The organism is Mesorhizobium sp. CA10 (assembly GCF_020165285.1).
Lineage (GTDB): Bacteria > Pseudomonadota > Alphaproteobacteria > Rhizobiales > Rhizobiaceae > Mesorhizobium.
In genome coordinates this window covers 228,874-285,964 of sequence record NZ_JAIUHV010000007.1, presented here as the reverse complement: position 1 = coordinate 285,964, position 57,091 = coordinate 228,874, and the positions used below count along the sequence as shown (strand labels likewise).

At 64.3% G+C, this 57,091-nt stretch carries 52 protein-coding genes and 1 pseudogene (1 of these 53 cut by a window edge); 36 read left to right on the top strand and 17 right to left on the bottom strand.

Translation table 11 applies throughout. The features are described 5' to 3' along the window. Window positions 1–22: 22 nt before the first annotated feature. The 3 genes and pseudogenes from LB535_RS17285 to LB535_RS17275 all read left to right on the top strand — a co-directional run bounded on the left by LB535_RS17285 (window position 23) and on the right by LB535_RS17275 (window position 3,610). Window positions 23–1,063, top strand: a complete 1,041-nt coding sequence (locus tag LB535_RS17285) for a proline racemase family protein (RefSeq protein WP_224633069.1) — start codon at window positions 23–25, stop codon at window positions 1,061–1,063. Window positions 1,064–1,285: 222 nt separating this feature from the next. Next, complete coding sequence (ftsZ, locus tag LB535_RS17280; RefSeq protein WP_040996104.1) at window positions 1,286–2,278, top strand: cell division protein FtsZ; 993 nt, start codon at window positions 1,286–1,288, stop codon at window positions 2,276–2,278. 271 nt (window positions 2,279–2,549) lie between these two features. Then, window positions 2,550–3,610 (top strand): annotated as a pseudogene (locus LB535_RS17275) (maleylacetate reductase). A gap of 35 nt (window positions 3,611–3,645) precedes the next feature. Here LB535_RS17275 and LB535_RS17270 read toward each other — a convergent pair. Then, window positions 3,646–5,142: an aldehyde dehydrogenase family protein gene (locus tag LB535_RS17270; protein WP_224633068.1), complete on the bottom strand. Its 1,497-nt coding sequence runs from the start codon at window positions 5,140–5,142 to the stop codon at window positions 3,646–3,648. Between the two features lie 282 nt (window positions 5,143–5,424). Between LB535_RS17270 and fghA the strand changes: the two genes are divergently transcribed. Continuing rightward, window positions 5,425–6,258, top strand: coding sequence for an S-formylglutathione hydrolase (gene fghA, locus LB535_RS17265; RefSeq protein WP_224633067.1), 834 nt, complete (start codon window positions 5,425–5,427; stop codon window positions 6,256–6,258). Window position 6,259: 1 nt separating this feature from the next. Here the strand turns inward: fghA and LB535_RS17260 are convergent, their stop codons facing one another. Further along, window positions 6,260–7,372 (bottom strand): NAD(P)/FAD-dependent oxidoreductase, encoded by a 1,113-nt coding sequence (locus tag LB535_RS17260; protein ID WP_224633066.1) that lies wholly within the window; start codon window positions 7,370–7,372, stop codon window positions 6,260–6,262. Between the two features lie 203 nt (window positions 7,373–7,575). Here LB535_RS17260 and LB535_RS17255 point away from each other — a divergent pair, with 203 nt between their 5' ends. The 3 genes from LB535_RS17255 to LB535_RS17245 all read left to right on the top strand — a co-directional run bounded on the left by LB535_RS17255 (window position 7,576) and on the right by LB535_RS17245 (window position 10,879). After that, entirely contained in the window at window positions 7,576–8,952 is a 1,377-nt protein-coding gene (locus tag LB535_RS17255) for an aspartate aminotransferase family protein (RefSeq protein WP_224633065.1), read from the top strand. Between the two features lie 141 nt (window positions 8,953–9,093). Continuing rightward, window positions 9,094–9,546, top strand: coding sequence for a DUF2231 domain-containing protein (locus LB535_RS17250; RefSeq protein ID WP_224633064.1), 453 nt, complete (start codon window positions 9,094–9,096; stop codon window positions 9,544–9,546). A gap of 40 nt (window positions 9,547–9,586) precedes the next feature. Beyond that, a complete protein-coding gene (locus LB535_RS17245; RefSeq protein ID WP_411969582.1) occupies window positions 9,587–10,879 on the top strand; it encodes a PQQ-dependent sugar dehydrogenase in 1,293 nt (430 codons plus the stop codon). A 23-nt stretch (window positions 10,880–10,902) separates the two neighbouring features. Here LB535_RS17245 and LB535_RS17240 read toward each other — a convergent pair whose 3' ends face one another. The 3 genes from LB535_RS17240 to LB535_RS17230 form a co-directional block, all read right to left on the bottom strand. Continuing rightward, window positions 10,903–12,108 (bottom strand): ROK family transcriptional regulator, encoded by a 1,206-nt coding sequence (locus LB535_RS17240; RefSeq protein WP_224633062.1) that lies wholly within the window; start codon window positions 12,106–12,108, stop codon window positions 10,903–10,905. Between the two features lie 139 nt (window positions 12,109–12,247). After that, a complete protein-coding gene (locus tag LB535_RS17235; RefSeq protein ID WP_224633061.1) occupies window positions 12,248–13,492 on the bottom strand; it encodes an NAD(P)/FAD-dependent oxidoreductase in 1,245 nt (414 codons plus the stop codon). Between the two features lie 4 nt (window positions 13,493–13,496). Beyond that, window positions 13,497–14,885 carry a PLP-dependent aminotransferase family protein gene (locus LB535_RS17230; protein ID WP_224633060.1) on the bottom strand — a complete coding sequence of 463 codons (1,389 nt, stop codon included), beginning with the start codon at window positions 14,883–14,885 and terminating at the stop codon, window positions 13,497–13,499. A 284-nt stretch (window positions 14,886–15,169) separates the two neighbouring features. On the opposite strand from LB535_RS17230, the gene LB535_RS17225 reads away from it, so the two are divergent. From LB535_RS17225 to otsB, 8 genes are all read left to right on the top strand, one after another. Next, window positions 15,170–16,315: an ABC transporter ATP-binding protein gene (locus LB535_RS17225; protein WP_224633059.1), complete on the top strand. Its 1,146-nt coding sequence runs from the start codon at window positions 15,170–15,172 to the stop codon at window positions 16,313–16,315. Continuing rightward, window positions 16,312–17,364, top strand: a complete 1,053-nt coding sequence (locus LB535_RS17220) for an ABC transporter substrate-binding protein (protein ID WP_095769807.1) — start codon at window positions 16,312–16,314, stop codon at window positions 17,362–17,364. Before LB535_RS17225 ends, LB535_RS17220 begins: the two co-directional genes overlap by 4 nt. Before the next feature lie 9 nt (window positions 17,365–17,373). Continuing rightward, window positions 17,374–18,654 carry an ABC transporter permease gene (locus LB535_RS17215; protein WP_224633058.1) on the top strand — a complete coding sequence of 427 codons (1,281 nt, stop codon included), beginning with the start codon at window positions 17,374–17,376 and terminating at the stop codon, window positions 18,652–18,654. Window positions 18,655–18,657: 3 nt separating this feature from the next. Further along, window positions 18,658–19,470, top strand: a complete 813-nt coding sequence (locus tag LB535_RS17210; RefSeq protein ID WP_140838984.1) for an ABC transporter permease — start codon at window positions 18,658–18,660, stop codon at window positions 19,468–19,470. A 78-nt stretch (window positions 19,471–19,548) separates the two neighbouring features. Continuing rightward, window positions 19,549–20,607 carry a glycosyltransferase family 4 protein gene (locus LB535_RS17205; protein ID WP_224633057.1) on the top strand — a complete coding sequence of 353 codons (1,059 nt, stop codon included), beginning with the start codon at window positions 19,549–19,551 and terminating at the stop codon, window positions 20,605–20,607. 153 nt (window positions 20,608–20,760) lie between these two features. After that, complete coding sequence (locus LB535_RS17200; RefSeq protein WP_224633056.1) at window positions 20,761–22,923, top strand: amylo-alpha-1,6-glucosidase; 2,163 nt, start codon at window positions 20,761–20,763, stop codon at window positions 22,921–22,923. A gap of 148 nt (window positions 22,924–23,071) precedes the next feature. Continuing rightward, the gene (locus LB535_RS17195) at window positions 23,072–24,862 is read left to right on the top strand and encodes a trehalose-6-phosphate synthase (protein ID WP_224633055.1); all 1,791 of its coding nucleotides are present in this window, start codon (window positions 23,072–23,074) and stop codon (window positions 24,860–24,862) included. Then, a complete protein-coding gene (gene otsB / locus LB535_RS17190; protein ID WP_224544938.1) occupies window positions 24,859–25,641 on the top strand; it encodes a trehalose-phosphatase in 783 nt (260 codons plus the stop codon). The genes LB535_RS17195 and otsB overlap by 4 nt, the downstream gene beginning before the upstream one ends. A gap of 106 nt (window positions 25,642–25,747) precedes the next feature. Here otsB and LB535_RS17185 read toward each other — a convergent pair whose 3' ends face one another. The 8 genes from LB535_RS17185 to LB535_RS17150 all read right to left on the bottom strand — a co-directional run bounded on the left by LB535_RS17185 (window position 25,748) and on the right by LB535_RS17150 (window position 34,567). Continuing rightward, window positions 25,748–26,854 (bottom strand): ABC transporter ATP-binding protein, encoded by a 1,107-nt coding sequence (locus LB535_RS17185; protein WP_224633054.1) that lies wholly within the window; start codon window positions 26,852–26,854, stop codon window positions 25,748–25,750. Continuing rightward, window positions 26,851–27,651, bottom strand: a complete 801-nt coding sequence (locus tag LB535_RS17180) for an ABC transporter permease (protein WP_140838974.1) — start codon at window positions 27,649–27,651, stop codon at window positions 26,851–26,853. The genes LB535_RS17185 and LB535_RS17180 overlap by 4 nt, the downstream gene beginning before the upstream one ends. Window position 27,652: 1 nt before the next feature. Beyond that, on the bottom strand, window positions 27,653–28,513 hold the full coding sequence (locus tag LB535_RS17175; RefSeq protein ID WP_140838972.1) for an ABC transporter permease: 861 nt from the start codon (window positions 28,511–28,513) through the stop codon (window positions 27,653–27,655). Between the two features lie 68 nt (window positions 28,514–28,581). Continuing rightward, a complete protein-coding gene (locus LB535_RS17170) occupies window positions 28,582–29,586 on the bottom strand; it encodes an ABC transporter substrate-binding protein (RefSeq protein WP_224633053.1) in 1,005 nt (334 codons plus the stop codon). Between the two features lie 62 nt (window positions 29,587–29,648). After that, window positions 29,649–31,124: an aldehyde dehydrogenase gene (locus tag LB535_RS17165; protein WP_224633052.1), complete on the bottom strand. Its 1,476-nt coding sequence runs from the start codon at window positions 31,122–31,124 to the stop codon at window positions 29,649–29,651. Next, window positions 31,121–32,173: an LLM class flavin-dependent oxidoreductase gene (locus LB535_RS17160; protein WP_224633051.1), complete on the bottom strand. Its 1,053-nt coding sequence runs from the start codon at window positions 32,171–32,173 to the stop codon at window positions 31,121–31,123. The genes LB535_RS17165 and LB535_RS17160 overlap by 4 nt, the downstream gene beginning before the upstream one ends. Window positions 32,174–32,178: 5 nt before the next feature. Continuing rightward, window positions 32,179–33,987 carry an alpha/beta fold hydrolase gene (locus LB535_RS17155; RefSeq protein ID WP_224633050.1) on the bottom strand — a complete coding sequence of 603 codons (1,809 nt, stop codon included), beginning with the start codon at window positions 33,985–33,987 and terminating at the stop codon, window positions 32,179–32,181. Further along, window positions 33,980–34,567, bottom strand: a complete 588-nt coding sequence (locus LB535_RS17150; protein ID WP_224633049.1) for an amino acid synthesis family protein — start codon at window positions 34,565–34,567, stop codon at window positions 33,980–33,982. Before LB535_RS17150 ends, LB535_RS17155 begins: the two co-directional genes overlap by 8 nt. Window positions 34,568–34,704: 137 nt before the next feature. Here LB535_RS17150 and LB535_RS17145 point away from each other — a divergent pair, with 137 nt between their 5' ends. Both LB535_RS17145 and LB535_RS17140 read left to right on the top strand, forming a co-directional pair. Next, a complete protein-coding gene (locus LB535_RS17145) occupies window positions 34,705–35,382 on the top strand; it encodes a GntR family transcriptional regulator (RefSeq protein WP_224633048.1) in 678 nt (225 codons plus the stop codon). Between the two features lie 374 nt (window positions 35,383–35,756). Beyond that, complete coding sequence (locus tag LB535_RS17140) at window positions 35,757–36,581, top strand: putative phage abortive infection protein (RefSeq protein ID WP_224633047.1); 825 nt, start codon at window positions 35,757–35,759, stop codon at window positions 36,579–36,581. A 41-nt stretch (window positions 36,582–36,622) separates the two neighbouring features. Here the strand turns inward: LB535_RS17140 and LB535_RS17135 are convergent, their stop codons facing one another. Next, window positions 36,623–37,654, bottom strand: coding sequence for a hydroxyacid dehydrogenase (locus LB535_RS17135; RefSeq protein ID WP_224633046.1), 1,032 nt, complete (start codon window positions 37,652–37,654; stop codon window positions 36,623–36,625). 146 nt (window positions 37,655–37,800) lie between these two features. Here LB535_RS17135 and LB535_RS17130 point away from each other — a divergent pair, with 146 nt between their 5' ends. From LB535_RS17130 to pobA, 11 genes are all read left to right on the top strand, one after another. After that, complete coding sequence (locus tag LB535_RS17130) at window positions 37,801–38,877, top strand: LacI family DNA-binding transcriptional regulator (protein ID WP_224633045.1); 1,077 nt, start codon at window positions 37,801–37,803, stop codon at window positions 38,875–38,877. A 102-nt stretch (window positions 38,878–38,979) separates the two neighbouring features. Then, window positions 38,980–39,927: a substrate-binding domain-containing protein gene (locus LB535_RS17125; protein ID WP_224633044.1), complete on the top strand. Its 948-nt coding sequence runs from the start codon at window positions 38,980–38,982 to the stop codon at window positions 39,925–39,927. Window positions 39,928–40,051: 124 nt separating this feature from the next. Next, window positions 40,052–41,038: an ABC transporter permease gene (locus tag LB535_RS17120; RefSeq protein WP_224633043.1), complete on the top strand. Its 987-nt coding sequence runs from the start codon at window positions 40,052–40,054 to the stop codon at window positions 41,036–41,038. After that, window positions 41,035–41,811: an ATP-binding cassette domain-containing protein gene (locus tag LB535_RS17115; RefSeq protein WP_224633042.1), complete on the top strand. Its 777-nt coding sequence runs from the start codon at window positions 41,035–41,037 to the stop codon at window positions 41,809–41,811. Before LB535_RS17120 ends, LB535_RS17115 begins: the two co-directional genes overlap by 4 nt. Continuing rightward, entirely contained in the window at window positions 41,795–42,667 is an 873-nt protein-coding gene (locus LB535_RS17110) for a sugar phosphate isomerase/epimerase family protein (protein WP_224633041.1), read from the top strand. Before LB535_RS17115 ends, LB535_RS17110 begins: the two co-directional genes overlap by 17 nt. 101 nt (window positions 42,668–42,768) lie before the next feature. Continuing rightward, window positions 42,769–43,581, top strand: a complete 813-nt coding sequence (gene pcaD / locus LB535_RS17105) for a 3-oxoadipate enol-lactonase (protein ID WP_224633040.1) — start codon at window positions 42,769–42,771, stop codon at window positions 43,579–43,581. Next, the gene (gene pcaC / locus LB535_RS17100; RefSeq protein ID WP_224633039.1) at window positions 43,574–43,972 is read left to right on the top strand and encodes a 4-carboxymuconolactone decarboxylase; all 399 of its coding nucleotides are present in this window, start codon (window positions 43,574–43,576) and stop codon (window positions 43,970–43,972) included. Before pcaD ends, pcaC begins: the two co-directional genes overlap by 8 nt. After that, window positions 43,965–44,717, top strand: coding sequence for a protocatechuate 3,4-dioxygenase subunit beta (gene pcaH, locus LB535_RS17095; protein ID WP_224633038.1), 753 nt, complete (start codon window positions 43,965–43,967; stop codon window positions 44,715–44,717). The genes pcaC and pcaH overlap by 8 nt, the downstream gene beginning before the upstream one ends. Next, window positions 44,717–45,331, top strand: coding sequence for a protocatechuate 3,4-dioxygenase subunit alpha (gene pcaG, locus LB535_RS17090; RefSeq protein WP_224633037.1), 615 nt, complete (start codon window positions 44,717–44,719; stop codon window positions 45,329–45,331). The genes pcaH and pcaG overlap by 1 nt, the downstream gene beginning before the upstream one ends. A gap of 11 nt (window positions 45,332–45,342) precedes the next feature. Next, entirely contained in the window at window positions 45,343–46,395 is a 1,053-nt protein-coding gene (locus tag LB535_RS17085) for a 3-carboxy-cis,cis-muconate cycloisomerase (RefSeq protein ID WP_224633036.1), read from the top strand. Next, on the top strand, window positions 46,395–47,567 hold the full coding sequence (pobA, locus tag LB535_RS17080) for a 4-hydroxybenzoate 3-monooxygenase (RefSeq protein ID WP_224633035.1): 1,173 nt from the start codon (window positions 46,395–46,397) through the stop codon (window positions 47,565–47,567). Before LB535_RS17085 ends, pobA begins: the two co-directional genes overlap by 1 nt. Before the next feature lie 13 nt (window positions 47,568–47,580). Here the strand turns inward: pobA and pcaF are convergent, their stop codons facing one another. The 3 genes from pcaF to LB535_RS17065 are packed head-to-tail and all read right to left on the bottom strand — an operon-like array spanning window position 47,581 to window position 50,444. Next, complete coding sequence (gene pcaF, locus LB535_RS17075; protein WP_224633034.1) at window positions 47,581–48,786, bottom strand: 3-oxoadipyl-CoA thiolase; 1,206 nt, start codon at window positions 48,784–48,786, stop codon at window positions 47,581–47,583. Beyond that, window positions 48,787–49,590 (bottom strand): CoA-transferase subunit beta, encoded by an 804-nt coding sequence (locus LB535_RS17070; RefSeq protein ID WP_224633033.1) that lies wholly within the window; start codon window positions 49,588–49,590, stop codon window positions 48,787–48,789. After that, entirely contained in the window at window positions 49,587–50,444 is an 858-nt protein-coding gene (locus LB535_RS17065) for a CoA transferase subunit A (protein WP_224633075.1), read from the bottom strand. The genes LB535_RS17070 and LB535_RS17065 overlap by 4 nt, the downstream gene beginning before the upstream one ends. Before the next feature lie 102 nt (window positions 50,445–50,546). Between LB535_RS17065 and LB535_RS17060 the strand changes: the two genes are divergently transcribed. From LB535_RS17060 to LB535_RS17025, 8 genes are all read left to right on the top strand, one after another. Next, entirely contained in the window at window positions 50,547–51,317 is a 771-nt protein-coding gene (locus LB535_RS17060) for an IclR family transcriptional regulator C-terminal domain-containing protein (RefSeq protein WP_140838925.1), read from the top strand. Between the two features lie 143 nt (window positions 51,318–51,460). Further along, complete coding sequence (locus tag LB535_RS17055) at window positions 51,461–52,186, top strand: GntR family transcriptional regulator (RefSeq protein WP_224633032.1); 726 nt, start codon at window positions 51,461–51,463, stop codon at window positions 52,184–52,186. A 2-nt stretch (window positions 52,187–52,188) separates the two neighbouring features. Next, on the top strand, window positions 52,189–53,217 hold the full coding sequence (locus tag LB535_RS17050) for an ADP-ribosylglycohydrolase family protein (RefSeq protein WP_224633031.1): 1,029 nt from the start codon (window positions 52,189–52,191) through the stop codon (window positions 53,215–53,217). Further along, window positions 53,217–54,191 (top strand): PfkB family carbohydrate kinase, encoded by a 975-nt coding sequence (locus LB535_RS17045; protein ID WP_224633030.1) that lies wholly within the window; start codon window positions 53,217–53,219, stop codon window positions 54,189–54,191. The genes LB535_RS17050 and LB535_RS17045 overlap by 1 nt, the downstream gene beginning before the upstream one ends. A 39-nt stretch (window positions 54,192–54,230) precedes the next feature. Beyond that, window positions 54,231–55,295, top strand: coding sequence for an ABC transporter substrate-binding protein (locus LB535_RS17040; protein ID WP_224633029.1), 1,065 nt, complete (start codon window positions 54,231–54,233; stop codon window positions 55,293–55,295). Window positions 55,296–55,321: 26 nt separating this feature from the next. Further along, window positions 55,322–56,191: an ABC transporter permease gene (locus LB535_RS17035; protein WP_224633028.1), complete on the top strand. Its 870-nt coding sequence runs from the start codon at window positions 55,322–55,324 to the stop codon at window positions 56,189–56,191. Then, complete coding sequence (locus LB535_RS17030) at window positions 56,191–56,979, top strand: ABC transporter permease (RefSeq protein ID WP_224522909.1); 789 nt, start codon at window positions 56,191–56,193, stop codon at window positions 56,977–56,979. The genes LB535_RS17035 and LB535_RS17030 overlap by 1 nt, the downstream gene beginning before the upstream one ends. Beyond that, window positions 56,979–57,091: the beginning of an ABC transporter ATP-binding protein gene (locus LB535_RS17025; RefSeq protein WP_224633027.1), read on the top strand. It continues 952 nt past the right edge of the window; only the first 113 of its 1,065 coding nucleotides appear in the window; the start codon lies at window positions 56,979–56,981; its stop codon lies beyond the right edge, outside the window. The genes LB535_RS17030 and LB535_RS17025 overlap by 1 nt, the downstream gene beginning before the upstream one ends.

The following is a 57,091-nucleotide window of genomic DNA, read 5'->3' as shown; positions in this document are numbered from 1 at the left end:
ATAGTCGCGGGGGAGAAAAGAAATGCGCACCAGAACCAGCATCCGCGTCGTCGGCTGCCATGCCGAGGGCGAGATCGGCGATGTCATCGTGGGCGGCGTGCTGCCGCCCGCGGGCCGCACGATGATGGAAAAGATGATCACAATGGAACGCGATCACGATCATATAAGGCGCATGCTGATCTGCGAGCCGCGCGGCAGCGTTGCCCGTCATGTCAATCTGCTGTTGCCCTCGACGCGCGAGGATTGCGCCGCAGGCGCCATCATCATGGAACCAACCGAATATCCGCCAATGTCCGGCTCCAACACGATCTGCGTCGCCACCGTGCTGCTCGAGACCGGCATGGTGCCGATGCAGGAGCCGGAGACGCGGTTCAAGCTCGATATGCCAGGCGGCGTCATCGAGGTGCGCGCCGAATGCAGCGACGGCAAATGTCTGTCGATCACGCTGCGCAATGCTCCTGCCTTCGCCGAGCGCCTCGATGCCGATATCGAGGTGGAAGGGCTCGGCACGATCAAGGCCGATATCGCCTATGGCGGCATGTTCTACGCGATTGTCGATGCGCCCGCGCTCGGCTTCTCGGTCACGCCCGACGAGGCCCGCGACTTGGCCGTGGTCGGCGAGAAAGTCCGCCGCGCGGCGCGCGAGCAGCTCGATGTCGTGCATCCGCAGTTCGACAATGTGCGCGGCGTGTCCATCGTGCAATTCGCCATGCCGTTCCAAGGGCCGGGCAACGTCACGCGCAACACCTGCATCGTCTCGCCTGGGCGCTCGGACCGCAGCCCGACGGGAACCGGCACCTCGGCCCGCATGGCGGTGCTGCAGGCGCGGGGCCAGATGAAGGAAGGCGAGGTGCTGATCCATGAATCGATCATCGGCTCGCGCTTCACCGGCAAGATCCTCGAACTCACCGAAGTCGCCGGGCGCAAGGCGATCGTGCCGCAGATAACCGGCAGAGCCTGGATCACAGGAGAGCACAATTATTACCTCGATCCGACGGATCCATACCCGCAAGGCTACGTGCTGTCGGACACCTGGGGCACCTCGACTTCGGTGACGCAATAGAATTTCCTGCAACGACGCCGGCTCGGATCATACGAGCGTCCAGACGCTTTCCAGCTCCTGGCCGAGGCGTTTGCGCTTGCAGAATGTCAGCGGACCTTGCAGGGAGGCGCCTGCTCTGATTCCCTGCGGTTGGTGGGGATCGCCTGATTCGTGTGCTTGTTGTTCCGGTTCCGCGTGATCGTGCGGCGGAGCAGCAGGTGCCTACGGTAGAAAGATGAGAACATGACCGCCAAGCCGGAAATCCTGGAGATGAGGCCCAAGATCACCGTTGTCGGGGTCGGCGGCGCCGGCGGAAACGCCGTCAACAACATGATCGCCGAAGGGCTGCAGGGCGTCGAGTTCGTCGTCGCCAACACCGATGCGCAGGCGCTCACCATGTCGAAGTCGTCGCGGCTGATCCAGCTGGGCGCGCATGTGACCGAGGGCCTCGGCGCCGGATCGCTGCCCCAGGTAGGCAGCGCCGCCGCGGAGGAATCCATCGACGAGATCATGGATCACCTGGCGGGAACGCATATGTGCTTCATCACCGCCGGCATGGGCGGCGGCACCGGGACCGGTGCGGCGCCCGTGATCGCGCGTGCCGCGCGCGATGCCGGCATCTTGACGGTGGCCGTGGTCACCAAGCCTTTTGTCTTCGAAGGCAAGCGCAGGACCCAGGCGGCCGAGGAAGGCATAGAACGGCTGCGCGAGAGCGCCGACACGGTGATCGTCATTCCAAACCAGAACCTCTTCAGGGTCGCGGACGCCAGGACAACATTCGCCGACGCCTTCGCCATGGCGGACCGCGTTCTCTACGCGGGTGTCGGCTGCATCACGGACCTCATCGTCAAGGAAGGCCTGATCAATCTCGATTTCGCCGACGTGAAGTCGGTGATGCGCGACATGGGCCGGGCGATGATGGGAACCGGCGAGGCCTCCGGGGAGGGGCGCGCCAAGATCGCAGCCGAGGCGGCGATCGCCAATCCGTTGCTCGACGAAGCCTCCATGTCCGGCGCCAGGGGCCTGCTCGTATCGATCTGCGGCGGCATGGACATGACGCTGTTCGAGGTCGACGAAGCCGCGACGCGGATAAGGGAAGAAGTCGACGCCGATGCCGACATCATCGTCGGCGCCATCTTCGACCAGGCATTGGCGGGAAAGTTCCGCGTGTCCGTCGTCGCGACGGGTCTGCGCAAGAGCGCGGACATCGCGCAGTTCGAGCAGCGGATCGCCTGACGTCACGGCGATCTCGCGGCTGCGCTTGTTCCCGACCGCACGACGCGATCGGTCAATATCCGCTTCCGGCCGCGGACAATCCCGGACCGCGCACGCTGTCGGTCAGCGCGCCTCTTCGTCGCAAGCCGTCACGACGGCATCCGGCAAGCATCTGTCCATATTGGACACTAATTGACCGATCCGTTCAATGCCGCCAATGTCTGGCGAAGCGTCGGCATCAATCCCTTCCTGCTGCGTGTCGAGAATTGCGGCTGACGGAAGGAGAGGCTCGATGAAAAGCTTCGTCTATAACGGCCAGCCGGCACGCGTCGTTTTCGGATCTGGCACCATCGCAAGATTGCCGGAAGAGATCGACCGGCTCGGGCTGAAACGCGTGCTCGTGCTGGCAACGCCGCCGCGCGAGGCTGATGCCCGGCGTCTTGCCGGATCGCTGGGCGGCACCGCTGCCGGGATCTACGCCAAGGCGACGATGCATACGCCGGTGTCGGTGACCGAGGATGCGCTGCGGGTCGTGGCGGAACTCAATGTCGACGGACTGGTTGCGGTGGGCGGCGGCTCCACGACGGGCTCGCCAAGGCGATCGCCTTGCGCACCGACCTGCCGCAGATCGTGATGCCCACGACCTATGCCGGCTCGGAAATGACGCCGATCCTCGGCGAGACGAAGGATGGCGTGAAGGTCACCCAGTCGAGCCCGAAGGTGCTGCCGGAAGTGGTGATCTACGACGTCGACCTGACGATGACGCTTCCTGCTTCCTTGTCGGGAACGAGCGGCATGAACGCCATCGCCCATGCGGTCGAGGCGCTCTATGCCAGGGAAAGCAACCCGGTGATAAATCTGATGGCCGTTGAGGCCATCGGTGCGTTGGTGCGCGCCTTGCCGGTCATCGCCGGGAGCCCGCATGACCGCGACGCTCGCTCCGAGGCGCTTTACGGCGCCTGGCTCTGCGGCATCTGCCTCGGCTCGGTCGGCATGGCGCTGCACCACAAGCTCTGCCACACGCTCGGCGGCAGTTTCGATCTGCCGCACGCGGAGACCCATACGATCGTGCTGCCGCATGCGCTGGCCTATAACGCCCCCGCCATTCCGGCCGTCATGGAAACCCTGCGGACCGTGCTGAAGGCGGACGATCCTGCCATGGCTCTCTACGATCTCGCCGGCCGGATCGGCGCTAAACGCGCTCTATCTGAGATAGGCATGCCGCCAGACGGGATCGACATCGCGGCGGACCGCGCGCTGGCCAATCCGTACTGGAATCCGCGGGCGCTGGAGCGGGAACCGATCCGGGCTCTCATCGCGCGCGCCTATGCCGGCGAGCCGCCGCAGGCCTGAGAAACCGAGCGTCGCGGGCCGGCTTCACCTGAATATCAATCTGTCTGGATCCAGACCGCCTTCGTCTCAAGGTGTTCGTGCAGATGCTCGATGCCGCCTTCGCGGCCGTAGCCGGACATCTTCATTCCGCCGAACGGCACGGCCGGGTCGATGGCGTGATACATGTTGACCCAGACCGAGCCGGCCTTGACGCGACGTGCGAGCTTGTGCGCGGCGCCGAGATTGGTGGTGAAGATGCCGGCCGCGAGGCCGTAAGGCGTCGCGTTGGCACGCGCGACAACCTCATCCAGCGTGTCGAAGGGCATCGCGGAGATGACCGGCCCGAAAATTTCTTCGCGCGCGATCGTCATCTTGTCCGACACCGCGCCGAAGACGGTCGGGGCGATGAAGTTGCCGCCGTCATAGAGCTCGCCCGTCAGCCGCGAGCCGCCGGCGACCAGTTTGGCGCCTTCGTCGCTGCCCGCCTTGATGTAGCTCTCCACCTTGCCGGCCTGCCTTGCATTGATCAGCGGCCCGATTTCCGTCTCCGCCTCGATGCCGTGGCCAATGCGAAGCTTGCCGGCGAACTCGGCGACCTGGCGCACGAACTCGTCATGGATCTCGCGCGCCACGAACAGGCGCGAGCCGGCAATGCAGATCTGGCCCGAATGCACGAACACCGCCATCGCCGCGACCGGCACGGCCTTGTCGATATCGGCGTCGCGGCAGACGATGATCGGCGACTTGCCGCCGAGCTCCAGCGAAACGCGCTTGAGGTTGGCGACGCCGGCGCGGGCGATCGCTTGGCCGGTCAGCGTCGAGCCGGTGAAGACGATCTTGTTGACGTCCGGGTGCTCGGCAAGCCGCGCGCCGGCCTCGGCGCCGGTCCCGGTGACGATGTTGACGACGCCGTCGGGAACGCCGGCCTCCTGCATCAGCTTCGCAATCAAGAGCGGCGTCAGCGATGCCTCCTCCGACGGCTTCAGCACGATGGTGCAGCCGGTTGCCAGAGCCGGCGCGATCTTCCAGATCGAGGCGGCGGTGGGCGCATTCCAGGGAATGATCGCGCCGACGACGCCGACCGGCTCGCGCTGGGTGAAGGTGACGATCTCGCCGGGGATGGAATTGTCGATCGTCTCGCCGTGCAGAGCGGTCGCCATGCCGCCATAGAAGCGCAGCATGCCGATGACCCGGCGCCGGTTGGCCAGCGTGCGGGTGATCGGCAACCCCATGTCGAGCGTGTCGGAGACGCTGAGCTCTTCCCAATGCTTCTCGAACAGGTCGGCGATCCGCAGAAGCACGCATTGCCGCTCATAAGGCGAGAATTTCGACCAAGGGCCCTCGAAGGCCGCGCGTGCCGCGGCCACCGCAGCGTCGATATCGGCGGCTCCGCCGCGCGGCACCGTCGCCAGCACTTCGCCCGTCGCCGGGTTCAGCGCCTGCATCTGCTGGCCGGATTGCGCCGCGACCCACTTGCCGCCGATGAACATCGGCTGGAATTCGCCATGGTAGAGCATGGCGGCCTTCGCCCTCGGGTCGAAGTTCAGCGTCATTGTCTCCTCCTCATGAATTCCGACGCGACTATTACTCCCGCCGGCGGCGACCTCAAACAAGGAAAGCCAGAAGGGCGTTCAGATAATCGGACTGTGCAACGCACGTCTTCCCTCGGCGATGCATCGATGGCGGCTCCTGGCGGCACAGGCCGTTGTTGCTCCGGCGGGGCTAACGAGCGCCCGGGCTGTTCCATCGCCCGACCGTTTTGCGAAGCGTGCGGTTGCGCAGGCTCCGGCCGGCGGTTATGCCGGATTGAGATTTTCCCGCGGGAGGCAGGGCTGATGAAGGTCGTTTCCATCTCCAAATCGCATGGCGGAATCCAGGGCGTCTATTCGCACGCTTCCGAAGGCTGCGCCTGCGACATGACCTTTGCGGTATTCGTACCGCCGCAAGCCAAGGACGGGCGGCTCCCGGTCCTGTGGTACCTGTCGGGCCTCACCTGCACGCACGCAAATGTCATGGACAAGGGCGAGTACCGGCGGATGGCGTCCGAGCTCGGGCTGGTCGTCGTGTGTCCCGACACCAGCCCGCGCGGACCCGACGTTCCGGACGAGAAGGACAATTGGCAGTTCGGCTGCGGCGCCGGCTTCTATCTCGACGCGACGCAAGAGCCCTATGCGAAGAACTACCGGATGTATTCCTATATCGCCGAGGAATTGCCGGCGCTCGTCGCCGCCAACTTCCCCGCCGACATGTCACGCCAGGCCATCTTCGGCCATTCGATGGGCGGACATGGCGCGCTGACGATCGCGCTCAAGAATCCGCAGCGCTACCGGAGCTGCTCGGCCTTCGCGCCGATCGTGCAGCCGTCGACGGCCGGGTGGTCGCGGCCGGCTTTCGAAAAATATCTCGGATCGGACGAAAAGACCTGGCGCGCCTATGACGCGACACTGTTGATCGAGGACGGCAAGCGACATTCGGAATTCCTGGTGGACCAGGGCACGGCGGACGGCTTCCTGCAGGATGGCCTCCGCCCATGGCTGCTCGAAGAGTCCTGCAAGAAGGCAGGGATCGACCTCACCCTGCGCATGCAGGAAGGCTACGACCATTCCTACAACTTCATCTCGACCTTCATGGACGATCATCTGAAGTGGCATGCAGCGCGGCTTGCGTGATCTACGACGCGACGATGCGCACCACATGGTCGGCGATCGCCAGGCTGGAGGTCAGGCCGGGACTTTCGATGCCGAAGAGGTTGACCAGGCCGTCGATGCCATGCGTTGCGGCACCCTGGATCACGAAGTCGCTGTTGGCGTCGCCCGGGCCTGACAGTTTCGGCCGGATGCCGCTATAGGCTGCCTGCAGGCTGTCGTCGTCCAGATCGGGCCAGTATCTGCGGATTTCGGCATAGAAGCGCTCGCCTCGCGCCGGATCGACGCGATAGTCGACCGTGTCCGTCCACTCGACATCAGGCCCGAAACGGGCGGTGCCGGCAAGGTCGAGGGTCAGATGGACGCCGAGGCCGCCAGGCTCGGGCACGGGATAGACCAGATGTGAAAACGGCGCCCGCCCGGCAATCGAGAAATAATTGCCTTTGGCGTAGCGAAGCGCCGGCAGGAATTGCCGGCCGAAGCCTTCGATCGAGCCGGCAAGCGCGACCGCGCCGAGACCGGCCGCGTTGATGAGACGCGGTGCGGCGACCTCGAACTCTGCGCCGCTCGCGGAATCCATCGTCCGCAGCACGATGCGGCCGGGCTCGACGCGGCCGGAGACGATGCGGGTGTTGAGCGAGAGCATTGCGCCGCTCCCCTCGGCATCGCCGAGCAGGGCAAGCATCAGCCCGTGACTGTCGACAATGCCGGTCGAGGGCGAGAGTAGTGCTGCGGTGCAATGCAGCGCCGGCTCCAGCGCTTGCGCCTCCTCGGCGGTGAGGAAGCGCAGGTCATCGACACCGCAGGTGTTGGCGTTGGCGCGAATGGCGGCCAGCACCGGTTCCTGCGTCTCGTCGGTCGCAACAATCAGCTTGCCGCAGCGGCGATGAGGGACCGAATGGTCGGCGCAGTAGTGATAGAGCATATCGCATCCGGCGACGCAGAGCCGGGCTTTCAGCGAGCCCTGCGGGTAATAGATGCCGGCGTGGATGACTTCGGAGTTGCGCGAACTCGTTTCGGTGCCGATGGCGTCCGCCGCTTCGACGATCAGGGTTTCGAGGCCAAGCGCCGCCAATTTGCGCGCAATCGCCAGACCGATCACGCCGGCGCCCGCGATGATGCAATCGACCTGCTCCACGTCCTGATCCTGCTGCGCGTCACTTATATCATTGCGAGACAGGCCGAAGCTTGTTGGCGCTATCGATCCCGACGTCGCGGCTCTTGCGATCAGCCAGCGCGATGAGGCATCAACCGCCACAATGCAAGGCGGAATCTTCGGACTTCTCGATCAGAGGAGCGGTCCTATTTCCGCTTTGACGCCTGCACACAGGAGCCATCACGATGGACGCCACACCGAATTCGCCTGAAGCCCGCGACATCCGCTATCACATGCATGGCTATACCAACGCCCGCAAGCACCAGGAAACCGGTCCGCTGATCATCGAAAAGGGCGACGGCATCTATGTCGAGGACATTGCCGGCAACCGCTATATCGAGGCGATGGCGGGCCTGTGGAGCGTCGCCGTCGGTTTCTCGGAAAAGCGGCTGGTCGAAGCGGCGACAAAACAGATGTCAAAGCTGCCCTTCTATCACGACTTCGGCTCCAAGGCGCATTCGCCGCTGATCGACTTGGCCGAAAAACTGGTGCAGATGGCGCCGGTGCCGATGAACAAGGCCTATTTCACCAATTCCGGCTCCGAGGCCAACGACACCGCGATCAAGATGATCTGGTATCGGTCGAACGCGCTTGGACAGCCGGCGCGCAAGAAGATCATCAGCCGCAAGCGCGGCTATCATGGCGTCACCATCGCGTCGGCAAGCCTGACCGGCCTGCCCAACAACCATCTCTCCTTCGACCTGCCGATCGCCAATATCCTGCACACGTCGACACCGCACCACTGGCGCGACGCCGAGCCCGGCGAAAGCGAGGAGCAGTATTCCGCGCGGCTCGCCGACGATTTGGAAAAGCTCATCCTTGCCGAGGGTCCCGAAACGATCGCCGCCTTCATCGGCGAGCCGATCATGGGCGCCGGCGGGGTCGTCGTTCCGCCCGCCGGCTATTGGGGAAAGATCCAGGCGGTGCTGGCGAAATACGATGTCCTGCTGGTGGCCGACGAGGTGATCTGCGGCTTCGGCCGCACCGGCAAGATGTTCGGTTCGCACACCTTCGGCATCAAGCCAGACATCATGGTGCTGTCGAAGCAGATTTCATCCTCCTACCTGCCGATCTCGGCGCTGCTGATCAACGATCGTGTGTTCGAGCCGATCGCCGACGAGAGCGACCGCATCGGCACGTTCGGCCACGGCTTCACCGGCGGCGGTCATCCGGTCGCAGCCGCCGTCGCGCTGGAGAACATCAAGCTGATCGAGGAGCGCGACCTGGTCGGCAATGCGCGCAAGGTCGGCGCGCATCTGCAGGCGCGACTCAGCCGACTCGCCTCGCATCCGCTGGTAGGCGAGGTGCGCGGCGTCGGTCTCATCGCCGCCGTCGAGCTCGTCGCCGACAAGGCAACCAAGGCTCCCTGGGGCAAGCCGGCAGCGCTCGGCGCGCTGGTCAATGGCTTGCTGCAGCGGAACGGCGTTATCTCGCGCAATATGGGCGACGCGATCGCCTTCTGTCCGCCGCTGATCATCACCGAGGCGCAGGTCGATGCCTTGGTCGATGCGTTCGAGCGCTCGCTCGACGAGGCGATACCGCAGGTCAACCCGCGGAGCTGACCAAGCCGCGAAGGCCTAGCCAGCGGTAGCCTGCGGGCTGACAATCGACGTTCACCTTCCAGTGAGCGCGAGAAATTCCGGCGGAACATTCGCGTTTTTGCGCTGTTACATCCAAGCTGCAGCGCGGAAAGGAGCTTCCGCATGGAAAATCCGCAATCCACGGCAAGCATTGCCGGCCATCCCATACATCCCATGCTTGTCACCATCCCGATCGCCTGTTTCGTCGGGACCTTGCTCACCGATATTGCCTACTGGCGGACAGCGGAAATGACTTGGGCCAATTTCTCGGCCTGGCTGCTGACCGTGGGTGTCATTGTCGCCATCTTGGCCGCCATTGCAGGGCTTACCGATTTTCTTGGGGACCGCAGGATACGCGCTCAGCCGACCGCATGGCTGCACATGGGAGGTAACCTCGTCGTGCTCGTGCTGTCCTTCTTCAACATGCTCGTCCACACGCGCGACGCCTGGACGTCCGTGGTGCCGACCGGGCTGATCTTGTCGGCGCTGGTGGTGGTCATCCTGATCTTCACCGGCTGGCTCGGCTGGGCTCTGGTCTATCGCCATCATGTAGGAGTGGCCGATGAGGCGACTTGACAGCGCAATCAAATGGACGACGGCGGCGCTTTGCTACGCAATGATCCTGGGCGTTGCCGGCTGCAGCGACGACAACACCGACCCGAGCGCGCAGATCGGCCCAAATCCGAAACTGCCGGAGATAAAGCAATACCTATTCCCGCCGATGCATCTTGCCTCGGTGGTCGGCTGGAAAAACGATGAAAAGCCGACGGTCGCGCAAGGCCTGCAGATCGAGGCGATGGCCAAGGGGCTCCAGCATCCGCGTTCGGTTTACATGCTGCCCAATGGCGACATCCTGGTTGTGGAGTCCAAGGCGCCGAAAGAAGCGTCGGTCAAGCGGCCGAAGGACATCGTCATGGGTCTGGTCGAAAGCTGGGTCACCTCCGGCGGCGACACCGGCCCGAGCAACCGCATCACGATCTTGCGCGACACCAATGGCGACGGCAAGCCGGAGTACCAGGGCGTGTTCCTCGACCATCTCAACGCGCCCTTCGGCGTGGCGCTGGTCGGCAACGACTTCTATGTCGCCAACACCGATGCCATCATGCGCTATCCCTATCAGCCGGGCGACACGAAGATCACGGCGCCGGGCAAGGTGCTGACGGAACTGCCGGGCGGGCCGATCGATCACCACTGGACGAAGAGCCTGGTGGCGAGCCCAGACGGTTCGCTGCTCTATGTCGGCGTCGGCTCGAACTCCAACATCACCGAGAACGGCATCCAGGCCGAGAAGGACCGCGCTGCGATCTGGGAGGTCGACCGCGCCACCGGCCGCTCGCGCATTTTCGCCAGCGGGCTGCGCAATCCCAACGGCCTGACGTTCGAACCTGAAAGCAAGGCGCTTTGGACGGTGGTCAACGAGCGCGACGAGCTCGGGCCGAACCTGGTGCCGGACTACATGACCTCGGTGAAGGACGGCGCCTTCTATGGCTGGCCCTACAGCTACTATGGCCAGCACGTCGATCCGCGCGTGATGCCGCAGCGGCCGGACATGGTGGCGAAGGCCATCCCGCCGGATTACGCGCTGAGCTCGCATGTCGCGCCGCTCGGGCTTGCTTTCTATACCGCGAACAACCTGCCGCAATCCTATCGCGGCGGCGCCTTTGTCGGCGAGCATGGCAGCTGGAACCGCTCCCGCTTCAACGGCTACAAGGTCGTCTTCGTGCCGTTCAGCGGCGGGCATCCCAACGGCATGGCGCAGGATGTCGTCACCGGCTTCCTCAACGACAAGGGCGAGGCGAGAGGCCGTCCGGTCGGTGTTGCCGTTGATAAGTCCGGCGCGCTGCTGATCGCCGACGATGTCGGCAACACGGTGTGGCGGGTGACCGCTGCGGCACCCGGTTCCTCGTAGGAACCTGGCTCAACGCCGACGTATCAGCCCACCGGCTTCTGCAGCACGTCGAATTGCGGGTTGGTTTCCGAGAAGATCGGCAGGGCCGCGGCGCCGAGGACGGATGTGTCCTTTCCCGCGGCGCCGACCACGACGCGCGGCGTGGTACGGGCGCTGGTCGAGCTCACCGAGAGATGGAGCGGTTCCAGCCGGCCGGCCAGTGCCTCGATCACCGGCAGCGGCATGAAGCCGCCGAGCACGACGGTCTCGGGATCGAGCGCCATTTCAAGGACGTCGATAGCCTGCCGCAATGGCTCGACCGCCTCGGCGAGCCATGCTTCGAAGCGGCTGTCGCCGCTTGCCAGAAGCTCTTCCAGCAGGTCGGGTGAGGCATGATCGGGATCCGGCAGGTCGAGCCTGTCATAGGCGGCGCGCAGCGAGACGTAGCGCTCCAGGCAGCCGCGCTTGCCGCAGTCGCAGGGCAGGCCGCCCGGCCGCACGATGATGTGGCCGATCTCGCCGGCATTGTGGCGGCTGCCCTTGTAGAGATGGCCGTCGAGAAAGAGGCCGGCGCCGAGGCCTGTTCCGATGAAGAGATAGACGAAGCTGTCGAGCTTGCGGGCAACGCCGTAAAGCCGCTCGCCTACTGCCGCCGCTGTGGCGTCGTTCTCGACGATCACGGCGATGCCGGTCAGGCGCTCCAGTTCTTCGGCCACCGGAAAGTCCTGCCAGCCTGGAAGGGCGGTAGGGCCGACCGAAGTCATGCCTTCAACGCCGAACGGCCCGGGCATTGCCATTCCTATGCCGAGCAGTCTCGTGCGGTCCAGCCGGCTGGTTGCGATCAGGTCGCTCGAGATCGCGGCTAGCAGCGGCATGGCCTGCGTGGGGGTTGGGCGGTCGACATCTCTCTCGATGCGCGCGCGCACGGTGCCGGAGAGATCGGTGAGGACGCCGACGGCCAATTGGTGGTCGAGCTGCAGGCCGATCGAATAACCGCCATCGGGGTTGATCGAGTAGGGGACGGCGGGTTGGCCGCGCGCGCCTTTCAGCGTTGCTTCAGGTTGCAGCAGCCCGGCCGCTTCCAATTCCTCGACGATATTGGAAATGGTCTGCGACGACAGCGCCGTCAGCCTCGCGATCGCCGCCCGCGACAGCGCGCCATTGATGCGGATCGCTTCGATCACCACACGCCGGTTGTGCGATTTCGCCTGCTCGAGATTTGTGCCGGAGATGGCTTTCTTGGGGATCATGAGATAGTTACCAGCCGCGGCAACCCTAGAATGCCACTTTAGAAAATCAAGTTGATTTGATTATCGGCTGGCCGAAAGCTTAGGCCGGTCCACAGGCTCGCATTTCCACATATCGGAATCGATTGCCAGGGTCGGCCGTTCAGCCAAAACGCGCCGCGGAAAAATCGGCGGCCGATGGCAGGGATCGGCCGGCGATTAAGCTGGCGACCCAGCGTGCTGTCACCGGGGCCAGCGTCAGCCCCAGATGGCCATGGCCGAAGGCATAGATCACATCAGGCGATTTCGTCGAGGGTCCGATCACTGGGCGAGAGTCCGGCAGCGACGGCCTGAAGCCCAGCCATTGCGACGAAGGCTTGCCGATGTCGGGGAAAAACTGCCGCACGCCGCGACCGAGCAGCGCCAGCCGGCGCGGATTGGGCGGCGCATTGAGTCCGCCGAGCTCGACAGTGCCGGCAACCCGGAGCCTGCCGTCCATCGGCGTCATATAGAAACCGAGATCGACCGGGCAGACCGGGCGGTTGAGCAAAGGTGCCGTGGTCGGAAACTCCAGATGGTAGCCGCGCTCGGTGTCCAGTGGGATGCGGTCGCCGGCCTGGGCCGTGAGCGGGCGGGATCGCGCGCCAGCCGCAATCACCACTTTTTGCGCCGCGATGACAAGCCCTGGGCCGCTCAGCCGCACGCCGGCACCCGCTGCGAGGCCGGTCACGCTCGCGCGCATGAATTGAGCGCCCTTGCCGGCAGCGGCTGCCGCCAGCCGCGCCATCACCGTCCTGGGATCGCTGACATTGATCGAATCCGGGAAATAGAGGCCTTTGGCCTCGAACGCCGCGAGCCGCGGCTCCAGCGCGGCCACCTCATCGGCGGTCAGAACCTGCTGATGGACGCCGAGTTCGGCCCGCAAAGCCCGTCCGCCCTCGGAGGCGGCAAAATCGCTGTCGCGGCGGTAGACATAGAGGCAGCCGTTTCGGCGCATCAGATCCTGAAGCCCGGCCTCCTGCACCATTTCGCCCCAGGCCGGCAGGGCTTCGGCGAGGAGGCCGGCTAGTGCCAGCGCATTGGCTCGGGTTGCCGCCGGCAGCGATTGGCGAACAAAGCGAACCAGCCATGGCGCGAGCTGGAAAAGTGCTGCCCAGCGCAGCGAGAACGGGCTGTCGGGATCGAGCAGCAGTTTCGGCAGCGCGCGCAGCACACCAGGATTACCGACCGGCATGCAGGCATATTCGGCGATCGTGCCGGCATTGCCGAACGAAGCGCCCGAGCCGGGCTCGTTCGGGTCGATGACCAGGACCTCGCGTCCTTCGCCGGCAAGGCGCAAGGCCGTAGCCAGCCCGACGACGCCGGCGCCGATGATGGCGATCTCGACTGATTTCGGCGCGGAGGTCATGGCCTCAGACGAAGCCCGGCAATTGCAGATGGCCAGCGGCGAGCAGCTCGGCCATGATGGTCAGCGCCGAACGCAGGTCCTCCTGCGATCGCGCCGCGCCGATATTGATGCGCACGCCGTGCTGCACCGGCTCGCGCCCGACGGCGAAAGCGTCGCCCGGCAGCACGGCGACGCCGCGCTCCAGGCAGGTGCGGGCAAAGCCGGCGCCACGCCAGGGCTCGGGCAGGCGCAGCCAGGCATGCGTCGAGATCGGGTTGCTTTGAACGTCGAAACGGCCGAGGATTTCGCTCAAGATCGCCTGGCGCTGGCGCAACTCCTGCTTCTGGATGTCGATGATGCGGGCGGCAGCCCCTTCCTCGATCAGCCTGGCGCCGATCAACGCCGTGAGCGGGCTGATGCTCCAGCAATTGATGCGGAGCGCCGCGGCGACCTGGCCGGCGATCGGGCGCGGGGCGATGACGAAGCCGAGGCGCAGGCCGGGCGCTAGGCATTTCGACAATGCGCCGAGATGGATCGTCAGCTCCGGCTCGAGGCTGGCGAAGGAGGGCGGCGGATCGTCGGCCAATGGACGGTAGACGTCGTCCTCGATGATCAGCACGTTGTGACGGCGTGCGACGGCCGCCAATTCATGCCGGCGCTCCTCGCTCAGCGTGATCGTCGTCGGATTGTGCAGTGTCGGCACCAGAAAAACGGCACGGGGGCGGAGCTGAACGCAAGCTGCCTCGAAGGCATCTGGACGCATGCCGCCGCGATCCATCGCGACGCCACGCAGATCGAGACCATGGACGCGACACAGCGCGTTGATGCCCTGATAGGTCACCTCGTCGGCAAGTATCACTTCGCCATCCCTGGTGACGGCGCCGAGCACGCAGTCGAGGCCGTGTTGGGCGCCGGCTGCGAGCACGACGCGGCCGGGATCGCCATCGCCGGCGACCGATTTCAGCCAATCGGCGACCGCGACACGGCCCCAAAGCGGCCCCTCTGGCGGATGATAATCCTGCAGCGAGGCGTAGTGACGATCCTTGGAAAGGCGCGGCATCAGCGCCGCGACGGCGTCGAGATAGGCTGACGTGGGCGGCCTGTTGACGGAAAGATCGACGATACCGCTCTGGTCGCTCGGCGCCGACACGAATCCCGGACGCTCGACAATGTCGCGGGCGGCGACCGTGGTGCCGCGTCCGGGGCGCGCCTCGAGCAAGCCTTGCTCCTGCAAGGTGGACAGTGCCCGCGTCACGGTCGTGACATTGATGCCCAATGCACGGGCGATCTCGCGTTGCGGCGGCAGCCGGTCGCCGACGGCAAGCGTGCCCGCGGCAATGCGTTCGGCGATCGCGTCGGCAAGACGGCGATAGACCGGACTTTCATCCTCGGTGAGGCGAAGATTTTCGAGCATGAGGGATTCGAACTGCGGCTGACGTCTCACTTGTCGGGCATCTAGCATAAGACAACGATCCATACAATAGAGATTGTACGGCACTCAATCCGATCAAAATTATCACACAACATCGCATTTTTGCGCTTGACGGTGAAAGTTGTCCGCATCTATGGTCGCTCTCAGCCTTATTGTGTGACCATACAAGCCGGACGCTTCCTGTTCAGCGGGCCGGTTCCGGGAGGACGAGGCATGGATCGCAAGCAGCAGACCGAATCGCCCCGCGGCAGCCGGGAAGGCGCGCGATGAGCGCCGGCCAGACCGTCGTGTCGGCAAGCGTCAACCAAGGCTTTGTCGAATTCGCCGACGTCGAGAAGTCCTATGACGGACGCAGCTTCGCGGTAACGCGGATGAACCTTGCCGTCGCGCGCGGCGAGTTCCTGACGCTGCTCGGCCCCTCCGGCTCCGGCAAGACCACCACGCTCAATATGCTCGCCGGCTTCGAGCGACCGACGCATGGCACGATCACGCTAGAGGGCCAGCCGGTCGATCGGCTGCCGCCTTACCAGCGCAATATCGGCATGGTGTTTCAGAACTATGCGCTGTTCCCGCATATGACGGTAGAGGAGAATGTCGGCTTTCCGCTTTCCGTCCGCCAGGTGAGCAAGGCCGACATCGCGGCCCGTGTGGGCCGCGCGCTCGACATGGTTCGGCTGAAGCAATTCGGCGATCGCCGCCCGACGCAGCTTTCCGGCGGCCAGCAGCAGCGCGTGGCGCTGGCTCGCGCGCTGGTCTTTCAGCCGAACCTGGTGCTGATGGACGAGCCGCTCGGCGCGCTCGACAAGAAATTGCGCGAGAATATGCAGCTCGAAATCAAGCAGATCCACACCATGCTCGGCGTCACCATCGTCTATGTCACGCACGACCAGAGCGAGGCGCTGACGATGTCGGACCGCGTCGCGGTGTTCAACAATGGCGGCATCGCCCAGCTGGGCTCGCCAGACGATCTCTACAACACCCCGCAAAGCTCATTCGTGGCGAGCTTCATCGGCGAGAACAACACGCTGGAAGGCGTGGTCGAACGCGTCTCGGGTGGAGAGTGCCGCGTCAGGCTGAATGGCGGCGGCGAGATCACCGCGCTGGCGGTCGGGGTGACGCAAGGCGCCGCCTGCCACGTCGCCGTCCGGCCCGAGCGGCTCAGCCTGTCGGCTGCCGCCAGTGGCGGCAACGCGCTGGCGGCGACCGTCGATGGGCGCATCTATCTCGGCGATCACCTGCGCCTGCTGGCCAGGCTCGCCAACGACCAGGTGCTGACCGTCAAGGTCGGCCCCCAAGTGACGATGGCGAACGGCGAGACCGTGACGGTCTCCTGCGCGCCCAACGATTGCCGCGCCTTCCCGGCCGATGCCGGAACGGGCGGCGCCATTCCAAAACAGGGGAAAATGCAATGACACAATTGAGAACACGACTACTCTCGCTCGCGGCCGCCACGGCCTGCATGAGCATTGCCGGCGCAGCCTTCGCGGACGAATTGTCGATCATGGCGAGCGGCGGCGCCTGGCAAGATGCGCAGCGCAAGGCATGGTTCGAGCCGTTCAGCAAGGAGACCGGAGCAAAAATCCTGGAACAGGAATATCTCGGCGATCTCGGCAAGGTGAAAGCGATGGTTGAGACCGGCAATGTGCCGATCGACCTGGTGACGGTCGAGACCGCGACCGTGCTGCAGGGTTGCGACGCCGGCATCCTCGAGCGGCTCGACTATTCCAAGATCGGGCCGCGCGACAAATTCATCGAAGGCTCGGCGCTGGATTGTGGAGTCGGCCTCGATGCTTACGGCGATATCCTTGCTTATGACCCGACCGTGCTGAAGGAAGCTCCGACCTCGGTCCTCGACCTCTTCGACACGACGAAATTCCCGGGAAAGCGCGCCATGCGCAAGTTCCCGGCGCAGAACCTCGAATGGGCGCTGATGGCGGACGGCGTCGCACCCGCCGACGTCTATAAGGTGCTGGCCACGCCGGAAGGCGTTGACCGTGCGTTCAAGAAGCTCGACACAATCAAGAAGGATATCGTCTGGTGGGACGCCGGCGCGCAGCCGGCACAGCTTCTCGCTTCCAAGGAAGTGGTGATGACCACCGCCTGGAACGGCCGCATCCAGAACGCGATCGACACCGACAAGAAGCCGTTCAAGATCGTCTGGAACAACCAGATCCTCGAATACGACATGATCAGCATTCCGAAGGGCGCGCGCAATCCGGAGCTTGCCTACAAATATCTCGCGTATATCAGCAAGCCCGAGAACAACGCCAAGCTCGCAAGCTACATCACCTATGGGCCGGTGCGCACCGACGCGGCTTCCTTCGTCGCACCCGACGCGCTGCCGAAGCTACCCAATGCTCCCGATCATCTCGCCGGCGCCTATCTCGTCGCCGACACCGAGTTCTGGGGCGACTATGGCGAGGACCTTGTCAAGCGCTTCAACGCCTGGCTTGCTCAGTAGGAAGGCGGGATGTCGGCGTTCCAGCCCAGCGAAATCGACCGGCCGACGCTGGCCCGCGACCGGTCAGCCGCCGACGCGGATCTGAAATCCGTGTCGGCAGCGCTCCGCCGCGCCGAACTCGGCGACCGGATGCGCTCGTTGCTTCTGGCAGCGCCGCTGCTCGTCCTTCTGGCCTTAAGTTTCGGTATTCCGATCGTGCTGCTTTTGTCCCGCGCCGTCTATGACCCGACCATCGCGGACGCACTGCCCAAGACGACCGCGGCCCTGGCCGGCTGGAACGGCCAGGGCCTTCCCGGCGACGACGCCTTCGCCGCGTTGGCGGCGGACCTCAAGAAAAACCAGGCCAAGGGCACGGCCTATGAACTGGCCAAGAGCCTGAACGCGCGGCTGCCTGGGGCCCGTAGCCAGGTGTTGAAGACGGTGCGCAAGCTCGAAAGCGCCGATGGCCAGGCCGCGCTCGACGCCATGAAATCGGTGCCGTTCTGGTCGGCGCCATCGACCTGGCCGGCGATCCGGAGCGGCACAAGCAGCCTCACCTCGTTCTACCTGCTCAGCGCGCTCGACCTGCGCTGGAACGCCGATGGCGGCATCGAGCGGGAGCCGCCCGAGCAGGCGATCTTCATCCAGGTGTTCCTGCGCACCTTCTTCGTCGCGGCGTCGGTGACGTTAGCAACGTTGATCCTCGGCTTTCCGCTCGCCTATCTCATCGCCAACGTGCCGAAGGGGCTAGCCGCCATCCTGATCGTCGCGGTGCTGTTGCCGTTTTGGACATCGATCCTGGTGCGTACCGCGGCCTGGACGGTGCTTTTGCAGAAGTTCAGCCTGGTTAATGATTTCCTGCTCCTGATCGGCGTCACCAGCGACCGGCTAGACCTGATGTACAGCCGCGTCGGCCTGATCATCGCCATGACGCATATCCAGCTGCCGTTCACGTTGCTGCCGATCTACAGCGTCATGCGCACCATTCCGGCCTCGCAGATGAAGGCCGCCTACTCGCTGGGCGCCAGGCCTTTCACCGCCTTCCGTCGCGTCTATATCCCACAGGTGTTCCCTGGCGTAATGGCCGGTTGCATGCTCACCTTCATCCTGTGCCTGGGCTACTACATCACGCCGGCGCTGATAGGCGGGGCAAGCGACCAGTTGATCAGCAATTTCATTGCCAACTACGTCAATGTCGAACTGAACTGGGAGATGGCGGCGGCGCTGTCCTTCATCCTGCTCGTCTTCACCTTGGCGCTGTTCGGCATTTTTGCCCGCGTCCTCGGCCTCGACCGCCTGAAGCTGGTGTAGCCCATGCTGCTCTCTCCCTATCCCACAACAGGCGAACGCATCCGCATCACGCTGCTGTGGATTTGGTGCGGGCTGGTCATCCTGTTCCTGTTGGTGCCGATCCTCATCCCGGTGCCGCTCTCCTTCAACAGCGGCGCCTTCTTCATCTTCCCGCTGGAGGGCATCTCGACGCGCTGGTACGAGGTCGTGCTCGGCACCCAGCGCTGGCAGTCGGCGATCGGCAATAGCCTGATCATCGCCCTCGGGACGACGGTGATCGCGACGACGCTCGGGACACTGACGGCGATCGCACTTTCCGACGAGAAGTTTCCGGGTCGGCGCATTATCATGCCGCTGCTTCTTTCGCCGCTGATCGTGCCGGTGGTGATCACAGCCGTCGGTTCCTATCTATTCTACGCCCGCGTTGGGCTCGCCAGCACTTATGCCGGCATCATCCTGGCGCATACCGCCTTGGCCAGCCCCTTCGTGGTGGTGACGGTAGGCGCTAGCCTGACCGGCTTCGACCGCAACCTGATGCGAGCCGCGGCGATCTCCGGCGCCAAACCCCTGACGTCGTTCTTTCGCGTCATGCTGCCGCTGATTCTGCCCGGCGTGCTTTCGGGCGCGGCCTTCGCCTTCGTCACCTCCTTCGACGAAGTGGTCGTCGTGCAGTTCCTGGCCAGCGCCAGCCAGCGCACCATGCCGCTCGAAATGTTCATCGGCCTGCGCGAAAAACTCTCGCCCGCCATCACTGCCGCGGCGACCCTAATGATGGCGCTATCCATCCTGCTTTTGCTGGTGGCGAACATTTTGGCACGGCGCAGCCGTAAGTCCTGAGGCTAACCCGCGACCAATTGGGCAGGAACGATCTCGCGGCTGACGCATTTTGCCTCGCGTCAACAGCTGAGGGACCAGATGCGCATAGCCCATGTCGCGCCGCTCTACGAAGCCGTGCCGCCGAAACTTTACGGCGGCACGGAACGGATCGTCTTCTACATCACCCAAGCACTCGTCGAGCTCGGGCATGACGTCACGCTGTTCGCGAGCGGCGACAGCGAAACATCGGCGCGACTGGTGCCAGGTCGCGACCAGGCGATACGCCTCGATCCGCGGCCGAAGAAATCGGAAATCGCCGCGCATCTGGCGATGCTTGCCGATGTGCGCGAACGCGCCGGCGAATTCGACGTCATTCATTTTCATCTCAGCCATTTCCTGCATTTTCCGTTCTTCGAGCAGATCGCGGGTCGCACGGTGACGACGCCGCATGGCAGGCTCGACTATGTCGACCTGGCGCCTGCCTACAAGCGTTTCCCGCGTTTCCCGATGATCTCGATCTCGCACAGCCAGAAGCGCGGTTTGCCGGATGCGAACTGGCTGGCCACGATCCATCACGGACTGCCGCTCGATGCCTACCGGCCGACCTATGAACCACATGGGGAAGAGCCGTATCTCGCCTTCCTCGGCCGCCTGTCGCGCGACAAGCGGCCGGACCGCGCCATCGAGATCGCGCGCCGGTCCGGGTTGAAGCTGAAGCTGGCGGCCAAGATCGGCGACGACGACCGCGCCTATTTCCGCGACAACATCGAGGCGCTCATCGATGGCGACCGCATCGACTATGTCGGCGAAATCACCGAAGATGAGAAGGCCGGGTTTCTCGGCAATGCGGCGGGCCTGCTGTTCCCCATCGACTGGCCGGAGCCGTTCGGCCTCGTCGCGATCGAGGCCATGGCCTGCGGCACGCCGGTGATCGCCTGGGACCAGGGCGCCTTGCCAGAGATCGTCGACGATGGCATCACCGGCTTCGTCGTCGACAATGTCGACGATGCGGTCGCATCGATGCCCGCGCTTCTCGAACTCGACCGGCGGCAGGTGAGGGCGGTCTTCGAGAAAAGGTTCTCGGCGACAAGAATGGCGCGCGACTACCTTTCTGCCTATATGCGTCTGACCGGCATGCCGGAGGCCAGGGCCTCCTGACCTTGACTGCCTAGAGCCGGATGATTTCAGGTCTGTTCGAGCTGAAATCTGAATCCGGCTCCAAATCAAAGAGATAGAGCATGATGTCGTCCGAAAACCGCCTCACACTTTTCGGCATCATGCTCTAGGGTGGGGCAACCGAAGAGGTGACGAATGACGGAGCTCGACGAGCGCAAGCTCGATCCTGCCGTGGCCCTTTCCTCGCTCGACGAGACGGCGCCGCGAGAACCGCACCGGCTTTTTGCCCTCAAGCAGGGCGACTGCTTCGCCGTCGCCGACGCCTATGGCGACATCAGGGGTTCGGGCGACGGGTTCTTCCGCGACGACACGCGCGTGCTGTCCGAATTCCGGCTGACCATCGGCGGCAGGCCGATGTCGCTGCTCGGTGCATCGCTCAGCCAAGACAATGTGCTGTTCACGTCCAACCTGACCAACCTGCCTATTCAAAGCGCTGCCGGCCGCGATATGCCGCAGGGCGCGATCCATATCGAGCGCGTCAGGCTGATCTGGCAGGACAGGCTGTTCGAGCGCATCACGCTTTCCAATTACAGCCGCGAGCATTCCACCATAACCGCCTCGCTGCATTTCGCCGCCGACTTTCGCGACATGTTCGAGGTGCGCGGCTCGACCCGGGTGAAGCGGGGCACCACGCATATCGCCAAGACCGACAAGACCACGGTCCTGCTCGGCTATGACGGCCTGGACGGCTTGCCGCGACTTTCGGCAATCTCCTTTTCGCAGGCGCCAGACCAGTTGAGCGACAATCGCGCCGATTTCCTCATCGCCGTGACCAAGCGCAGCCGAAAGGTGCTTTATGTCGAGGTCGGCCCCGCGATCGCCGACCCGCCCGATCGCGACCGCTTCCGCGCCGCGGCGGCGCGCGCGCGGTTCGGCATGCGCGCCAAGCGCAGGCACGGCGCCACGGTGCACAGCTCGGGGCGCGTGTTCAACGATTGGGTCGAGCGCGCCCGCGCCGACGTGGCGCTGCTTACCACCGAGCTTCCGACCGGCCCCTATCCCTATGCCGGCATCCCATGGTTTTCGACCGCATTCGGGCGCGACGGCGTGATCTCGAGCCTGCAGATGCTTTGGCTCAATCCCGGCCTGGCGCGCGGGGTGCTTGCTTTTCTGGCCGAGCACCAGGCGACCGAAACGTCGCCCTTTTCGGATTCGCAGCCCGGCAAGATCATGCATGAGACGCGCAAGGGCGAGATGGCGGCGCTGCGCGAACTTCCCTTCGGCCGCTATTACGGAGGCGTCGACACCACGCCGCTCTATATCCATCTGGCTTCCGCCTATGCCGACCGCACCGGCGACATGGCCTTCATCGACAAGCTTTGGCCTTCGCTGAAGGCCGCTGCGGAATGGATGGAGGAGGCGGGCCGCGCCACCGGTTTCGTCACTTACCAGCGCGCCGCCGAGTCAGGCCTCGCCAACCAGGGCTGGAAGGACAGTTTCGATTCGGTCTTTCACGCCGATGGCCGCATCCCCAAAGGACCGATCGCGCTGGTCGAGGTGCAGGGCTATGTCTTTGCCGCCTTCCGCGGCATGGCGGCGCTCGCACGCCGCCGCGGCGAATTCGCGGACGCCGAGCATTGGGAAGGCCGCGCCGAGGAAATGCGGATCGCCGTGGAACGCGACTTCTGGCTGGACGACCTGAATTTCTACGCCTTGGCCATCGATGGCGAGGGCCAGCCCTGCAAGGTTCGAACGACAAATGCCGGGCACCTGCTTTTTGTCGGGCTGCCGCAGCCCGACCGCGCCAAGCTGGTCGCCGAGCAGCTGCTGTCGGCCGCCTTCCATTCCGGCTGGGGGCTGCGGACGCTCGCCGACGATGCGGTGTTCTTCAACCCGATGTCCTACCACAACGGCTCGATTTGGCCGCACGACACTGCGCTTTGCGGCGTGGGCCTCGCCCGCTACGGCGAACGCGACAGCGTTGTGCGGCTGATGAGCGGCACTTTCGAATCGGCCGTTCATTTCAATATGCGGCTGCCCGAATTGTTCTGCGGTTTCGCCCGGGCGCCGGGCGAAGCGCCGATCGCCTATCCGGTGGCCTGCCTGCCGCAAGCCTGGTCGGCAGGCTCAACCTTCATGCTGATGCAGGCCTGTCTGGGCCTGGAAATCGATGGCTGGAAAGGCGAATTGCATGTCACGCGCCCGAGGCTGCCGATCGGTATCGACACCCTGATGCTCCGGCATCTGAGTGTCGGGGACAAGGTCGTCGATGTGACCTTCCAGCGGGTCGGCGACCGTGTCGCCGCCTTCCTTTCCGATCGTCATGAAGGCCAGGTGCCGCTTATCGTGCGGACTTAGAAGAAGGCGTCGCAAGCCCGCGTTCAACAACCGAAAAATGTCGGAACCCATGGCCGGCTTGTGCGTTGCACAGGTGGACCGGTCTGCCGTCCGCAGCCGGCAAGAACGAAAATAATGAGCGGACAGCCGGAGGCAGCCTGGCATTTCAATGACACAATATAGCGTTCTGTTACTGGTCCTTATTCTCGCAAGCCTTGGACTTTCCGCATTCGCGATTTTCATTTCGATATCCCGGTACCGCCGCAATCACCCGAGGATTTCGGCTGTGGCAGGCCCCGGCGACGACTTCGCCACAGAGGCCGCGCGCAAGGTGCTGCGCGAATTCGAAAAGAACGGGCAGTCGGTCGACGCGGCCCTGGTCACATGGTCGCCGGAGACGTTGCGCAAGATCCTCGCTGACGAGTTGCCGGATGCGCAGGTCATCATCGTCTCCAATCGCGAGCCTTATATCCACAACGAAACCAGGAACGGCGACGTCGAGCTTGTCGTGCCGGCGAGCGGACTGGTCTCGGCTCTGGAACCGATCACGCGCGCTTGCGCCGGCACCTGGATCGCCTATGGCGGCGGCACTGCCGACCGGACGGTGGTGGACAGGAACGACCGGGTGCAGGTGCCGCCCGGCAATCCTTCCTACACGCTGCGCCGCGTCTGGCTGAGCGACGACGAATATCAGGGCTATTATCTTGGCTTCGCCAATGAGGGCCTGTGGCCGCTCTGCCATATTGCGTTCACGCGCCCGATCTTCCGCGAATCCGACTGGGAGGCCTATGAGGCCGTCAACCGCAAATTCGCCGAGACGGTGGTTGCCGAAGCGCGAAACGAGCGGCCGATCGTGCTGGTCCAGGACTATCACTTCGCGCTTCTGCCGCGCATGATCCGCGAGCGCCTGCCGGAGGCGATCGTCATCACCTTCTGGCACATACCGTGGCCGAACTCGGAAGTGTTCAGCATCTGCCCGTGGCGCGAGCGTATCCTCGACGGCCTGCTCGGCAGCTCGATCGTGGGCTTCCACACCCAGTTCCACGCCAACAACTTCACCGAAAGCGTCGACCGTTTCATGGAAAGCCGGATCGAGCGAGCCGACGCGGCCATTTCCTATGGCGGCCAGGTGACGCTCGTGCATTCCTATCCGATCTCGATCGAGTGGCCGGTCGAGCTGCTGAAAGCTCTTCCAAGCGTCGAGGAGTGCCGGGCGCGCGTGCGCAAGCGGTTCAGAATTCCAGCTGGCGCCAAGCTTTGCGTTGGCGTCGAACGGCTCGACTACACCAAAGGCATCCTCGATCGCTTCCATGCGCTTGAGGAACTGTTCATCCGTCATCCAGAAACGATCGGCAACGTGGTATTTCTGCAGATCGCTGCACCAAGCCGGGGCACGCTGCCTGCCTACAAGCAGCTTCACGAAGAATGCCTGCGCTATGCCGACGAGCTCAATCAGCGCTACGGCAGCAAATCCTATCAGCCGGTCGTCATGGTGGCCGAGCACCATTCGCAAGCCGCGGTCTATGAGCTTTATCGCGCCGCCGACATCTGCCTCGTCACCAGCCTCCATGACGGCATGAATCTCGTCGCCAAGGAGTTCGTGGCGTCGCGCGACGACGAGCAGGGCGTGCTGCTGCTCAGCACCTTCGCGGGCGCCTCGCGCGAATTGCTGGAGGCGCTGATCGTCAATCCGTACGACGCGGCGATGATGAGCGAGGCGATGCTGCAGGCGATGACCATGGGGCCGGACGAGCAGCACGAGCGCATGCGGCGCATGCGCGACATCGTGCGCGACAACAATGTCTATCGCTGGGCCGGCAGCATGCTGCTCGACGCCGCGCGGCTCAGGAAGCGCGGCGACCTCGACCGGGTCACGGCCCTATACGACCGACCGGCAAGTCCCACCGGTGACAATGTCGTTTCCATGTTCGAACGCAAGCAGGCAGTCGGATTCCGATGAATAGTCAAGCAGACCTTACCCCGCCGCTTCCCGAAGGCCGGTGGGCGCTTTTCCTCGACATCGACGGCACCTTACTGGAGCACGCGGCGCATCCCGACAGCGTGTCGGTCAGCGCGGAGTTGCGGCAATTGCTGCAGACGATCGAACGGCGGCTGGACGGAGCGCTCGCCTTCATCACCGGCCGCTCGATCGCGGCCGTGGACCATCTGTTCGATCCCTTGAAGCTCAGGATCGCCGGCCTCTATGGGTTGGAACACAGGCTTGCGCCGGATGGCCGGATCGAGGCCGCCGACGAGCCGGCGGACATGGCGGCGCTCGCCGACGAGATCGAACTGGAGCTGGCAAGCAAGGCCGTCTATGTCGAGCGCAAGGGACCTGTGCTCGCCATCCATACGAGGGCCGCACCCCAGCTTCTGGCACGGGCGACGGAACTGGTCGAGGCAGCGCTTGAGCGCCTGCCCAAAGGTTATCGTGTCATCGCCGGCAATGCCGGCGTCGAGCTGATGCCGCTCGAGGCCGCCAAGGGCGCCGCGATCCGGCGCTTCATGCAGACGGGTCCGTTCAGCGGCAGGCGTCCTGTGTTCCTTGGCGACGACACGTCCGACGAGAACGGCTTCGAAACGGTCAATGCCGCCGGGGGAATTTCGATCCGGGTCAAGCCGCAGGGCGAGACCACCGCGCGCTTCGCCATCGAGGATGTTGCGAGCGCCATTGCCTGGCTCGAGGCCAATTTCGGAGGGCCGGCCACGCAAACGCCAAGGAGCGATCTCGTCGCTTAGGCAGGCGCTGCAGGCCCGTGATCATGGCGATAATCTCGTTCTTATCCGCCTTCTTCGTCTCGCGCACGCCGATCTGCTTGCCGAGCGCTCAAGCTTGGTCGGATCATTAATACGTCAGTTCCTTACCGGTTTTGCCCGAGGCGGGAAACAGGAAGGCACCGCCGGGATCGAAGAATATCTGCCGCCTGCCCAGCGTGGCATCATGCTTTGCCGCTGCCGAAGATGTCGGCCGGATGTCGATTTCTTGTCCGGCGCTCGTGCGCGCCACAATACGCCGGCGCTCGCCGTAGAAGGCGACATCGACGATCTCGACCGCAAGCTCCGCATTGTTGGGCGAGCGCTCCAGGCGAAACGCTTCCGGCCTGATCATCAGTCTGGTTTTCTGTCCGGGCGCGAAGCTGCCATTGGAATTGATGCCGGAGACAAGCGCGCCGTCCGCGAGGCGGATGGTCGAGGCGCCGCCCACAGTTTCCAGATGCTCGGCGGCGAGGAAATTCGAGTTGCCGATGAAGCCGGCAACAAAATCGGTTGCGGGCCTAAGGTAGAGGTCCTCGCCCGTGCCGATCTGTTCGATGCGGCCATCCCGGAAGAGGGCGATGCGGTCCGACAGATGCAACGCTTCTTCCTGATCGTGGGTGACATAAAGGATGGTGACGCCGGTTTCGCGATGGATGCGGCGGATCTCGGCCTGGATCTCCTCGCGCAGCTTCTTGTCCAGTGCCGACAATGGTTCGTCCATCAGCAGGATCGGCGGATCATACGCCAGCGCACGGGCAAGCGCGACGCGCTGCTGCTGACCGCCCGAGAGAGCCGCGGGCAGACGCTCGGCGAAGCTTTCCAGCCGCACCAGGGAGAGCATGTCGGCGACCTTGCGCCTGACCTCGGTCTCAGGCCGGCGGCGGACGCGAAGCGGGAAGGCGACGTTTTCGGCGACGCTCAGATGCGGGAACAGCGTGTAGCGCTGAAAAACCATGCCGATGTTGCGCTTGTGCGAAGGCACTGAAAGCAGCGACTTGCCCTGCAGCAGCACGTCGCCGGAGGTCGGATCCTGGAAGCCGGCGATGGCATAGAGCGTGGTCGACTTGCCGGAACCGGACGGCCCGAGGAAGGTCAGGAATTCGCCCTTCGGAATATCCAGCGTCAAATCATGAACGGCGGTGAAGGCACCGAACGCCTTGCGCAATTTGCGGATCGAGAGAAAGGGTTGGGTCATGTCTGCAGCTTTCGGCGCAAGAGTGCCGTTACGATCATCAGGGCCAGCGTGAGCGCGACCAGCAGACTGGAGGCGGCGGCGATGACGGGGGTGAGGTCGGAGCGGAGACTCCCCCAGATCTTGACCGGCAAGGTCTGCAAAGTGGGGCTCGCCATGAAGATCGCCACCACCACCTCGTCCCATGAAGCCAGGAAGGAAAAGATCGCGGCGGAGAAGATGCCGATGCGGATCGACGGCAGAGTGATCCTGAGCTTGGCCTGCAGCGGGCTGGCGCCGCAGACGATGGCCGCATCCTCGATCGACTTGTCGAAGCCTTCCAGAGCGGTCGCGATCGGAATGATCGCGAAGGGCAGCGCCAATACGGTGTGGGCGACGACGAAGCCGATGGTGGTGCCGCCGAGGCCAAGCCGCAGGAAGAAGGCGTAGATGGCGATGGCGAAAACGACAACCGGCAGCACCATTGGCGTGAGCAGCAGCCCGCGCAGGACTTCGCGGCCGCGGAACGTGCCGCGAACCAGCGCGAAGGAGGCGAGCAGGCCGATGGTGACGGCCAGGATAGCGGTCATCGTGGCGATGCGGGCGCTCGTCAGCGCGGCCTCGATCCACGACGGATCTGCAAACAGTTCCTGATACCATTTCAATGTCCAGCCGGGCGGCGGGAAGGCAAGCCAGCGTGACGAGCCGAAGGACAGCAGCACGATGAACACCACGGGTAGCAGCAGGAAGGCGGCGACCAGCGCGGTGAAGGCGAGCAGTGCTGCCTTCAACCAGCCGAGGCGGTCATAGTCGAGCAGCATCTCAGGTGCCTCCCGCCGCGCGTTTTGACCCGACCAGGCGCAGCTGCAATGCATAAAGCGCCATGGTGACGACGAGCAGGATGAAGGCGGCAGCACTCCCCAGGCCCCAGTTGAGCAGTGACTGGATCATCTGCGCGATCATTTCAGCGAGCATCATGTTCGACGTGCCGCCGAGCAGCGCCGGCGTGACGAAATAGCCGAGCGACATGACGAAGACCATCAGGCCGCCGGCGGCGATGCCGGGCAGAGACAGCGGCAACAGGATGCGCCTGAAGGCGGCGAGCGGGCTGGCACCACAAAGGGCGGCTGCGCGCAAAGTCATCGGATCGATGGCGCGCAAGGTGCCGACCAGCGGCAGGATCATGAAGGGCAGCATGATGTAGACCATGCCGATGGTGACGCCGGTGAGATTGTTGATCAGCGGCAGTGGCTGATCGATTATGCCGGCGCCCATCAGCGCCCGGTTGATGACGCCGGTGCGCTGCAAGAGCACCATCCAGGCATAGGTGCGGGTCAAGAGGTTCGTCCACATCGAAAGGATGATGATGCCGAACAGGATCGAGCCGAGCGCCGGCGGCATGATCGCCAGCATCCAGGCGACCGGAAAACCGACGGCCACGGTGACGACGGTGACGACAAAGGCGACGAGGAAAGTGTTGAAGAACACCCGCGCATAGGTGCCGTCGCCCAGCAGCGCCGCATAGTTCTGAAGGCCTGGAGCGGGGTCGGTGACGCTGCGCAGCAGGAGCGCCAGCACCGGCACTCCGAAAAAGAGCCCGATCAGGATCAACGCCGGAAGCAGGCCGCCGAGGCCTGCCGGTATTCGAGGGCTTGCGACCCCTTGCTGTGCTTCCACCGACATGACGGTAATCCCGGATTGGGATCGGGACGGCGAGCGCCGTCCCGATCCTTGTCACGAAAGGACGGCGTCTACTTTGCCTGCCAGGCGTACCAGCGTGTGGCGATCTCGTCGCGATGCTCGGCCCAGTAGTTCATGTCGAGATTGATCTGTCCGTCGACATGCGCGTCGGGCAAGCCCTTGACCACGTCGGCGGGCATTTCGGCCTTGGCCTTGGTATTGATCGGCGCGTAGCCGCTCGCCTCGGCAAATTTCGCCTGGCCGGTCGGGCTGGTCGCGGCGGCGAGGAACTTCATGGCGCCGTCCTTGTTCTTGGCGCCCTTCGGCACCACCAAGACGTCGGCGGCGGTGAGGTTCTGGTTCCAGGACACGCCGATATCGGCGCCGTCCTTCTCGAGCGCGAAGACGCGGCCGTTCCAGAGCTGGCCGAAGGCGGCCTCGCCGGAGGCGATCAGCTGCTGCGATTCGGCGCCGCCGCCCCACCAGACGATGTCCGACTTGATGGTGTCGAGCTTCTTGAAGGCGCGGTCGAGGTCGAGCGGATAGAGCTTGTCGGCCGGCACGCCGTCGGCGAGCAGCGCGATCTCGATCACGCCCGGCGCCGACCATTTGTAAAAGGTGCGCTTGCCCGGAAACTTCTTGGTGTCGAACATGTCCGCCCAGCTTGCCGGCTCACCGGAGACGGCGCCCTTGTTCCAGGCGAGCACGAAGGAATAGTAAAAGCTGCCGACGGCGTTCTCATTGCTGAAGCGGGGGTCGAGATCGGCCTTCGGCACGACGGCGAAGTCGATCGGCTCGAGCAACCCGTCCTTGGCCGCCTTGATGGCGAAATCCATCTCGACGTCGACGACGTCCCAGGTGACGTTCTTGGCGTCGACCATCGCCTTCAACTTGCCGTAGTCGGTCGGTCCGTCCTGCAGCACCTTGATGCCCGAAGAGGCGATGAACGGCTCGGCCCAGGATTTGGTCTGGGCTTCCTGCGTCGTCCCGCCCCAGCTGGTAAACACCATTTCATCGGCCTTTGCGGCCGTGGTCGCCATCAACCCGGCAAAGACGCCGGCGAAAATCAGTTTCATGTCGTTCTCCTCTGATTGGTTGTTCCGTTTCTTGTTCTTGTCGGCACCCTTGCCATGCCGTCTCAGCGCATGACGAAGGGATCGGGAATCGGGTCGTCCGAGGTGCGGATCCACACCGATTTCGAGCGCGTGTAATCGCGCATGGCGTCGAGGCCGCCTTCGCGGCCGAGGCCGGAAAGGCCGTAGCCGCCGAACGGAACCAGCGGCGAGACGGCGCGGTAAGTGTTGACCCAGACGACGCCGGCATGGATGCCGCGCGCCATGCGATGCGCCTTGGCGAGATTCGAGGTGAAGACGCCGGAAGCGAGCCCGAATTGCGTGTCGTTGGCTAAAGCCAGCGCTTCAGCCTCGCTGTCGAAGGCAAGCACGCTCAGCACCGGACCGAACAGCTCTTCGCGCACGCAGGCGAGAGCCTGGTCCTGCGCCTCTATGATGGTCGGCGCGTAGTAGTATCCGTCAGCCTTGCCCTTCGGCCGCGCGCCGCCGGTGACCAGTCGGCCGCCTGCAGCCACGCTCTCCGCCACGATTGCCTCGATCCTTTCGCGCTGGCGCGAGGTCGCCAGTGGGCCCATCTCGGTCGCGGGATCCTGCGGGTCGCCGATGACGATGGCTTCCGCCTTGTGCTTCAGCCGCGCGAGGAATTCGTCCTTGACCGAGCGCTCGACCAGCAGCCGCGAGCCCGCGACGCAGCTCTGGCCGGTGGCCGCGAAGATGCCGGCGACGACCGCATTGGCGGCGCTGTCGAGATCGGCGTCGGCGAAGGCGACGACCGGGCTTTTGCCACCGAGCTCGAGCGTGGTGTAGGCGAGATTCTCGGCGGTGTTGGCGACGATCCGCCGGGCGGTCGAAGGGCCGCCGGTGAAGGCGACACGGGCGACGAGCGGATGGCTGGTCAGGCGGTGTCCGCAATCATGGCCGAAGCCGGTGAGGATGTTGACCGCGCCGGCTGGAAAGCCGGCTTCGCTAACCAACTCCGCGAAAGCGAGCAGCGGCGCCGGCCCATCCTCGGAGGCCTTGAGCACGACGGTGCAGCCGGCGGCCAGCGCCGGGCCGAGCTTGACCGCCGACAGGAAGAGTTGCGAGTTCCAGGGTACGACGGCGGCAACGACGCCGATCGGCGCGGGCCGCACCGTCACTTCCATGTCAGCCTTGTCGATCGGGATGAAGGCACCTTCGTGCTTGTCGGCCAGTCCGCCATAATAGCGGTAGTAATCGCCGACATAGGCGATCTGTGCGCGCGTCTCGCGGATGATCTTGCCGGTGTCGCGCGTTTCAAGCTCGGCGAGACGGCCGGCATTGGCGGCGACGAGATCGCCGAGATTCACCAGCAGTTTTCCACGCGCCGTTGCGGTCAGCGTCGACCATGGGCCGGAGCGCAACGCCCGGTGCGCGGCCTCCACCGCGCGGTCGACATCGGCAACGGAAGCGGCGGGCATCGTCGCCCAGGGCAGGCCCGTCGACGGATCGATGCTGTCGAAAGTGGAGGACGCCTCGGCGAACTGGCCGTCTATGTAGTTCCTGAAGGCGGTGCTGCTCATCGCGACCCCATCTCCTGGAAGGCCGGCATCACCTTGTCGATGAACAGCCGCAGCGACTTCTTCTTGCGCTCATGCGAGAGGCCGCTGTCGATCCAGATCGAGTACTGGTCATAGCCTTGCGCCTCGTAGCTCTTCAGCCTCGCGATCACCTCGTCGGCCTCGCCGATGACGAGGTTCTGCCGGATCTTGTCGGGCGCGTATTGGGGCATCGCCGCGATCTCATCCTCGGTCAGTTGCTCGAGAACGCCCTGGCGGACGGGTTTCTTGTTCTGGAACCAGGCGCCGAACTGGCAGTAGAACTGCGAGAGGTCCCGGGTCAGGCGGTCGGCGTCGGCGGCGTCCTCGGCGACGAACGTGTGCATCAGGAGCATGATCTGTGGCCGCGCTATGTCCGGATGCGCCTGGCATGCGGCATTGAAGCGTTCCATCAGGCTTGCGACCTCGCCGTCGCCGGAGGCCAGCGGCGTCACCTGGACTTGGCATTGGTTGGCCACTGCGAAGTCGTGGGAGTTCGGATCGCGCGCGGCCACCCAGATCGGCGGGTAGGGTTTTTGCAAAGGCTTGGGCGAGGAGGTCGTCGGCGGGAACTGCCAGAACTCGCCGGAATGCTCGTAATCGCCGTCCCAGAGGCCGCGGATCGCCGGTATGATCTCGCGCATGCGCTGGCCGGCGCCCCAGGCATCCAGCCCCGGGAAGACGCGCTGATACTCGTAGCTGTAGGCGCCGCGGGCGATGCCCAGATCCAGCCGGCCGCCGGTGATAACATCGGCCATCGCCGCTTCGCCGGCGAGTTTGATCGGGTGCCAGAAGGGGGCGATGATCGTGCCAGTGCCGAGACGGATAGTATTCGTCTTTGCGGCGAGATAGGCGATGTTGATGAACGGGTTCGGCGAGATGGTGAATTCCATCCCGTGATGCTCGCCGATCCAGGCGGTCTCGAAGCCGGCCTGCTCCGCCAACAGAACCAGTTCTTCCAGTTCAGCCAGCAATTCGGAATGCGGCTTGGCGAGATCCGAGCGCTCCATATGGACGAAAAGCGAAAACTTCATCGATCTCACCGCTGGCCGGATTGGATTGGGCCGGAATGGATTGGCGCCGACGGCGCCGGCTTGGCAAGCGGCCGGACCTCGCCTTCGACCTCGTTTCCGACATAGACGCCGAAAGTGTCCTCGGCGCGCTCGCGCGCATAGCGGGCGAGCATCGAGCTGACAGCCGGGTCGGCGATCTTCAATTCGGAGATGCGTTCGATTTCGACAAACCGGATCTGGCCGTCGCCGTAGACGGGGGCGTCCACAGTCCCGCGATAATAGACGTGCGTGCGTGCGGCGTCCGCCGCGTCATCCCACACTGCGTAGAGGAAGCCGAGCTCGGCATCGATCGCCTTGGCGGCAAGTTTTCCCCTGAGGCTGCGAGCATCGTTCGCGGCACCGAGGCCGCGGCCGGCCGGCAATTGGTAGGATCCCTCGGCGGTCTCGAAAAAGAGGACGCGGCCTTCGTTCTCGAGGATCGCGCCGACCTCGGTTCCGGGCGGAGCGGCGGCCGCCAACGCCTCCTGGCTCAGGCCCGGCGTGACATAGGCGCCGCGGCAATAGCCGAGCGGCTGGGCGCCATTGTGGCTGAAGTCATGGACGCGGCCGATGAGGATCGAATGGTCGCCGGCATCGACCAATTGCTCCATACCGCAATCGAACACCGCGACCGATCCCCCGATCAGCGGATTGCCGGTCTGTCCGGACTGCCATGCCACGGAGGCGAATTTATCCGCGGCCTTCGAGGCGAAGATGCCGGATGCGGATTTCTGGGCTTCCGACAGGATGTTGACGGCAAAGCCCCTGGAGGTCGAGAAGACTTGATGCCCCAGAGCCTTCTTGGCGATGCAGACCAGCACCAGCGGTGGCTCGAGCGAGACGGAGGTGAAGGAGTTGGCGGTGAAGCCGCGCGGATCGCCAGACTCGTCGATCGTGGTGACGATGGTAACGCCGGTCAGGAAGGAGCCAAGTGCGCGCCGGAACTCCATGGCGTCGAATGCCGGACCGGCCTCCGCGCCTGCGGAAGCACTCGACGCCTCGTCGAGAAAGTTCATTATCCGTTGAGTCACTTTTTGCGGCGAAGCGATTGCCATCATGTGCTTTTCGCCATTCAGCACCAAGCACCGCCCCGCCGGCGCGAGCCGCGCCATCGCCGCCGACATGGCGGGTGTCGAGTTGCGATCCTCCGAGCCGGTCATGAACAGCGCGGGTGCGGCAAGGTCGGCTAGGTGATCGGCGTGCGCGGTATCGGCGCTGGCAAAGAGGCGGTAGGTGCGGGCATAGCCTTGCCGATCGACGCCTTCGAGCGCCGCGCGGGCCGTCGCGGCCGCGTCCGAAAGAGCCGGCGGGATCGGATCGCCGAACCAGCGGGCGATCGTGGCGGCGATGGCCGATGGGTCGCCGGGTCCGCCAAGCGCTGCCGCCCGTTCGCGCACCGCCTGCGCGAGCTCCGGCGGGCGCCGGAAAACGGCGTTGAGGCAGATGAGGGCGCTGATGCGCGACGGGGCGCGAAGCGCGATTTCCTGTGCGACAAGCGCGCCCATCGAGTGGCCGATGACAGCGACGCGGGCAAGGCCGAGATGATCAAGCAGGCGGATCGCCTGATCGGCGAAGTCCGACAGGCGGGCGTTCTCCGGCGGCAGGGGCGAAGAACCGTGGCCGAGTATGTCGATGGCGATCACGTCGAAGCGGTCCTGCATCGCGGCGATCTGGGGCTGCCAGATCGCGGCATCCATGCCGACGCCGTGGATGAGCAGGACCGGCGCGCCCGAACCGGCGCGGATGAAGCCGGTGCCGTCGGGCGCCTTGCTGCGGATCGTCGCGGCGTCAGCCATGCAGATCTCCGAGCTCCTTCAGATCCTGGTAGCGGTCGCCGATCCGGTGATGCGGGCGGCCGCCGATGGACGCGCCGAGCGCCACCACCAGCTCGTCCGGCGCGGGCGCGTCGCCGATCTGGAAATGCACGGTCAGGTAATGCGAGCGGCGGCCTTCGTCGTTCTTGTCCATCAGCGGGATCATGATCGGCGTGTTCGGACCGCCACGCAGATTGGTGAAGGCGAGATAGGTCTTGGCGCCGACGGCGCGGCGATAGTGGTTGCCGAAATGCAGCGTGTGGATCAGCGCCGACGCATGCTCGACCTCACCCGACGTGCCGCAAATGGCGGCCTTGCCATAGCCTTCGATCGCCTCGCCCGAACCCGCCACGCCGATGATCTCATTGGTCAGCATTTCGCCGAGCACCGGCGCGTAAGCGCGGATCTCGGGCGAGAGATCCTCGGTGAAACCGCGGCCTGCCCACGGATTGGTGAGCACCGCGGCGACGCCGATAAGACGCAGCGGCCGCGGGGCCGTCTTGCCGCCCTCGATCAGGGTGTTCTCGGTATAGGTCACGATCTTGCGGATGGCCGGCTGCATGAAATTCCTCGGGATGGAGCACCTCGCGGCAGCACCAATTTCTGTATCATCTTATGGTATACCATGCTATGGAGTGCCGGGCGCCTTGTCAACCGGTCATGGAATCTGTTTTTGTGATGAGGCTAGGGATTAGGAAAATGGCTGCCGACACACTTCGCATCGACCGCTCCGCCAAGACGTTGAGGACACTGGCGCTGGAGCGCATGCGCGAGGCGATCATGGATTTTCATTTCCAGCCCGGCGAAAGGCTGGTCGAGCGGCCGTTATGCGATCAGCTCGGGGTCAGCCGTTCGGTTGTGCGCGAGGTGTTGCGGCAGCTGGAGACCGAAGGCCTGGTGCAGATGATACCTGGGCACGGGCCAGCCGTGGCGAAGCCCGATCTTGGCCGGACCGACGAGATCTACGAGTTGCGCGCGCTGCTGGAGGGCATCGCGGCGAAGGCCTGCGCCACGTCGGCCACGGACGGTCAGATCGCCTTGCTTGATGCGGCGCTGGCGAAGCTGCTCGAGGCGTGGGCGTCAGGCGTGCCGGCCGAGGTGATGCGGGCGACGGCGAGCTTCTACGAAGTGCTGTTCGAAGCCGCCGACAAGCGCATCGCCTGGGAGATCGTCACCGGCCTCAATGTCCGCATCAACCAGCTGCGTTCGATGACGATCCTGTCGCAGAACCGCCGCGAGCCTGCGATCGCCGAAATGCATGCGATCATGGATGCGATCCGCTCACGCAAGCCGGAAGCGGCGGAGGCGGCGGCGCGGCGGCATGTGGAGACGGCCTGGCAAATCGCGCGCGACGCGCTTCGGCTGGGGTCCCTCTGATATCCAACTTTAAACGACCTTAAGGTGATGGGCGCTAGATGCGTTGAATGTCCCGGAGGTTTCGAGTCCGTGTTGTCGGACGTGGTTTGTTCGTGTCTTAGTGAATGCCGACTTTCTACTACGGTCGGGCGTTGGTGCGATCTATATCGCCTTCAATTCGCCGTATCGGCCTTGAGAGAGTTGCCTGTACGGATAGTGTGCCTCATAATAACTTAACCAACTGACCTGCTGTGAAAATTTGGAGAGCGAAGGGCGCTCCTATTTTGCCAGGCTCAGCGAATCGATTGGATTTTGAAGAATCTCTATTTTCCTGCATGGAATATTTTATATGGTAAAAATCGCAATTTTCAGTATGGAAGTACGTTAAGTTGGTGATGTGCTATGTTTTCTATTTTATTTCTCGTAATACATTCACCGTATTTCTTATAATTTCCGCCCTCGTTTTGCTTTGTATATGGATCGCTTGGTCCCTGCAGTCCTTATTTCTCCCGGTTATCTTCAGTAATCCGCCTACTCTTTCTGATCGAGGGCAATGGGGCGATTCTTTCGGCGCCCTAAACGCCCTGCTTTCAGCCTTGGCATTTGTTGGCGTGATTGCCACCCTGTGGATGCAACAGCGGCAGATTCGTGATGCTCAGCATGATCAACATATTCAACGCTTTGAGAGTTCCTTTTTTGAATTGATTCGACTTTTTCGAGAGGCCAGAGACGCTGTTCAATTTCGTTACACGGAAGATTATTCCATTTTGAATAATGTTACCGGTAAAAATAATTCTCTGTCTTCTGGGTTGGAGGCAATAAGGCGAGCAAATTTTGAGATTATTTGGAGAATAAGAAGGAATACGTCGTTAAATTCAGCCCCTGACAGAATTCGAGATATTTATGAAACTTCAGTTTTCAAGCGATATGAGAGTACAACGAGCCCATATTTTCGTTTATTGTATACAATACTTTTCCGTATAAAAGAGGATAAGGTAATTTCGGCTGAAGAAAAGAGACGATATGCCAATTTGTTTAGGAGTCAACTCTCGTCCCACGAGGTGGCGCTCGCTGGATTCAATGGTCTCAGCCCCGTCTCGAAGGACCTTGGTTTGCTAATAGAAGAGTTTCGGCTGCTGAAATACTTACCTGATGAGTTTGGCCGTTCATTTTTGGCGGGTTGTTATTCGTCTCAAGCATTTGCAGACCGACCCGATTGATCGGCTGATCCCTGGCCGACGGATCAATGCGGTGATCCATATCAGTTCCTGTCGACCGGCTTGGAGCGCATGCGCGAAACCGTCTCGCGCTCGGCGCGCTTGGAGCGCAGCGGCGGCAGGCCGCGGTCGATAAGGTCCATGTCCTCCAGCACCATGTCGCCCATGCGCTTGAAGGCGATATCGAGCGCGCCGGCGCGATGGGCCGAACGCAGGAAGCCGGGTAGGGTGCGGACGGGATGGTCCTTTGCCAGCGGCTCCTCCGGGAAGACGTCGCTCGCGGCGACGATGTGGCCGCTCTTCACCGCTTGCATCAATGCCGGGAAATCTACGACTCCGGCGCGGCTGAGCAGGATGAAGGCCGCGCCCTTGCGCATCCGGGCAAAGGCGTCGGCGCCCAGGAAACCTTCATTCTCGCTGGTGACGGAAGCAACGACGAAGACGAAATCGCTTTGGGACAGCACCTCGTCCAGCGAGGCGGGCTCGACGCCATTGTCGACCAGGATCGACGGCGGCAGCCACGGATCATAGACCTTGATGCGGGTGCGAAAACCGGTCAGCAGGCGGTTGAGCGCGCGGCCGAGGTCGCCGAAGCCGATGATGCCCACATCGGCGCCGGAGAGAAGCCGCGCGGTCTGGTTGCCGTCGCCGCCCCACAGTTCCTTGCCCTGCCGGAAGGCGAGATCGGCGTCGACGATGTCGCGCGCGAGGTTCAGCGCCATGGCGAGGCCAAGCTCCGCCACCGGTTCGGCAAAAACCAGCCCGGTGGTGACGACATGGATGCCGCGCGCGAACAGCGTCTCATAGGGCATGTTGTTGAGGAGGTTGGTCTCGACGTTGAAGACGCAGCGCAGCGCCTTCAGCTTTTCCAGCGTTTCGGATGAAATCGGTGGCTGACCGATGATATAGCGCGCCTCGGCCAAAGTTTCGGCGGGTAGGGCGGAAACGTCTTCCGGCGTGGTCTCGACAATGCGATAGTGGCTGCGCAGGCGCGCCAGTTGCGGCGGCGTGAAGATCAGGTCGAGCGTGCGCGGTTCGGGTGCGCTGATCACCAGCGGCAAGGTGTTGTCGGACATGTTTTCCTCCCGGGACACGATTGGATCGCGTCAATCACTTCTTTCCAGTCTTACTCCCGGTGAAACGATTTACAAGAACGAAAAATCGATTTATCGAATGGAATGGCGAGGTGGCTGATCGGCTGCCTGTCCTCGGGAGGAAGTCAATGGCGCAACCGGAAGCCCGGCAAAGGCGTCCGTCGATCCATGACGTGGCAAGCCATGCCGGCGTGTCCGCGGCCACCGTCTCCAAGGTGCTGGCCGGTGTCACCACGGTGAAGCCTGAAAACGCGCAGCGCGTCTTCGATGCCGTAGAACGCCTGGGCTACCGCGTCGATCCATTGGCGTCCGACATGCGCAGGGCCAAGCGCCGCATCATCGGCGCCATCATGCCCGAGTTCGAAAGCGAGTTCTTCGGCCAGATGGTCACCGAGCTCGAAGGCCTTGCCGAGCAGCGCGGCTACACGTTGGTCGCCGCATCGAGCCGTGAATCGGAGGCGCGCGAGAAGGAAATCCTTGCCCGCATGCATGACTGGCGTGTTGCCGGAGTCGTGCTGGCACCTGTGCGCAACGAGCATGGTCCGGCGGCCGCCTTCATGAAAACCCACGGGATGACCGGCGTGCTGATCGACCGCGTCTTGTCCGACGACGCTTTCGACACGGTGTCGGCCGACAGCGCTGCAGCCAGCGCCGAGGTCGCGCGGATGCTGATCGGCAATGGGCACAGTCATATCCTGGTCATCGGCCTTGCGGAGCAGGCGGCGACGGTGCGCGCGCGCCTGGAAGGTTTTCGCAGCCAGGCGCTGGCGCTCAACCCATCGGTGCGCATCGACGTCATCACCTCGGAAGTCAGCGTCGCGCCGCTGCGATCCTCGCTGCGCGATTACTTTGCCAGGGGAGAGCGGCCGACCGCCGTCTATTCGCTGCTTTTGAAGGGCACGCTCGTCGCACTGTCCGAATTCCGCCGGCGCGGCTGGCATTGCCCGAACGACATCTCGCTGGTCGGCTTCGACGATGCGGAGTGGATGCAGGTGACATGGCCGGCGATCGCCGCCGTGGTGCAGCCGGTGCACCGGATTGCCAGCGAGGCGATGAACCTTTTGTTTCGCAGGGTCGAGGGTGATGTGGGACCACCCACGGCGCGGCTCGAGCCCTGCCAGGTGTTGATGCGGGAATCCGTTGGCTCGCCAGGCAGCGGTCCGCATTCCGGGGGAGGAGACCGACAACAGCCCCCATTGTCGTGAGCGGAAGCATGCGCCGGCCCTGGCCGTGGCATCCGGCGCCAAGGATCAACGGAGGATAGAATGATATCGCATTTCCCAAGGATAAATCGATTTACCCTTGCCGTGGGCGTCGCACTTGCGTTTTCCGCCGTCGGCGTTGCCAAGGCCGAGGACGGCGAATATGGCGTGCTGATGAAGACACTGGCCAACCCGTTCTGGGGCGCGATGGCGCAGGGCGTCGCGGACGGCGCCAAGGAAGCCGGGGTTAAGTATTTCCAGCAGGCGGCCGAGAGCGATCAGGCAGCCGAGCCGCAGTTGAACCTCTGCAACACCATGCTTGAGCGCAAGCCGGTGGCGATGATCACCGCCGCCATCAACTCGACCAACCTTTTGCCTTGCCTGAAGTCGGCGCAGGACGCCGGCATCAAGATCGTCGACCTCGACAACAATCTCGACCAGGCGGTGCTCGACAAGGAAGGCGTCAAGGTCACCTTCCATATCGGCTCCGACAACATCGCCGCCGGCGCGCAGGGCGCGGAGTATCTCGCCAACAAGCTCGGCAAGGACGCCAAGGGTCCGGTGCTGGTGATCGAAGGCCTGTCAGGCAACATCACCGGCGAGAAGCGTGCCAAGGGTTTTGCCGACAAGCTGAAGGAGCTGGCGCCCGGCCTCGAAATCGTCGCTTCGCTGCCGGGCGACTGGGACCGCGGCAAGGCCGCTTCGATCGCCACCGACACGCTGACCGCGCATCCTGATCTCGTCGCCATCTTCTGCGCCAATGACGGCATGGCGCTGGGTGCAGTCGAGTCTGTCTATGCGGCGGGCAAGGGTTCGCAGGTGACGATCATCGGCGTCGACGGCAATGTCGATGCGGTGAAATCGATCAAGGAAGGCCGCCTTAATGCCTCTGTCGCGCAGCTTCCCTATCTGGTCGGCAAGCAGGCGGTGGAGAACGTCAAGAAGGCGCTCGGCGGCGAGAAGGTTCCGGAAAGCATTGCCGTGCCGACTTTGGTGCTGACCAAGGACGTGCTCGACGCCGGCAAGGAGCCGATGCTGCAATATGTGAAGTGAGGAAGGAAGGGAGTAGGGGAGTAAGGCAGTAGGGGAGTAGGGGAGCGCGGTTTGTGCTTCGCCCATCTTTCCCTACTCCTCTATTAACCTACTCCCCTACTCCCTTACCCGAAGGGTAGAAAAAATGGCTTCTGAACAGCCCGGCTTCTGGGCTCGGGTGCAGCGAGCATCCGTCGAAAGGCTCCACATCCGGCTGGAGTCGCTGGTGGTGCTTCTGGCGCTGAGCACGGCAATGGCGCTCCTGTCGCCCTATTTCCTGTCGCTCAGCAATTTCCTCAACATCCTGCTCGCGACCTCGACGATCGGCGTGCTGGCCATCGCCGCCACTTTCGTCATCGGTTCGGGCGGGCTCGATCTGTCGCTCGGCTCGGTCATGGGGCTTGCGGGCGTCGCAGGCGCCTTCGTCGCCGTCAATCTCGGCTGGCCGTCGGTCTTCGCAGTGATCGCCTGCATCTTGGCCGGCGGGATCGCCGGCTACATCAACGGCCAGCTGGTCACCCGCGCCTTCGTGCCGGCCTTCATCGTAACGCTCGGCATGCTAGGCCTGGCGCGCGGTCTGGCGCTGGTCATCTCGAAGGGCAGGGCGATCTACGGCCTGCCGCCCGAGATCGTCTATGTCGGGCAGGGGCGGCCGTTCGGCGTTCCGATGCCGGTGATCATCCTGGTGCTGACTGCCATCGTCGCGCATGCAGTGCTTGCCTATACGCGTTTCGGCCGCCACACGCTGGCGCTGGGAGATAGCGAAGGTGCTGCGCGAGCCGCGGGCATCCGCGTCGAGCATCACCGCCGCATCATCTACACGCTGTCGGGGGCGCTGGCGGGGCTCGCCGGCTTGCTCTTCACCGCCCGCGTCAACGCCGGCGACCCGACCGCCGGCATCAACTACGAGCTCACCGCCATCACGGCGGCGATCATCGGCGGCACCAATCTGTTCGGCGGCCGCGCCTCGATCCTCGGCACCATGATCGGCGCGCTGATCATGGGCGTCTTGCAGAACGGGCTGACGCTGCTTGCCGTGCAATCCTATTACCAGCAGATGGCGATCGGCGCGGTGCTGATCCTCGCGGTCTTCATCGACCAATACCAGGTGCGGAAGGAGTCGCGCGTATGACCCTGCTTTCGCTGCGCGGCATCCGCAAAAGCTTCGGCGCGGTCGATGTTTTGCATGGCGTCGACCTTTCGGTCGCGGCCGGCGAGGTGGTCGGACTGGTCGGCGACAATGGCGCCGGCAAGTCGACGCTGATGAAGACCATCACCGGCATCTACCGTGCCGACACCGGCTCGATCGAGTTCGACGGCAAGGATATCCTGGCGCTGGACCCCGGTCAGCGGCGGCGCCTCGGCATCGAAATGATCTACCAGGATCTTTCTCTAGCCAAGCAACAGGACGTGGCGTCGAACATCTTCCTCGGTCGCGAACCGACGAAAAGGCTGTTCGGCCTGTTCCCCGGCTTCGTCGACAAAAGCGAGATGGATCGCCAAGCGTCGAAAATGATCGAGCGGTTGGGCGCGCATCTGCCGTCGATAAACCGGTCGGTCGGTTCGTTCTCCGGCGGCCAGCAGCAGACGGTGGCGATCGCGCGCGCGCTCACCTTCAATCCGAAGCTCGTCATCATGGATGAACCGACTGCGGCGCTTGCCGTGCGCGAGGTGCAGAGCGTGCTCGATCTCATCCGGCGGCTGAAGTCCGAAGGCATCGCCGTCATCCTGATCTCGCACCGCCTGAACGACGTGCTGTCGGTCACCGACCGCATTGTCGTGCTGCGCCACGGCAGGGCGGACGCCGATCTCGTCACCGCCAGGACCAACATGAACGAAGTCGTCAGCCGCATCGTCGGCGGCGGCGATACGGCCGCAGCGGCGGCGCATGAGCAACGAGGCTGACATGAACACCTTCGGACTACACACTTTCGCCATCGCACCGGTCTGGGACCTCGCCCGCATCGAGCCGCAGATGGACAGGCTCAAGGAATGCGGCATCGGGCTGATGGAGATCCCTTTGCTTCGGCCTGAGGAGATCGACACCAAGCGGACGCGCAGCTTTGCCAATCACTATCGTGTTGAACTGGTCCCCTCGCTCGGCCTGCCGCGCGCGCTCGATGTGGTCGAACGGCCGGACGAGGCGCTGGATTTCCTCGAACCGGCTTTCCGGGTCTGCAATGAGGTCGGCGCGGAAGCGCTCGGCGGCGTCACCTACGGCACGATCGGCAAGACCACCGGCCGCGCGCCGACGCAAAGGGAAATCGACGGTATGTGCCGTTTCCTCGAACGCGCGGCGAAGGCGGCGAAGTCGCGCGGCCTGAAGCTCGGCATCGAGCCCTGCAACCGCTATGAGACACACCTGATCAACCGCGGCATCGACGCGGCAAAGATCATCGAGCGCATCGGCGCGCCCAACATCTTCATTCATCTCGACACCTACCACATGCATATCGAGGAAGAGAGCTTTGCTTCCGGTTTTGAGGCGGCGGCGCCCTATCTCGGCTATGTGCATGTGTCGGAAGCCAACCGCGGCGTGCCGGGGCGTGGCATGCTGAACTGGGCGGCCTGCATGAAGGCCATCGCCGACATCGGCTATCAGGGCGCGATCACGCTCGAAAGCATGAACCATGTCGATGTCGACATCGCCGGCGGGCTCGCCGTGTGGCGGCCGGTGGCCGAGAATCCGCGCGACGTCATCGAGGTCGGACTGCCGTTCTTGCGCGAGGAGGCGAGGAAGGCCGGGCTGACGCTCGGATAGACAGCAAGCTCCGGCACAGGGAGCCCGCCGAAGCAACCCTGGACGGTTTCGATTTACCGAACCAAATAGCTGGTGCAATGTGGCTTTGGAGGATCGAAATCGTGCCATTCGTCAGCATAGGCGGCGTCACGCTGCATCACCGCTACATCGAGGCGACGGGCACGTCGCGTCCGATCATCTTCATCAATTCGCTCGGCACCGACTTCCGGATCTGGGACGATGTCGTCGCGCGTCTTGAAGGCGAAATGCCGATGCTCGTCTACGACAAGCGCGGTCACGGGCTGTCAGACATAGGCAATGGGGTGCATTCGATAGACGACCATGTCGACGACCTCCTGGGTCTCATCGATCATTTCGGTTTCGACAAGGTGGTGCTCTTCGGCCTGTCCGTCGGCGGCATGATTGCGCAGCGGCTCTATACCCGCCATCCAAAGTGCGTCGAGGCCCTGATCCTCAGCGACACGGCGCACAAGATCGGCACCGCCGAGAGCTGGAACACGCGCATCGCGACCGTCGAGCGCGACGGCATAGAGGCGATCGCCGACGGCGTGCTGGAAGTGTGGTTCACGCCGAATTTCCATGCAGCGCGCGCCGCCGAGCTGGCCGGCTGCCGCAACATGCTGACCAGGCAGGCGCTGCCTGGTTATATCGGGACATGCGCGGCAGTGCGCGATGCCGATCTTACCGACGCGGCGCGGCGTATCACTGCGCCGACGCTCTGCATCGTCGGCGATCAGGACGGCTCGACGCCACCCGACCTTGTTCGCTCACTGGCAGATCTGATCCCCGGCGCCCGCTTCGAACTCATCCGCGATGCCGCGCACATCCCGTGCATCGAGCAGCCCGAAGCGCTCGTCACCTTGATCCGCGATTTCGTCGCCTCGTTGCCTGGGGGAAGGTCTGCTCATGGATGATGTCACGAAGAACCGCTACCGGACCGGGCTCGAGGTCCGTCGCACCGTGCTCGGCGATCCGCATGTCGACCGCGCCGAGGATGCCGCGACCGATTTCGACCGGCCGTTCCAGCAATTGATCACCGAGGCTGCCTGGGGAACGGTGTGGGCGCGACCCGGCTGGTCGAAGCGCGAACGCTCGATCGTGACGCTGGCGCTGCTTGCAGCACTTGGCCATGACGAGGAGGTCGCCATGCATGTGCGGGCCACCGCCAATACCGGCGCCTCGCGCGACGACATCTGCGAAGCCTTCCTGCATGTCGCGATCTATGCCGGGGTTCCGGCCGCCAACCGCGCCTTCAAGATCGCCAAGGAGGTGTTTGCGCAGATGGACGGCGCCGCTCATGGCTGAGACCGGCTCCAACCAGGCGCCGGAAACCGGCGCCTTCTTCCAGCGCGACCGCCAATGGCATCCGCCGGCGTTGACACCGAACTACAAAAGCTCGGTGCTGCGCTCGCCGCAGAAGGCATTGGTGTCGTTCGACAACACGCTGTCGGAATCGACCGGCCGGGTGTTCGGGCATGCGATGCTCGGCGAGCTCGATAACGACCTGATCCACAATTTCGCCAGACCCGGCGAGAGCGCCATCGGCGAGCGCATCATCGTCCATGGACGCGTGCTCGACGAGCGGGGCAAGGGCGTGCCTGGCGTGCTGCTCGAATTCTGGCAGGCCAATGCCGGCGGCCGCTACCGTCACAAGAAGGACGCCTATCTCGCGCCGCTCGATCCGAATTTCGGCGGCTGCGGACGCGCGATTACCGGCGAGGACGGCAGCTACGCCTTGCGCACCATCAGGCCCGGACCGTATCCTTGGCCCAACGGACCGAACGACTGGCGGCCGGCGCATATCCATTTTTCCGTGTTCGGCCACAGTTTCGCGCAGCGGCTGATCACGCAGATGTATTTCGAGGGCGATCCGTTGATCTGGCGCTGCCCGATCGTCGGCGGTATTTCCAACAGGGAAGCTATCGAGGCGCTGATCGCCGCGCTCGACATGCAGTCGACGATCGCGATGGATGCGCTCGCCTACAAGTTCGACATCGTGCTGCGCGGGCGACGCTCGACATTGTTCGAGAACAGACCGGAGGGCAACTGATGGCACAATCGCTTGATCGGTTGAAGGAGAGCCCTTCGCAGACCGCCGGGCCCTATGTGCATATCGGGCTCACGCCCAATTTCTGCGGCATCGGCGGCGTCTATGCGAGCGACCTCGGCTCGTCGATGATCAACGACCAGACCAAGGGCGAGCGCATCGAGTTGCGCATTCGCGTGCTCGACGGCACCGGCACGCCGCTGAGGGAGGCGCTGGTCGAGATCTGGCAAGCGGACGCCAACGGACTTTACAATTCGCCGGCGGAGATGCGCGGCGCCGCCGACCCGAATTTCCTGGGATGGGGCCGGCAGCCGACCGACACGGAAACGGGCGTCTGTCTGTTCCAGACGATCAAGCCGGGCCGCGTGCCGTTGCGCGACGGCCGGCTGATGGCGCCCCACATCTCGCTTTGGATCGCGGCGCGCGGCATCAATGTGGGCCTGCACACCAGGCTCTATTTTTCGGACGAGGAAAAGGCCAATGCCGAGGACCCGATCCTCGCCCGCATCGAGCATCGCCTGCGTGTGCCGACGCTGATCGCCGAGCGCCGGGGCGATACTTACGTCTTCGACATCCACCTGCAGGGCGAAAAGGAGACGGTCTTCTTCGACAGCTGACCGTGGCCGCCATGACCGTTTCGCCCTTTGATCACCCGCTGCTTTCCGGCCTGCTCGGCGACGAAGAGGCAGCCAGACATTTTTCCGTCGAAGCCGACATCGCCGCGATGCTCAGCTTCGAGCGGGCGCTGGCCGAGGCGGAGGCCGAGTGCGGCGCGATTTCCCGCGATGCGGCGACGGCGATCTCGAAGGCGCTGGCGACGTTCCGGCCGGATACGGCGAAGCTGCGCGCCGGCGTCGCCGCCGACGGCGTCGTGGTGCCGGAACTGATGCGACAGATCAAGGCTGCTGTTGGCGTGCCGCACGATGCATTCGTTCATTTCGGCGCCACCAGCCAGGATGTGATCGATACATCGCTGGTGCTGCGCCTGAGCGGGGCGGTCGAGCATGTCGGCCTGCTGCTCAGCGAGAACGTCGTGCGGCTCGCCGGACTCGAACAGGATTTCAAGGGCAGGGCGATGATGGCGGTGACGCGCATGCAGCCGGCGATACCGATCGTCGTGACGGACCGGATCGCTGCCTGGCGAGCGCCGCTCCAGCGTCACCAGGAACGGTTGAAGGAGCTCTCCGGTCGACTGCTTGTCGTGCAGTTCGGCGGCGCCGCCGGCACGCTGGAAAAGCTCGGCGACAAGGCCGCCGCAGTGCGCGCCGCGCTTGCCGCAAAGCTTGGCCTCGCCGACGCGCCGCAATGGCACAATCAGCGCGACGCGCTCGCCGAGTTCGCCGGCTGGCTGTCGCTGGTGACCGGCAGCCTCGGCAAGTTCGGGAAGGACGTTGCGCTGATGGCGCAGGCAGGCACCGATATCAAGCTGTCCGGCGGCGGCGGTTCATCTACCATGCCGCACAAGCAGAATCCCGTGAAGGCGGAAGCCCTGGTGGCGCTCGCCCGCTTCAATGCCGTCCAGCTTTCCGGCATGCACCAGGCGCTGGTGCATGAGCAGGAGCGCTCGGGTTCGGCCTGGACGCTGGAATGGCTCATCCTGCCGCAAATGGTCGTGGCGACGGCGGCCGCGCTCAGGCTTGCAGCCGAGTTGGCCGGACAGATCGAGAGCCTCGGTCATTGATGCGCACGCAAGTCGCCATCATTGGCTCGGGGCCGTCCGGGCTGCTGCTCGGCCAATTGCTTGCCACGATTGGCGTCGAGACGATCATCCTCGAGCGGTCGAGCCGCGAGCATGTGCTTGGCCGGGTGCGCGCGGGCGTGCTCGAACAGGGCACGGTGGACCTGCTCGGCGAAGCGGGCGCGGCGGAGAGGCTCTATGAACAGGGCCTGCCGCATGAAGGCATTTCGCTCGCCTTCGACGGCCGCGCGCACCGCATCGACATGACCGCGCTCACCGGCGGCAAGCATGTAACCATCTATGGCCAGACCGAGGTGACGCTCGATCTGATGCAGAAGCGCGAAGCGGCGGGCCTTCCGACCGTCTTCGAAACGTCGAATGTCGCGCCGCACGATTTCGGCGGCGCGCCGCCCTTCGTCACCTACGAGAAGGACGGCGTCACGCACCGCATCGATTGCGACTTCATCGCCGGCTGCGACGGCTATCACGGCGTCAGCCGCAGGTCAGTGCCGGAAAACGCCTTGAAGACGTTCGAGCGACACTATCCGTTCGGCTGGCTGGGCGTGCTGGCCGAGGTGCCGCCAGCCGACCATGAGCTGGTCTATGCCAATCACGAGCGCGGCTTCGCGCTCTGCTCGATGCGCTCACCGCAGCGCAGCCGCTACTATGTGCAGGTTCCAGCCGAGGAGCGCGTCGAGGCCTGGTCGGACGACCGCTTCTGGGACGAGTTGCGCCGCCGCCTGCCGGTGCAGATAGCAGCTGCCGTGACGACCGGGCCGTCCTTCGAGAAGTCGATCGCGCCGCTGCGCTCCTTCGTCGCCGAGCCGATGCGCTTCGGAAGGTTGTTCCTGGTCGGTGACGCCGCCCATATCGTGCCGCCGACCGGCGCCAAGGGCCTCAACCTCGCGGCCAGCGACGTGCGCTATCTGTTTGCCGGGCTTCGTGAATTCTACCGCGAAAAGTCAGACGCCGGGCTCGACGCCTATTCGGCCAAGGCGCTGGCGCGCGTGTGGAAGGCGGTGCGCTTTTCCTGGTGGATGACGACGATGCTGCACCGTTTTCCGGAGACGGGCGCGTTCGACCAGCGCATCCAGGAGGCCGAACTCGATTACCTCGTGCATTCGAGAGCCGCATCGACCGCGCTCGCCGAAAACTACGTCGGCTTGCCCTATTGATCTGCCCGACTGGTCAAACCCGCTCCAGCGCGATGGCGATGCCCTGGCCGACGCCGATGCACATGGTGGCCAAAGCCAGCTTGCCGCCGCGCTCGCGAAGCTCGAGCGCCGCCGTGCCGGTGATGCGCGCGCCCGACATGCCGAGCGGGTGACCGAGCGCGATCGCGCCGCCGTTCGGATTGACGTGCGCGGCATCATCGGCGATGCCAAGCTGACGCAGCACGGCAATGCCTTGCGAGGCGAAAGCTTCGTTCAATTCGACGACATCGAATTGCTCGGGCGTCAGGCCGAGGCGGGCGCAAAGCTTCTTGGTGGCCGGCGCCGGTCCGATGCCCATGATGCGCGGCGCCACACCGGCGACGGCGCCGCCGAGGATGCGGGCGATCGGCGTCAGGCCATACTTCTTCGCCGCCGCTTCCGACGCGATGATGAGGGCCGCCGCACCGTCATTGACGCCGGAAGCGTTGCCGGCGGTGACGCTGCCGCCCTGGCGGAATGGCGCCGGCAGTTTGGCCAGGGTCTCGACGGTGGTGCCGGCGCGTGGATGCTCGTCCTTCGAGACGACGACCGGATCGCCTTTCTTCTGCGGGATCGTCACGGACGTGATCTCTTTCGCCAGCCGGCCGCTGCCTTGAGCGGCAACGGCCTTGTCCTGGCTGCGCACCGCGAAGGCGTCCTGGTCCGCGCGGGAAACGGAAAAATCCTCGGCGACGTTCTCCCCGGTCTCCGGCATGGACTCGACGCCATATTGCTTCTTCATCAGCGGGTTGACGAAGCGCCAGCCGATGGTGGTGTCGTAGATCTCGGCGTTGCGCGAAAAGGCGGCGTCGGCCTTCGGCATGACGAAAGGCGCGCGGCTCATCGATTCGACGCCGCCGGCAATTATCAGCTCGGCCTCGCCCGATTTGATGGCGCGTGCGGCGATGGTGACGGCATCCATGCCCGAGCCGCACAGGCGGTTGACTGTCGAACCGGGGATGTCCTGCGGCAGGCCGGCAAGCAGCAGCGCCATGCGCGCTACATTGCGATTGTCCTCGCCGGCCTGGTTGGCGCAGCCATAGACGACATCATCGACGGCCGCCCAGTCGACGCCCTGATTGCGCTCGACCAAGGCCCTCAACGGGATGGCGCCGAGGTCGTCGGCGCGGACGGAGGACAACGAGCCGCCGAAGCGGCCGATGGGCGTGCGGATGTAGTCGCAAATGAAGGCTTCAGTCATCTAGGCAGCTTTCCCCTCGGCGATCCCCTGATGCGCCGCCTTGGTGCGGACATGCAGGTCGCGCAATGTGTTCAGCTCGAGTTCCGTCGGCGCCGGCGTCTCGTCAAGAGCCTCCGCGAACTTGACTGTCCAGCCACAGGTCTCCTGTACCTGCTCGCGCGAGACGCCGGGATGCAGCGACACCACTGTGAATTCCTTGGTCACAGGGTCCGGCGTCCAGATGGCGAGGTCCGTGATCAAAAGCATTGGCCCGGCGGTATCGATGCCGAGCCGCTTGCGATGATCGCCGCCATCGCCATGGCCGAAGGAGGTGAAGAAGTCGACCTTTTCGACCATGCCGCGCTTCGACTGCGCCATGGTGATGTAGACCTGCTTTGACGAAGTGGCGATCTCCGGCGCGCCGCCGCCGCCGGGCAGGCGGGTCTTGGGATGCGCATAGTCGCCGATGACGGTGGTGTTGATATTGCCGAATTTGTCGAGCTGGGCGGCGCCCAGAAAGCCGATCGAGATGCGGCCGCCCTGCAGCCAATAGCGGAACATCTCCGGCACCGCGACGGTGGTGACCGCCGTCTCGCACAATTCGCCGTCGCCGATCGACAGCGGCAGCACGTCGGGCGCCGTGCCGATGGTGCCGCTCTCATAGATCAAGGTGATATCCGGCGCATGCGTCAGCCGTGCGACGTTGCAGGCGGCCGACGGCGCGCCGATGCCGACGAAGCAGACATCGTCGCTCTTCAAGGCGCGGCTGGCGGCGATCGTCATCATCTCGTTCGGGGTGAAACCAATATCCTTCGCGTCGCTCATGCGGCTTTCCTCAGATGTTCGATGCGGCCGGCAAAGTCATCCGGGCTGCTCTCGATGACGTTCTGCTGCATCCACGCCTGGAAGCGGCCGCGGTCGGCGGCGATCTCGTCCCATTCGAGATAGGCGGCGTTGTCGCGCTCGTAATAGCCATGCGTGTAGGAGGGATGCGAGCCACCGGGCACGACCGAAATCGCCGCGATCGTCCAGCTGGGCAGCACGGTAAGATTGGGGTGGAGTTCGTCGAAGCTGTCGACCATTTCCTCGACCGTCACCACTGCGCGCTTTGCGGCAAGAACAGCCTCCTTCTGGATGCCGATAATGCCCTCGACCAGCACGTTGCCTTTGCGGTCCGCCTTCTGCGCGTGGATGAAGGTGACGTCCGGCCTTATCGCCGGAACGGCCGCCAACACCTCGCCCGTGAAAGGGCAGGTGACGGATTTGATGTTCGGATTGACCGCGGCGAGACCGGCGCCGAGATAGCCGCGGAACACCGCACAGGGCAGGCCGGCGGCGCCCGCCTCATAGGCATTGGCCATGCCGGCGTGGCTGTGCTCCTCGATCTCGATGGCGCGGGGAAAGCCGTTCTCGATGGCGTCGCGGGCGCGTCTGAGCAGGCCGACGCCAGGATTGCCGACATAGGAGAAGACGATTTTCCTCGCCATGCCCATGCCGATCATCTGGTCATAGATCAGGTCGGGCGTCATGCGGATAAGCGTCAGGTCGCGAAAGCCCTGGCGGATCGCCTCATGCGCGGCGGCGGTCGGGATCAGATGAGTGAAGCCCTCGAAGGCGACCGTATCGCCGTCATGCAGGTTTTCCGCGACCGCCTCTTTCAGCGGCAGGAACTTGACCATCTCCAGACCCCACGAAAAAGTTCGCATTGCGAACATCTGTTTTGTATGAGATGTTTCTAACTCCGAGCTCTGCATTGAGTCAACGCCGGCATGGAGGCGCTCGTGGGAGAGGAAGTAATTTCGCGCGACCACGTCGGCTCGCTGGAACGCGGCCTGGCAGTGATGGAAATCCTTGCGCGCCATCCGGCCGGCATGACGCTGACCGAGATGGCCGAAGAGGCCGACCTCACCCGCGCGGGCGCCCGCCGCTTTCTGCTGACATTGGTCGCCACGGGCTATGCGACGCAGTCCGGCCGGCTGTTCTCGCTGTCGCCGCGCCTTTTGACCGTCGCGCGGACCTGGCTCGGCGGCGCATCGCTTTGGACGTTCGCGGCGCCGATCATGCGCGAGGTGGCGGGCAAATTCGACGAGGCCTGCAACGCGGCGGTGCTATCGGGTGAGGACGTCGTCTATGTTGCGCGCATCCCCGGACGGCGGATCTTAAGCGTCGCGCTCGATGTAGGCACGCGGCTGCCGGCCTATTGCACCTCGATGGGGCGGGTGCTGCTTTCCGGTCTGGAGGCGGACGACTTGAAGACCTTCCTGGCGCAAGCGACCATCGAGCGGCGGACGCCGAAGACGATCACCGGCCGCAACGCGCTCGGCAAGGCCATCGACAAGGCGAGGGCGGAGGGCTTCGCCATCGTCGACGAGGAACTGGAACTCGGCCTGCGCTCGATCGCGGTGCCGATCGTCGATCGCGCCGGCCGCACCGTCGCCGCCATCAACGTCTCGACGCAGTCGGCGCGTTTCTCGGTCGAGGCGATGGAGCGCGACATCCTGCCGGTGCTGCGCCAGGCCAAGCAGCGCGTGGAGGAGTTCTTCTTCGCTTGAGCGGCGCGTCTCCGGTTGCCGCCGCACGTTCATTCTGCGCCCGGTCCTCCTTCCGTTCTTGAATGGTGATGAAGGTTCGTTGACGGGGGAATTCAAATCCGATATTGAACAGGATTATACAGGTTCACTGAACAGGTATCGATATGGCCCGTCGCGCGACGCAGATCACTCCCGGCACGGGCAAGCCCGAGCAGATCGCGACGGTTCTGGAGCATGAGATACGCTCCGGCCTGCTCGGCTTCGGCGACCGCCTGCAGAGCGAAAACGAGCTCGTCCAGCGCTTTTCCGTCAGCCGCAACACGGTCCGCAAGGGGCTCGAGGAACTGTCGAGCCGCGGGCTGATCACCACCAAGGTCGGCATCGGCTCATTCGTCACCTTCGACGGCATGCCGGTCGACGACGCGATCGGCTGGTCGCGCGCGCTTGCCAATGCGGGCGCCAATGCCGAGACACGCACATTGCGGCTCGAGATCATCGAGGACGCCGAACTGGCGGCCAGGCTCGGCGTCGAGAGCTCGTCCTTCATCGCCGTCGATCGTGCCCGCACCAACGCCGACGACGGCCATGCCATCTCGATCGAGCGCAGCCGGCTGCCGCTGTCGCCGGAGTTGGAAGACATACCGCTGCGCGGCTTGCGCGAAGGCTCGCTGCACCAGACGCTGCGCGGGGTAGGGCTTGTTCCCGATCACGGCGAGGAATGGGTCGACATCGAGATGCTGAGCGCTTCCGACGCAGCCATCCTCGCCTGCGCGCCCGGCACGCCGTTCCTGCGCACACGCCGCCTGACACGCGCCGCCGACGGGCGCGCCATCGAATTCGTCACCAGCCTGCTCAACCCGGCGCATTTCGCGCTGCACCTGGAGTTCTGAGCATGGCGGCCGACGCGATGGACCGGGCTATGGGCGCGCTGATCGGCGGGGCGCTGGGCGATGCGCTGGGCATGCCGACGCAGCTTCTGTCGACGGCCCGCATCGCCGAGCTTTACGGCCATGTCGAGGAGTTCGTCGCGCCTGCCGCCGATCACCCGGTGTCGAAAGGGCTGCCGGCCGGCGCGATCACCGACGACACCGAACAGGCGCTGCTGCTTGGCCGCATCCTCGTCGAATCCGGCGAGCGTTTCGATCATGCGCGTTGGGTCAACGCGCTGCTCGACTGGGAGCGCGAGGTCAAGGCGCGCGGCAGCTACGACCTGCTTGGGCCGTCGACCAAGCGCGCCATCGATGCCATCAACCGCGGCGTGCCGGCGGAGGAGGCCGGCCGCGGCGGCGACACCAATGGCGCTGCGATGCGCATCGCGCCGGTCGGCATCATGATGCCGGTGGAGCCGCTCGACGCTCTGGTCTCCAAGGTGGCGGAAACCTGCCGGGCCACGCACAACACCTCGATCGCCATCGCATCGGCTGCGGCGGTCGCCGCCGCTGTCAGTCTCGGTGTCTCGGGCGGCGACTGGCGCACCGCTTTCGGCCATGCGGTCGCCGCCGCAAGGCTAGGTGCTGCGCTCGGCCATTGGGTCACCGGCGGCGACATCGCCGCGCGCATCGTCTGGGCGCAGGAGCTTGTCCGCGGCAAGGCGGAGAAGCAAGCCATCAAGCTGATCGTTGACCTGGTCGGCACCGGCGTCGCCAGCCAGGAATCGGTGCCGGCGGCCTTCGCCGCGCTGGAGGTCGCGCAAGGCGATCCGTGGCGGGCAGCCGTCATCGGCGCCAATCTCGGTGGCGACACCGACACGATCGGTGCGATTGCCGCCGGCATGGCCGGTGCCTGCACCGGCCTGTCGAAGCTGCCGCAGGATCGCATCGCCCAACTGCATGGCATCGACCTCGCGCAGGTTCGCGGGCTGGCTGGCGACTTGGTCGCCGCACGCGGCTCCAAGGCCGGCCCAGGCAAGGAGGTTGCCTGATGAGCGGGCGCCTCGTTCATGTCGGCAGCGCCGTGGTCGACTATGTCTACCGCATCGACGCCCTGCCGGCGGCCGGTACGGAAAAGACCGCGTCAGCTTACGCGCGGGTCGCCGGCGGCGGCTTCAACATGATGGTGGCGGCAAGCCGCACCGGCATGAAGGTGGTGTTCGGCGGCCAGCTCGGCACCGGGCCGGACGGAGACTTCCTGCGCGAAGCCTTCGCGGCCGAAGGTATCGAAACGCTGACGCCGCCATCGCCTTCGATGGACAGCGGCAATTGCGTCGCGATGATCAGCGGCGACGCGGAGCGCACCTTCATCTCCTGGCCGGGCGCCGAGAGCCGGCTCACGCCGGACATGATGAAGCCGGTCCAAGTCGTTCCGGGTGATTGGGTTTTCACCTCCGGCTACACGCTGAGCTATCCCGGCAGTCGCGACACGCTTGCCGGTTGGATCGAAGCGCTGCCGGCCGGCATTCCTTTCGTATTCGATCCGACACCGGTGATCGCCGACATTCCACGGCCGATCCTGGACAGGGTTCTGGCGCGTACGACCTGGTTGAGCTGCAACACCAATGAGGCCGCCGAGATTGCCGGCGCCGGCGATGCCCAGACCGTCGCGATCCGATTGCTCGCCGAGCATTGCCCCAGGGCCGAAGGCGTCGTCATCCGCGCCGGCGCGCATGGCTGCTTGGTGCGCATGGCCGACGGCGGCACCCGCGCGGTGCCGGGCTTCAAGGTGGAAGCCGTCGACACCAACGGGGCCGGCGACACGCATATCGGCGCCTTCGTCAGCGGCCTTTCGCGCGGCATGGGCGCTTGCGAGGCGGCACGTTATGGCAATGCGGCCGCCGCGCTTTCGGTCACCCGCCATGGCGGGTCCTCAGCGCCGACCGACACGGAAATCCGGGAGTTCCTGACTGAGCGCGGCGAAGCGACGACCGCGCTCGGCCGGGCGGAAGCGACTGCAACTTAACAAGCCCGTCAATCGGGCAAACAATGAGAGGAAAAGAACATGCGCATGCCAAGACTGACCGCTTTCTTGACGGCGACCGCCGTCTTCGTCTCAGCATTTACGCTTGGAGCACAGGCCGCCGAGGAAGTGCATGTGCTCAACTGGAAGGGCTATGGCGCCGACGAGCCCTGGGCGGTCGCCAATTTCGAGAAGGCGACCGGCTTCAAGGTGGTCAACGACTTCTTCAACTCCGAACAGGAGATGCTGACTAAGATCCGCACCAATCCCGGCCTCTACGACGTCGTCATGATCAACGCCGCCTTCAACGACCAGGCGATGGCCGGCAAGCTAATCCAGCCGATCGACATCTCGAAGCTTTCCAACTATGCCGACATCGCCAAGGACAAGGCCAGCTCGCCGATGCTCAATCATGACGGCAAGGTCTATGGCGTGCCGTGGGTGTGGGGCCTGACGGCTCTGGCGATCAACGACAAATCCTTCGACAAGCCGCCGACGAGCATCGCCGAGATGTGGAACCCGGCGCATAAGGGCCGCGTCATCATCCGCGACGACGCCGTCGAGGCGGTGCAGTTCGGCGCGATCGCGTCGGGGCAGGACATCAACGACATCAAGGATATGGACGCGGTCAAGGCGAAGCTCACCTCGCTGATGCCGCAGATCAAGACCTTCTGGAGCTCGGAGAACGACTGGAACCAGATGGTCGCCTCCAACCAGATCGACATCGGCACCTATTGGAGCGGCTCGGCTGACCGCGCCAAGACGCATTTCAAGCTGCCGGTCTCGCTGGTCATCCCGCAGGAAGGCGCCGTCGCCTGGCTCGACGCCTTTTCGATCCCGGTCGGCTCGAAGAATGTCGCGGGCGCCGAGGCCTTCATCAACTATATGATCGACCCGAAATTCTACGTCGAATGGGTCACCAAGGTTGGCGCACCGGTTTCGGCCAACACCAAGGCTGTCGACGCGCTGCCCGAGGACGCCTTCAACCGCAAGGTCATGGGCAGCCCCGAGGTCGCAAAGCGCATTCAGTTCCAGGCGCCGATCACCGACGCGCAGCGCGAGAAATACCTGGCGCTGTGGCAGGAGCTGAAGGTCAACGTGAAGTAATCACGTCTTTCGGTGAGGAGAGGCAGATGGCTGACCAGCTTGCGATCGGTTCGCGCCGCGGACTGAGGCCGGCCTTGCCGCTTCTCCTTCCGGCCTATCTGTGGCTGACGGTGGCGATCTTCCTGCCGCTGTCGGCCATGGTGTTCTTCTCCTTCATGACCGACCTGCCGCTGGCCGGAAAGGAATGGTCGTTCACGCTCGGCAACTACGCAGCTTTCTTGTCGCAGAGCCTCTATTCGACGCTGTTGTTTTCATCGCTGCGGCTCGGGCTGGAGGTGACGCTGTGGTGCGTCGTCATCGGCTACCCGGCGGCCTATGTGCTTGCGAAGGTGCTGAAAGGGCGCAGCCGCGAGGCGATCTTCCTGCTCGTCATCCTGCCGTTCTGGTCGAACGGGCTGGTGCGCATCTTCTCCTGGGCGATGGTGCTGCGCGAAGGCGGCATCCTCGACACGGCGCTCAACGCGGTGCTGCCGTTCAGGATCAACATTGATCTCATGTATTCCTATCCGGCCGTCATCATCGGCCTGGTGCACTCCTATGTGCCCTATATGGTGCTGACTTGCTATCTCACGCTGCAGGCCATCGACGACTCGCTGATCGAGGCGGGCCGTTCGCTTGGCGCGTCGCGTCGGCAGGTGCTGTGGCGGGTGATCATCCCGCTGTCTATGCCCGGCCTGATCGCGGGAGCGGCGCTGATCTTCGTGCCGGTCGTCGGCTCGTTCATGGAGCCGCGCATCCTCGGCGGCCGCACCGGTACCTTCTACGGCACCATCATCGAGGACCAGTTCGTCGCCGTCTTCAACTGGCCGCTGGGCGCGGCACTCTCCTTTATCCTGCTCGCGGTCGTGCTGATCATCCTGGCGCTGGCGGCGCCTGTCCTGCGGAGGGCTGCGTGATGGCGACGACGCGCATCCTCGAATGGCTCGGGCGCTTCTACATCGTGCTTTTGCTCGGCTTCCTCTACCTACCGATCATCATCATGGCGGCGATGTCCTTCAACGCTTCGCCCTTCTACCAATTGCCGTTCGAGTGGACGACGGACTGGTATTCATCGCTCTGGCAGAACGACCAGTTGATCGCGGCGACCTGGAACAGCATCGAGATCGCCGTCATCACCACGTTGATCTCGACGGTGCTGGGCTCGATGGCCTCGCTGGCGCTCTACCGTTACGACTTCCGCGGCAAGAAAGTCCTGCAGGCGCTGCTCTTCCCGCCTATCGCCATCCCGTGGCTGATCACCGGCACGGCAATGCTGATCTTCTTCTTCGGCGTCGGCATCGGCCGCGGGCTGGTGGCAATCCTGCTCGGCCATGTCGCGCTGGCGCTGCCTTATGTGATCGTCGTCGTGTCGGCCCGGCTGCAGACCTTTGCGCCAGAGCTGGAGGAAGCGGCGCGCTCGCTCGGCGCCAACCAGTGGCAGGTGACCATGCGGGTTACTTTGCCGTGGATCATGCCTGGGGTGATCGCCGGCGGGCTGTTCGCCTTCGCCGTGTCGTTCGACCAGTTCGTGGTCTCGTATTTCCTGTCGACGCCCGGCCAGACGACATTGCCGGTCGAAATCTATGCCGCGATCCGCAAGGGTTTCACGCCCGAGATCAACGCGGTCTCGACGATCATCATTGTCGTGTCGATGGCGCTGATGCTGCTCACGGCGCGCTTCTTCAAGTTTGGCGGAGAGAAATAATGGCTGGCGTCCAGGTCGCGAACGTTTCGCGCAGCTTCGGCGCGCACAAGGCGCTGGACGATGTCTCGATCGACTTTGCCGATGGCGGCTTCTATGCGCTGCTCGGACCATC

Bases quoted from the DNA above. Each gene is read 5' to 3' on its own strand.
- LB535_RS17285 (WP_224633069.1), top strand. From the start codon at position 23: ATGCGCACCAGAACCAGCATCCGCGTCGTCGGCTGCCATGCCGAGGGC.
- ftsZ (WP_040996104.1), top strand. From the start codon at position 1,286: ATGACCGCCAAGCCGGAAATCCTGGAGATGAGGCCCAAGATCACCGTT.
- LB535_RS17270 (WP_224633068.1), bottom strand. From the start codon at position 5,142: ATGACGCTGAACTTCGACCCGAGGGCGAAGGCCGCCATGCTCTACCAT.
- fghA (WP_224633067.1), top strand. From the start codon at position 5,425: ATGAAGGTCGTTTCCATCTCCAAATCGCATGGCGGAATCCAGGGCGTC.
- LB535_RS17255 (WP_224633065.1), top strand. From the start codon at position 7,576: ATGGACGCCACACCGAATTCGCCTGAAGCCCGCGACATCCGCTATCAC.
- LB535_RS17250 (WP_224633064.1), top strand. From the start codon at position 9,094: ATGGAAAATCCGCAATCCACGGCAAGCATTGCCGGCCATCCCATACAT.
- LB535_RS17245 (WP_411969582.1), top strand. From the start codon at position 9,587: ATGATCCTGGGCGTTGCCGGCTGCAGCGACGACAACACCGACCCGAGC.
- LB535_RS17240 (WP_224633062.1), bottom strand. From the start codon at position 12,108: ATGATCCCCAAGAAAGCCATCTCCGGCACAAATCTCGAGCAGGCGAAA.
- LB535_RS17235 (WP_224633061.1), bottom strand. From the start codon at position 13,492: ATGACCTCCGCGCCGAAATCAGTCGAGATCGCCATCATCGGCGCCGGC.
- LB535_RS17230 (WP_224633060.1), bottom strand. From the start codon at position 14,885: ATGCTCGAAAATCTTCGCCTCACCGAGGATGAAAGTCCGGTCTATCGC.
- LB535_RS17225 (WP_224633059.1), top strand. From the start codon at position 15,170: ATGAGCGCCGGCCAGACCGTCGTGTCGGCAAGCGTCAACCAAGGCTTT.
- LB535_RS17220 (WP_095769807.1), top strand. From the start codon at position 16,312: ATGACACAATTGAGAACACGACTACTCTCGCTCGCGGCCGCCACGGCC.
- LB535_RS17215 (WP_224633058.1), top strand. From the start codon at position 17,374: ATGTCGGCGTTCCAGCCCAGCGAAATCGACCGGCCGACGCTGGCCCGC.
- LB535_RS17210 (WP_140838984.1), top strand. From the start codon at position 18,658: ATGCTGCTCTCTCCCTATCCCACAACAGGCGAACGCATCCGCATCACG.
- LB535_RS17205 (WP_224633057.1), top strand. From the start codon at position 19,549: ATGCGCATAGCCCATGTCGCGCCGCTCTACGAAGCCGTGCCGCCGAAA.
- LB535_RS17200 (WP_224633056.1), top strand. From the start codon at position 20,761: ATGACGGAGCTCGACGAGCGCAAGCTCGATCCTGCCGTGGCCCTTTCC.
- LB535_RS17195 (WP_224633055.1), top strand. From the start codon at position 23,072: ATGACACAATATAGCGTTCTGTTACTGGTCCTTATTCTCGCAAGCCTT.
- otsB (WP_224544938.1), top strand. From the start codon at position 24,859: ATGAATAGTCAAGCAGACCTTACCCCGCCGCTTCCCGAAGGCCGGTGG.
- LB535_RS17185 (WP_224633054.1), bottom strand. From the start codon at position 26,854: ATGACCCAACCCTTTCTCTCGATCCGCAAATTGCGCAAGGCGTTCGGT.
- LB535_RS17180 (WP_140838974.1), bottom strand. From the start codon at position 27,651: ATGCTGCTCGACTATGACCGCCTCGGCTGGTTGAAGGCAGCACTGCTC.
- LB535_RS17175 (WP_140838972.1), bottom strand. From the start codon at position 28,513: ATGTCGGTGGAAGCACAGCAAGGGGTCGCAAGCCCTCGAATACCGGCA.
- LB535_RS17170 (WP_224633053.1), bottom strand. From the start codon at position 29,586: ATGAAACTGATTTTCGCCGGCGTCTTTGCCGGGTTGATGGCGACCACG.
- LB535_RS17165 (WP_224633052.1), bottom strand. From the start codon at position 31,124: ATGAGCAGCACCGCCTTCAGGAACTACATAGACGGCCAGTTCGCCGAG.
- LB535_RS17160 (WP_224633051.1), bottom strand. From the start codon at position 32,173: ATGAAGTTTTCGCTTTTCGTCCATATGGAGCGCTCGGATCTCGCCAAG.
- LB535_RS17155 (WP_224633050.1), bottom strand. From the start codon at position 33,987: ATGGCTGACGCCGCGACGATCCGCAGCAAGGCGCCCGACGGCACCGGC.
- LB535_RS17150 (WP_224633049.1), bottom strand. From the start codon at position 34,567: ATGCAGCCGGCCATCCGCAAGATCGTGACCTATACCGAGAACACCCTG.
- LB535_RS17145 (WP_224633048.1), top strand. From the start codon at position 34,705: ATGGCTGCCGACACACTTCGCATCGACCGCTCCGCCAAGACGTTGAGG.
- LB535_RS17140 (WP_224633047.1), top strand. From the start codon at position 35,757: ATGTGCTATGTTTTCTATTTTATTTCTCGTAATACATTCACCGTATTT.
- LB535_RS17135 (WP_224633046.1), bottom strand. From the start codon at position 37,654: ATGTCCGACAACACCTTGCCGCTGGTGATCAGCGCACCCGAACCGCGC.
- LB535_RS17130 (WP_224633045.1), top strand. From the start codon at position 37,801: ATGGCGCAACCGGAAGCCCGGCAAAGGCGTCCGTCGATCCATGACGTG.
- LB535_RS17120 (WP_224633043.1), top strand. From the start codon at position 40,052: ATGGCTTCTGAACAGCCCGGCTTCTGGGCTCGGGTGCAGCGAGCATCC.
- LB535_RS17115 (WP_224633042.1), top strand. From the start codon at position 41,035: ATGACCCTGCTTTCGCTGCGCGGCATCCGCAAAAGCTTCGGCGCGGTC.
- LB535_RS17110 (WP_224633041.1), top strand. From the start codon at position 41,795: ATGAGCAACGAGGCTGACATGAACACCTTCGGACTACACACTTTCGCC.
- pcaC (WP_224633039.1), top strand. From the start codon at position 43,574: ATGGATGATGTCACGAAGAACCGCTACCGGACCGGGCTCGAGGTCCGT.
- pcaH (WP_224633038.1), top strand. From the start codon at position 43,965: ATGGCTGAGACCGGCTCCAACCAGGCGCCGGAAACCGGCGCCTTCTTC.
- pcaG (WP_224633037.1), top strand. From the start codon at position 44,717: ATGGCACAATCGCTTGATCGGTTGAAGGAGAGCCCTTCGCAGACCGCC.
- LB535_RS17085 (WP_224633036.1), top strand. From the start codon at position 45,343: ATGACCGTTTCGCCCTTTGATCACCCGCTGCTTTCCGGCCTGCTCGGC.
- pobA (WP_224633035.1), top strand. From the start codon at position 46,395: ATGCGCACGCAAGTCGCCATCATTGGCTCGGGGCCGTCCGGGCTGCTG.
- pcaF (WP_224633034.1), bottom strand. From the start codon at position 48,786: ATGACTGAAGCCTTCATTTGCGACTACATCCGCACGCCCATCGGCCGC.
- LB535_RS17070 (WP_224633033.1), bottom strand. From the start codon at position 49,590: ATGAGCGACGCGAAGGATATTGGTTTCACCCCGAACGAGATGATGACG.
- LB535_RS17065 (WP_224633075.1), bottom strand. From the start codon at position 50,444: ATGGTCAAGTTCCTGCCGCTGAAAGAGGCGGTCGCGGAAAACCTGCAT.
- LB535_RS17055 (WP_224633032.1), top strand. From the start codon at position 51,461: ATGGCCCGTCGCGCGACGCAGATCACTCCCGGCACGGGCAAGCCCGAG.
- LB535_RS17050 (WP_224633031.1), top strand. From the start codon at position 52,189: ATGGCGGCCGACGCGATGGACCGGGCTATGGGCGCGCTGATCGGCGGG.
- LB535_RS17045 (WP_224633030.1), top strand. From the start codon at position 53,217: ATGAGCGGGCGCCTCGTTCATGTCGGCAGCGCCGTGGTCGACTATGTC.
- LB535_RS17040 (WP_224633029.1), top strand. From the start codon at position 54,231: ATGCGCATGCCAAGACTGACCGCTTTCTTGACGGCGACCGCCGTCTTC.
- LB535_RS17035 (WP_224633028.1), top strand. From the start codon at position 55,322: ATGGCTGACCAGCTTGCGATCGGTTCGCGCCGCGGACTGAGGCCGGCC.
- LB535_RS17030 (WP_224522909.1), top strand. From the start codon at position 56,191: ATGGCGACGACGCGCATCCTCGAATGGCTCGGGCGCTTCTACATCGTG.